The following is a 56,957-nucleotide window of genomic DNA, read 5'->3' on the forward strand; positions in this document are numbered from 1 at the left end:
GCCGCTCTACCGATCGCGGCCCGCGCGGGGGGGTACGGCCGCGCCCACGCGCGGGCCCGCGTGGGCGCGGCCGACGGTCAGAACCGCTGCCAGAGGGCGGGGGCGCCGGACGGGCGCCAGCGCGGCTGGGCCTGGTGCGGCTGGACGCACCGGTAGACGGTTCCGTCGTAGGTGACCCGGTCCCCGACCCGGTAGACCTTGCCCGCCGCCCACAGTCCGGCCGCCTTGCCCGGCTCGGCGTTGTCACCGACTCCGCCGTTCGCGGCGACCGTGTCGCTGGTCTTCAGCGTCAGGCCGTACTCCTGGAGCAGTGTGTTGATCGGCTGGTGGAAGGTGCTGCCGCCGGAGGTGCAGTCGCCGGAGCCGCCGGAGGTGACGCCCTGGGCCTGGCTGCCGGAGAGGTAGGAGCCACCCGAGTCGCCCGGTTCGGCGCACACGGTGGTGCGGGTCATCCCGTTGACGGTGCCCTCCGGGTAGGTGACGCTCGCGTTGTGCTGCTCGATGGTGCCGCAGTGCCATCCGGTGGTCGAACCCGAGCGGCAGATCGACGCGCCCACCAGGGCCTCGGTGGAGCCGGCGACCTGGACGTTCTCGTCGCCCTTGCCCTTGACGTAGGGGGTCGCCGTCCACTCGGCGTTGGTGCCCACCCAGGCCATGTCGTGGCCCGGGAAGGCGGAGGCCTGGAAGGTGCCCTGGTCCACCTGGTTGAAGCCCTTGGTGGGGGTCTCCGCCTTACCGCAGTGCCCCGCCGTGGCGAAGCCCTGCTGGGTGCCGGAGGTGACCGAGAAGCCCACGGAGCACCGTCCGTGGCCGACGTAGAACGCGTCGCCGCCCCGGATGTCGTACAGCGGGCGCGGACGCTCCCCCGACGTCGTGACGCGCACCAGGGCCCGGTCGACGCCGGCGGCGCTCAGCAGCGCGTCGGCGGCCGGGCGCTGGGCCGCCTCCAGCGTCACCGTGTTCGTGCGCACGTCGACGTACCAGACGGGCACCTCGGCGGTCGGCGTGCGGCCGGCCGCCCGGTCCAGGGCCGCCTTGGCCACCTCCAGTTCGGCCAGCCCGTACCGGACGACCTCCGCCTGGGCCCCGCCGGCCTTGATGACCGGTACGTCGGCCGGGTCGACGGTGGCCACGGTCAGGGTGGCGGCAAGGGTGCCGCTGACCCAGGCGCCGGCGAAGTTGCGGCCCAGGGTGTTCTGGAGCCGGCCGGCCAGGGCGCCCGCCTCGGCTTCGTTCACCAGCCGCTTCTCGGCCTGCGAGCGGGTGAGTCCCAGGTCGCGCTGCATCGCCAGCAGCAGCTCGGGGGATGGTCTGTCGGCGCCGAGCATCTCGGCGGCCGACGGGCCGGTGGACGGCGGAGGCGGTTCCGCGGCGCTCGCGCCGGCCGGACCGGCCGGGCCGGTCAGCACCAGCGCGCCGACCGCGGCGAGGACGGCACACGCGGCTGTGGCGTGTCGGTGGAGCATCAGGCGTCTCCTCGGATTCGGTGGAAAGAAGTCCCGAACCGTAGGTGTTGCCGAAGGCCCGTCCGAAGATGTCGGTTTGTCGTTTTGTTAGGTGTTTCGGAAGACGGGTGGGGCCACCAAGCGGCGTAACCCTACCGGGTCAGGGACGGCCCGGGGCAGGCGGGCGATCGGCCCGGATGACCACCAGCTCCTCCTCGCGCTGTCCGGGGCCGATCAGCCCGCGCTCCTCCAGCCAGCCGGCGCGCGTTGTGAGCACCGGGCCGAAGGGCTGGTCGCGCCGGGCGACGACGGACACCACCAGGCCCGCGTCGGCCAGCAGCCGCAGGGTCCGCGCCGGTTGGGCGAGCGAGGAGTGGACCAGCAGCATGGTGCCGCCCGGGGTGAGCAGGCCCGGCGCCATGGCGCACAGCGGGTCCAGGTACAGCCGCCCCTCCGGCCCGGCGTTCCAGGCCCGGGTCTTGCGGGGCTCGCCCGTGGTGTCCTCGGGGGCCGGTACGTAGGGCGGGTTGGCCGTCACCACGTCGAACCGCCGCCCCACCAGGAGGGTACGGAAGTCGCCGTGCTCCACGTGGACCGGGACCGGCAGGCGGCTCAGCCGCACGTTGCACCGGGCGGCGAGCACCGCCCGGTACGAGGCGTCGACGGCCCACACCTCGCAGGCGCCGAGCCGGGCCGCCGTCAGGGCGAGCAGCCCGGTGCCGGTGCCCACGTCGAGCATCCGCGCACCGGGTGGCACGGACGCCCTGAGCAGCGCCTCGCGCAGCAGGAAGGAGTCGCCCTGCGGTCCGTACACCCCCCAGGGCCTCAGCAGCATCCGCGTGCCTCGCCGGTCACGGCCGTGCCACGGGGGACGCCCCACCGGAGGGGAACGGGCGGCCGCCATCCACACCGGAGCCGCCCACGGACCGCGACCGGCGGTCGCCGCCGCACCCGCCAGGGGCGCCGGGCGGGTTGCCGAGGGAGGCGGACAGCGGTCCGCCGCCGGGCCGGGTGTCGTCCATGTGCTCCTCCAGGGCCCCGTGGTGATCACCTGCACACAGGATGCTGGCAGGGACCGCGTCCCGCATCCCGGCGCCCGCCAGGGGGCGGCGGTCCGGGCGCCCTGGGGCGGGGGTACGGGCACATGCCCGCGGGTGCCGGCGCGCGCCGGGCCCGCGATCACCAGCGGTGGCGCTCCACCGGGACCTGCCGGGGGCGGCCGGCACGGTCCACGCGGCGCGAAGCCACCGGTCCGTACGCGGAACCGGCGGCAGCACGGAGGGGTCCACTTGCGGCCCACCATGAGTCAGGGGCCGTGTCGGATCACTCCGACACGGCCCCTGATCTGCGACTCTCACGAGTCGGGACGACAGGATTTGAACCTGCGACCCCTTGACCCCCAGTCAAGTGCGCTACCAAGCTGCGCCACGTCCCGATGCCCGTCTGACCTGCGGTTTCCCTCGGTCCGGCGTGCATGAGAACAATACCGCACTCCCGCCCGTGATCACGAACCACTTGTGCGCGCGCTCACAAGCTTCGCAGCGCGCTCCGGCGGCCACCGTGGGTCGCCGCACCCGTGCGCACTCCCGGTCCTCAGTCCGGGCCGGCCGGGGCGTCGAGCTCGGGGTGGTCGGCGCGCAGCCGGCGGGGGGCGGCCTGGCGCCAGGCGTCGGTGAGGACGGCGCGCAGTTCCGCCTCGTCGTCCAGCGCCGCGAGCCGGACGCGCAGCCAGGCGTAGTTGTCGTCGTGGCCCTCGCGCAGGAAGAACTTGTCCGGCTCCGCGGCGATGAGCTCCTCGCGGTCCTCCTGGGGGCACTTCACCCCCATGACCCGGTCGTCGTCGTCCAGCGCGGCGAAGATCTTCCCGCCCGGGCCGCCCACCCGGAAGGTGGGCCTGCCCCAGGAGAGCTTCTCGACCGCGCCCGGCAGGGAGAGCGCGATGCGGCGTGCGTCGTCGGCGGTGGCCATGGGACGACCGTACGGGCCGCCGCTGTCAGCGGCATCAGAGGCGCTTGTCCAGCCAGGCCACCAGGTCCTCGTACACCTCCTCGCGGTTCGTCTCGTTGAGGATCTCGTGGCGCGCCCCCTCGTACGCCTTCCAGGTCAGGTCCTCGGTGCCGGCGTGGCGGAAGTCCTCCAGCAGTTCGTACACCAGCGTCATGCGCTGGTTGCAGGGATCGTCGGTGCCGACCGCGACATGGACGGGCAGATCGGCCGGGACACGGGTGAGGTTGCGGGGGTTGTTGACCTTGCGCACCGCGTGCAGCCAGTCCAGGGCCAGGCCCGCGCTGAAGGGGAAGCCGCAGCGCTCGTCGGCGACGTAGGCGTCCACCTCGGCCTCGTCCCGCGAGAGCCACTCGAAGCCGGTGCGGTGGGGGAAGGGGTCGTTGAAGGAGGCGAAGAGTTCGGGGAGGTACGAGGAGCGGGCCGCCCGGCCGCCGTCGGCGACCTCCCGCCGCAGGCGGGCGATGTCCCGTTCGAGCTCGGCACCGGGCAGGGTGCGGAAGGTGCCGGAGAGGATCAGGCCGGAGAGATCGTCGGCGTACTCCTGGGCGTAGTCGCGGGCGAGCATGGAGCCGAGACTGTGCCCGAACAGCACCAGGGGTACGCCCGGGTGCAGGGCGCGGGCCTGGTCACCGACGCCCTTGAGGTCCTCGACGATCGCCCGCCAGCTGTCGGCGTTCCCGTCGTCGGCGGGCCCGGCCCCGGTCACACCGTGGCCGCCGGTGGCCGGCGCGGTGGCGCCGTGGCCGCGGTGGTCGGAGGCGAGGACGCCGTACCCGCGGGCGACCAGGTGGCGGGCGAACCGGTCGTAGCGCAGGGCGTGTTCGGCGGCGCCGTGCGCGATCTGGACCAGGGCGTGCGGGCGGCCGTTGTCGGGCAGCCAGGTGTAGGTGGCGATCTGCGCGCCGTCGTGGGCGGTGAGCAGTCCGGGGCGGTGGGCGGTCATGACGGGATGCCTCCTGCGGCCGGTGTCGGGTCCTGGGCCCGGTGTCGGGTCCTGCGGCTGACCCTCCCCCGGACGCGCCGTCCCATGCCGGAGCCGTCCCATCGGGCGGCGCTCCGGTCCGTGGCTCCCGCGCGGTGCGCGGGCGGCGGACCGGGACCTCAGGACCCCGCCCACGGCGTACCGGACACGGCGCACGGGCCGGAGCGGGGCCGGCGGCGCTCGTCTTATGTCCACGCGCTGGGGCGTGCGCTCTGGGGCCGTAGTCCCGCGCCCCCGCGCCCGGCGGCACATCCGTACGCGGGGCGGCCGGTCCGTACCGGTCCGCACGGCCGGCCGGGGCGTCCGGACAGGCGAGGATCCACTCATCCACCCGCTCACGCACAGCACACTTTCGGTCGGCATCGGAGCAGAATCGATCCGCCCAGCCGCAACGAGCGGGGCTCATGAGGCATCCGGGTGCCAATGAGGTTCTCGCCTGTCACTCGGCACCCCAGACCCATGAAAGCTTTGCCCTTGGCATGTGGCAGAAAGAGGCAGGAGGGGAATGCCCTTCGGATAGGACCGGACAGGCCCCTACCACCTGGAAGCAAGGTTCAATCAAACGCCAACCAGCCATATTTTGGTCAATGTCGCTGACCACGTTGAACCGCCCCGAACCGATCAACACCATGAGTGGGTCGGCCTGTTCGGGGCGGGACCACTGCCGATGCACCAACTGCTCGGACAACCGGACGAGCAGGCGTTTCGCAGGGGAGGGCTCGAATGGACGGCTACTTCGCCAGCCGAATGCATCACCAACTACGGGGGCACGTCCGTCATTTCGCGGAGACCCAGGTCCGGCCGCTGATACCCGCCATGGAGGAGTCCCGCTCGGTCCACCGCGAACTGTCCCGGCTCATCGCCCGGCAGGGCTGGCTCGGGGCCACGATCGGCAGGGACCACGGCGGGATGGGCGTCGGCCATCTCGGCAAGACCATCATCATCGAGGAGCTCTCCCGCGTCAGCGGCGCCATGGGCGCCATGGTGCAGGCCTCTCAGCTCGGTGCCGCGAAGATCGTGCACTTCGGCAGCGACGAACAACGGAAGACCTGGCTGCCGGCCATCGCCGCGGGCGAGTGCCTGCCCACCATCGCGGTCACCGAGCCCGAGTCGGGCGGCCACGTGCTCGGGATGAGCGCGACCGCGGTACGGGACGGTGACGACTACCTGCTGAACGGCCGAAAGGTGTTCGTCGGCAACAGCCACGTCGGTGACCTGCACGGTGTCGTCGTACGGACGGGCCCTGGCTCCAAGGGGCTGACGGCCTTCCTGGTGGAGGCCGACCGGCCCGGTTTCCGGGTCGGCGACCAGAAACCGACCATGGGGCTGCACGGCTTCAGCTTCGGCGAGCTGTTCTTCGACAACTGCCGTGTCCCGGCGGCCAACCGGCTGGGCGACGAGGGGGACGGACTCGCCGTGGCGTACTCCTCCAGCGTCCTGTACGGGCGGGCCAACCTCACCGCCGTGTCGCTGGGCATCCACCGGGCGATCCTGGAGGAGACGATCCGGTTCTGCCAGGAGCGGCACCGCTACGGCCAACCCCTGCACGAGCTGCCGACGGTGAGACTCAAACTGGGGCAGATCCAGTCCCGGCTGATGACCGCGCGCCTCGCGGCCTACCACGCCGTGCACCTGCTCGACCGAGGACTGCCCTGCGACGCGGAGCTGATGAACGCCAAGCTGGTCAACGTGGAATCGGCGCTCGACTCGGCACGCACGGCGATGGAGGTGCACGCGGCGGCCGGACTGTTCACCGACCGGCCCATCGAGCGCTATCTGCGCGACGCCCACCACATCTTCGCTCCGGCGGGCACGTCGGACGTCCAGCTCATCCGGCTCGCCGAGGTCGCGCTGGGCACCGCGAAGGGAGAGTGGTCGCAGCGGCTCGCCGATGTGGTCCGGATGCAGCCGGCCCTCTGACGGCGGACGTGCCCCGGGGCGGCGGGGGCCCGGCCACCGGGCCGCCGCCCTCACCGCCCCCCGGACCGGCGCCTCAGACCTTCAGGCGGTCCCCGGCGGTCGTCCCTCGGCGGGGTCCCGGGACCGCCGCGGTGGCCCCGGTGCACCCAGTGGACCCGATTGGCCCGGTCGGTCCGGTCGGCCCGGTCGGTGCGGGAGCGGGCGCCGTCCCCGCCCTGGGCATCAGGACGTGCAGCGCCCACTCCAGCGGCCCGCGCCTGAGCGGGGTACGGCCGAAGGCGTACGCCCACACGACGCAACCCACCAGCGAGACCGCGCAGAAGGCGCCCAGCGCCGTCCACCCGTGCTGCGGGCGCAGCTCCGCCCTGGCCAGTACGTGCACGGCGTACACCGACAGGCCCATCGAGCCGACGACGGCCAGCGGGCGCACCAGCGGTACCAGGGCCCTGACGCGGCAGGCCGCCACGGCGAGCCCCAGGAGCAGGAACCCGGCTCCGGCGTTCGCGACGGTCTCCAGGGGCGTCTGGCTGTAGGGGGCGTCGACCAGCAGCCACGCCCAGGAGGTGCTCGGTATCGCACCCGCCTGCCCGGCCAGCACGGCCTGCACCGGGTCGGGCGCGCCCACCGCGTACGGGTGGCTGTGGGCGATGGCCCGCAGCAGCACCTCACGGCCGCCGCCCGGCCCCAGGGCGAGCGCGGACAGTCCATGGCCGGTCAGCGTGATCAGCGCTCCCCAGCCCAGCAGGCGGCGGGCGGCGCCGGGCCGGCGCAGGTCCGCGACCCGGCCCAGCGCCATGCCGACGACGACGTAGGGGAAGTACGTCAGCCACGGGTACGCACCGGACAGCAGCAGCGTGTCCAGCGCGCCGCCGAAGCCGGACCAGCTGGTGACGGCCTCGAAGCCGGGGTAGCGGCCCCGGCCCGTGACGTGGTAACCGAAGTACGGCCCCAGGGCGTACGACAGGACCGGTCCGAGCACCACGGACAGCGCGGCCACCGCGACCAGGGCGCGGGTGCGCAGCCGGGCCAGCGGCTCGGCCGCCAGCAGGTACAGGGCGAAGAAGGTGAGGATCACCGCTATGCCGGAGCGCAACTCCGTCAGCGCGAGGCCGAGCGCCGCGAGCACGGCGCACCGCACCAGCGTTCCCCGCCACGCCCTGGCCGGCTGCGGGCGGGGACGGGTGCCGCCTTTGGAGAGAGTGAGGGCCAGCCCCGCGATCAGGGTGAAGACGGCAGGGGCGCGCCCGTCGAACGCGACGAGCAGGTAACCGGCCCCCTCCGGCTTCACCGGTGGGCCGATGTGCGCGGCGAACATGGCGAACACCGCGACGGCGCGCGCCGCGTCCACGCTGAGCAGCCGCTGCCTGGCCGTGGTTGCGATGGTCGACTGCGTCACCGTGCTGAACCGCCCCCGGGTATTTCGTCATGTGGTCCGTACATTTGTATACGCACGCCACATCGACGCTCCCAGCCGGGGGCACGTTCCGGTCATGTGCCGACGTCCCCGCGGGGGCTCACGGAGCCACCCTCGGGGACGTCTCTCACCGCTCCGTCCGCCGCGCCGGCGGCGCGGTCACAGCCCGCGGTCCTCGCGGCGGTGGATCTGCTCGACCAGCTCCGCCGCCAGCGACTTGATGGTCTTCAGCCCGGCCCGCCCCCAGGGGCGCGGCTCCGTGTCCACCACACAGATGGTGCCCAGGGCCGTACCGGTACGGTCGATGAGCGGTGCGCCGAGGTAGGAGCGGATCCCGATCTCGTCCACGACCGGGTTGCCGGCGAACCGCGGGTAGTCGCAGACGTCCTCCAGGACCAGCGCCTTGCGGCGCACCACCACATGCGGGCAGTAACCGTGGTCGCGGGCCATGAAGCGGCTGACCCCGCCGGTCGCGGCGGCCGTGGCTCCGAGGTCGGTGCCCGAGTGGCTGCCCGTGGGGGTGTGCAGACCGGCGAAGAACTGCCGGTTCTCGTCGATGAAGTTGACCATCGAATAGGGGGCGCCGGTCACCTCGGCGAGCTTGCGGGCGAACTCGTCGAAGGCCGGGTCGGGCCGCTCCCCCAGGCCGAGTTGGCGCAGCCGCCGCACGCGCAGCGGAGCCTCCCGGTCGACGGGCGTCAGCAGGAGGTGGCCGGTCGGGTCGTATGTCATGTCGGTGCTCCATGGCTCGGCGCCGGGGCCGGGGCCGGGTTGGTGGCCAGCAGGTGCTGGACGAGGGTGGCCAGGGTCTGGATGCCGGAGCCGGCGATCCGGGCATCGCACACGACGACCGGCACCTCGGGTTTGAGGTCGATCGCGGCCCGGACCTCGTCGGGTTCGTAGCGAAAGGAACCGTCGAACTCATTGACGGCGACGACGAACCGGATGCCGCGCCGCTCGAAGAAGTCCACCGCCGAGAACGAGGCCTGGAGCCGCCGGGTGTCGGCGAGGACGACCGCGCCGAGCGCGCCCTCGGAGAGCTCGTCCCACATGAACCAGAAGCGTTCCTGGCCCGGAGTGCCGAACAGGTACAGCACGTGCCGGTCGTCCAGGGTGATCCGGCCGAAGTCCATGGCGACCGTGGTGGTGGTCTTGGACTCCACGCCCTCCAGGTCGTCGGTGGCCACGCTGATCTGGGTGAGCAGCTCCTCCGTGCTCAGTGGCTGGATCTCGCTGACCGCGCCGACGAAGGTCGTCTTGCCCACTCCGAAGCCGCCGGCGATCAGGATCTTCAGCGCGGTGGGAAAGGCGTCGTCGGTCCTGTGCCGGCCCTCAGAGCCGTCGTCGTAGACCATCGAGCACTGCCTCCAGCAGGGAACGGTCGGTCGGGTTTTCCTGGAAGCGGGGCGCTCGCGCGGTGAGTGCCCCGCAGTCCACGAGGTCGGAGAGCAGCACCTTGGTGACGACCGCGGGCAGCCGCAGGTGTGCCGCGATCTCCGCCACCGAGGTCGGCCCGTGGCACAGGCCGAGGGCCATGCTGTGCTCGGGCCCGAGCGGGGCCGGCGGCACCGAGCCGGTGGCCATCACCAGGGAGAGCAGGTCCAGCGCGGCCGTGGGCCGGGTGCGGCCGCCGCTCACCGTGTAGGGACGGATGAGGCGGCCGGCCGCGTCGTCCAGCCAGGGCCCGTCCTGTCGGCGTGACACCGTCAGCGCCCCGTGACGCCCGGTGCCCCCGCCGCCTGCCTGACGGGCGTGACCAGGTAGGGCCGCACGCTCTTGACCAGCATCGCCATCTCGTATCCGAGGACGGCGGCGTCGGCCTCCCGGCCCGCGAGCACCGCGAGACAGGTACCGGAGCCCGCGGTGGAGACGAACAGCAGGGTGTCCTCCAGCTCGACCACGACCTGACGGACCTCGCCGCCGTCACCGAAGCGGCTGCCCGCGCTGCGGCCGAGCGAGTACAGGCCGGAGGCGAGGGCCGCCATGTGGTCGGCGCTGTCGGCGTCCAGGCCGTGCACCGATTTCACCAGGCCGTCCGAGGAGAGCAGAACCGCGCTGCGGGTGTACGGGACCCGCTGGACCAGGCCGCTGAGCAGCCAGTCGAGATCCGAGGAATGGCCGGTCGGCACATCGCTCGCCATGGTGCATCTACTCCTTGTGGGCTTCGTCTTGCCGGTGCGGTTCGAAGTGGCCGGGTACGGGGGTGGTGGCCGGCATGGACTCGGCCAGTCCGATGCCGCGCTGGAAGGCCGCCATCAGTCCCGGATCGTGCAGGACGAGGTGGTCGTCGTCGCGCCGCGGGGCGGGCGCGTCCCGCAGTTGCGGCACGAGGTGCTCCTGCGCGCGGCGCTTGGGCAGCCGGGGCCGGCCGGCCGTGGCGGGACGGGCCTCCGGGTCACCGCCCATGGCGGGGTCCCTGTGGTCCGCGGGTTCCGCAGGGTCCCTGTGATCCCCTGGGCCCCTGTGGTCCATGTAGTCGGCGTGGGCCGTGCGGTCCGGGCGGTCCAGGTGGCCTGTGGGGTCCGGGTGACCGGCGTGGCGCAGGAGGTCCGGTCGGTCCGTGCGACCGCCGGGGTCCGTGCGGTCCGCGTGGTTCGAGTGGACCGTGGGGGCCGGCCGGTCCGGTCCGTCCGCCCGGCCCGCGTACCGGGGGACGTACGGGCCGGGGGCCGCGTCGGCCGGGTTGGGCCGGTGCTGCTGTCCGCGCACGGGCAGGGGCGCGGCTGCCGGTCCGCCGGGCGCCGGGGGCGTGCTCGGGCCCTGCGCGGGGGGAGGTGGTATGCCGGGCCCGGGTTGGTCGGTGGCCGGGCCGGGCGGCCGGTGGGTCGCGGGCCCTGGAACGGCCCCCTCCGCCCGTACGCGCGCCGGAGGGGGCACGGCGGCGGGGGCGGTGCCGGCCAGGGCCCGTTCGTCGTGGGGACCGGGGTGGCCCTGGTGGACGGCGGGTCGCGGCTGTTCGTCCGCCGTCTCCAGGTGCTGGCGGACTGCCTGTCCGTCCTCGTCGGACTGCGCGATCGCGGCGGGTTCGTCACCGAGGAGCTCCTGCGGCAGGACGAGCACGGCCTGCACCCCGCCGTAGATGTTGGACTGGAGGCGCACGGCGATGCCGTGCCTGCGCGCCAGCGCGGAGACGACGAACAGGCCGATGCGGCCGTCCTGGAGCATCCGGGCGACGTTGACCTGGTCGGGGTCGGCGAGCAGGGCGTTCATCCTGTTCTGCTCGCTGACGGGCATCCCCAGGCCGCGGTCCTCCACCTCGACGGCGAGGCCGGCGGTGCAGTGCTGGGCGCGCAGCAGCACCGCGGTGTTCGGGGCGGAGAACAGGGTGGCGTTCTCGACGAGTTCGGCGAGCAGGTGGATGACGTCGGCGACGGCGTGGCCACGCAGGGTGCCGTCGATCGGCGGCACCAGCTTGACCCGGGGGTAGTGCTCCACCTCCGCGATGGAGGAGCGCAGGACCTCGGTCATGGTGACCGGGTTGGACCACTGGCGGCGGGAGACGGCGCCACCGAGGACGGCCAGGTTCTCGGCGTGCCGGCGGATGCGGGTGGCTAGGTGGTCGACGTGGAAGAGGCCCTTGAGCAGCTCCGGGTCCTCGACCTGGTTCTCCAGCTCGTCGAGGAGCTGGATCTCGCGGTGCACCAGGGACTGGAGCCGGCGGGCCAGGTTGACGAAGACCTCCACCTTCTGCTCGTTGCCGACACTGCTGGAGAGCCGGGACGCCTGTACGGCGGTCGCCACGGCGACCTCGTGGGACCGGGCCAGCTCCTCGGTGAGCAGGTCGAACTCGTCGCCGCCGGAGGAGGGGACCGCGGGCACCCCTTCCCGCAGCGGCAGCCGCTCCCCCCGGCGCAGCTGCTCCACCACGGCGCGCAGTTCGTTCTGCCGGCGCACACTGACGCGGCGCAGCGCGTTGCTCCGGTCCAGCACCGACTGGGCCGCCCGGTCGGCGCCCAGTACGGCGGCGGCGACCGCTGCCACGGCCACCGCGGCGGCGCCGGTCAGCGTGGCCCACAGAGTGGGTGAGGGCTGGACGCCCGCGGAGCGGATGGTGAAGGCGACGGCGGCCGCCCCGCCGATGGCCACCACCGCGGCGGGCAGTACGGCGACCCGCAGCAGCTGCGGACGTATGCGGGCGGGCGGCGACGGTGCCGCGGACCGCCCGTGGTTCGGCAGGGAACGGGTGCCTGACCGGCCGTGCCGCCTGCCCTCACGGCGGTCGGGCCGCTCGGCGGGTGCGCGAAGTTGAGACATCAGCGTCCTCGGTACGTGGGTCCCCTGGAGTCGGCGCCATACGGGCGTTCGACTCCGGCGCATCGAGAGCTCACCGCGCGTCCGATGAGCCCATCGTTGATCACCGGCCACACACGGTAGTCGCCAACGATTCGGATGCGGTGGGCAGTTGACAAACCTGCCCGCGGAGTGCCTCGCTCTGGTATGGGACCCCGTACGGCAGTCCGACGACGCGGACCACCGCCGTTCCCGGCGGGCGGTCACCGCCCCCTCGCCCCGACCCGGGGGCGCGCGGCGCCGCCCCGCGCCCGAAGTTCACTCGTACGCGTGAGGTGGAACCTGTGTTCACGCCGGGACGGGGTCCGTCCCCCCGGGCGATCCGCTTCCCGGCTCCCCGTCGCGCGGCACCCCCGGGGAGCGCGGCCATGGCCGGCGGGAGGTCCGTCGCCCTCCTCGCCGTCCCTGGCGCGTCCGGGAACCGGCGGGCGCGGTGGTGGTGGGGGCCCGGTCGGGGCAGGGCCCGGGCCGGAGGCGCGCGGCGGCCGCACCGGTCGCGGCCGGCCGGGCGGGGCGGCCCCGGCGGCGGGCCCGGCGGCGGGCCCGGCGGCGGCGACGGCGCGGTGGGCGACCGCCCGTGAAGCGCCGCACGGAAGCGCGCCGTGGCGGTGACCGCCGGCCGGCTCAGCCGACGCGGTCGGCGGCCCGGGGACCGTCCGCCGGGCGACCGCCCCGGCCGCCCTCGGCGTCGGGACCGTCCTGGCCGCCCCGCACGGCCGGGGGCCAGCCGCCGGCCGGCGCATGGGCCGCGTCCCGCCACCACGGGGTGCCGGGAACGGAGGCGGCGGTGGGCTCGAACGGCTCTCCGGGGCGCGGCAGAGCGGTCCGGACCGCCGCCTCGGCGGCGGCCGCGACGGTACCCTCGCCGGGCTCCGCCCAGGGATGCGGGGCGAGGTTGAAGGTGCCCCAGTGGATCGGCAGCAGGACCCCGGCCGGCCGGCCGCCCTGGAGGTCGAGATGGGCGCGTACGCCTTCGGCCGGGGTCATGTGTATGTCCGGCCAGAACTCGCTGTAGGCGCCTATCTGGATCATGGTGGCGTCGAACGGGCCGTGCGCGGCGCCGATGTCCCGGAAGCCGGTGAAGTACCCCGTGTCGCCACTGTGGTAGATCCGGTGGCCGGGTCCCTCGGCGACCCACGACGCCCACAGGGTGTGCTGCTGGTTGCGCAGGCCCCGGCCGCAGAAGTGGCGGGCCGGCGTCGCGGTCAGCCGGACGTCGCCGATCCGGGTCGATTCGTTCCAGTCCAGCTCGCGCAGCCGGTCGGCGGGCACACCCCAGTGTTCCAGGTGCGCCCCGACGCCCAGCGGCACCGCGAAGAGGGTGTCCGTGGCGGCCAGGGCGCGGATGGTGGGCAGGTCGAGGTGGTCGTAGTGATCGTGGGAGATCACGACGACGTCGACCGGGCCGAGGGCCGCGAGCGGCAGCGGTACGGGGTGCAGCCGCTTGGGTCCGGCGAAGGAGAAGGGCGAGCAGCGCTCTCCCCAGACCGGGTCGAAGAGCACCCGCGACCCGTCGAGCTCGGCCAGCACGCTGGAGTGCCCCAGCCAGGTCAGCCGCAGACCCGAGGCGGGCGGCCGGGTCAGGTCGGCGGCGGTGGTGGGATGGAGCGGAACGGTGCCGGCGGGAACCCGGTGGCGGCGCGACTCCTTGCGGAAGTAGGTCTTCGCGAACTCCAGGGTCGAGCCGGTGGGGCCGCGCCGCGCCTCCTGCGGATTGCGGAACGCCCCGTCGGCGAAGTTCGGCGAGCGCCGGATGCGCTCCATCCGCTCTCCCGCCGGGTCCGCGCCGAAGGCGGCGGGGCGCGGGGAACGCAGCCGGGCACGCCGCGGGCGTGTGGAGTCAGCGCCGGTCACAGCACCTCCAGGGATGTCGGGGCCTTCCATTATGTGCGCGGGGCAGGACAGCCCGGCCGGGCGGCCCCCGGGGAGGCGGGGCACCGGACCGATGTCACATCCGGCGGCCCCCGGTCCGTCGTACGGGTGCAAGGTCATCCACGACACCCGAGGAGGCCGTCATGGCCCGGATCCCGCTGTCCCCTCCCCGCACGCTCTTCTTCCGTGTGATCGAGTGGTACTCGAAGCGCGCGTACGGAAAAGTGCTCGACCCCGCCCTGGCCCTGGGGCACAACGCCCGCGTCCTGCGCGCCGACCTCCGGTTCGAGAGGGCCGTCGCCAAGTGGAACCGGCTGGACCGGGACCTGAAGGCGCTGGCCGTGCTGGCGTCGGCCGCGTCGATCGGCTGCGGCTGGTGCCTCGACTTCGGGTACTGGGAGAGCACCCGGCACGGCATGGACCAGCGCAAGTTGCGGGATGTGCCGGTGTGGCGCGACAGCGGTGCGTACACACCGCTGGAGCGCGATGTGCTGGAGTACGCGGAGGCGATGACCGCGAGCCCGCCCACGGTCGGTGACGAACTGGCCGAGCGGCTGCGCCGGGAGCTGGGCGAGGCGGCGTTCGTCGAGCTGACCGCGATGGTCGCGGTGGAGAACCTGCGCTCCCGCATGAACGCCGCGCTGGGACTGACCAGCCAGGGGTTCAGGGACCACTGCGAGGTGCGGCCCCGCTGACGACCCAGGGGCGGCCGGGGGCCGGGCGGGGCACGACCGGGCCCGGCCCGGGCCTCGGCCGCGGGTTCGCCGGATGCACGGATGCGCGGATGCGCGACCGGTCCCACCCCGGGCCGGCCGGATGCGGCGCCGGCTCCGGGCGGGGCGCGGCCGGCCCCGGCCTCCCGCCCCTCACAGCGGCAGGAGGTCCGGGCGCTTGGCGGAGACGTGGTCGCCGGACGACTCGCCGCGCAGCCGGCGGCCGATCCACGGCACCAGGTACTCGCGCGCCCACTGGATGTCGTCGCGGCGCACTTCGAGCGTGCCGCGCGGCGGCAGCGGCGGCCACGGCTGGTCCGGGTCGGCGGGGACCTCCAGCCCGAGCACCTGACCGGCACGCAGGGCGACCCGGGTGTGGCCCTCCGGCGAGAGGTGGAGCCGGTCACCGTCCCAGGCCCGCCGGTCCTGGACGGACCTGAGCGACCACAGGTCGAGCACGGGGCAGCCGTAGCGGTCGGCGACGGCCCGCACGTGCCCGTTGTAGGTGGCGATCTTGCCGCGCAGGCGGCGCAGGACCGGCACGTCCCGGGTGTCGAACCCGGTGGTCACCAGGACCGTGCCGACCGCCGGGGCCAGGTCGGCGACGGCCCGCTCGAAGCGCTCGGCCACCTCGTCGGGGTCGCTGCCGGGCCGGATGATGTCGTTGCCGCCCGCGCAGAAGGTCACCAGGTCGGGAGCGAGCTGTTTGGCCCTGGGCACCTGTTCCTCGACGATCTGGTCGAGCAGCCGGCCGCGTACCGCCAGGTTGGCGTACCGGAAGTCCTCCGGCTCCGGGATCCGGTCGGCGAGCAGGACCGCGAGCCGGTCCGCCCAGCCGACGAACCGTCCGTCCGGTCCGGGGTCCCCCACGCCCTCGGTGAAGCTGTCACCGATCGCCGCGTACGACCCGAATACGTATCTGTGCGCGTTCCTGTCTCTGAATGTCGAATCGTCTGCCACGGCACCACATCCTTCACCCCGCGATGTGACCTACGCGACCGTAAGAGGGGTTGACGGATGGTGAGATACGCCACCGGTCAAGAGTTGGCCAAGCCGGAATACGCCGCTGCCCGGCTCCCTGGTCGTCGGGGTGCCGGGCGGCGGGGGGTCGGGCGGGGCCCGAGGGGGCGTCAGACGGAGACGCCGTGCTGGCGCAGGTAGGCCACCGGGTCGATGTCGGAGCCGTAGCCGGGTCCGGTGCGGATCTCGAAGTGCAGGTGCGGGCCGCTGGAGTTGCCGGTGGAGCCGGACAGTCCGATCTGCTGGCCGCCGGTCACGGTCTGGCCGGCCGAGACGGACAGCGAGGAGAGGTGGGCGTACTGCGAGTAGTTGCCGTCGCTGTGCTGGATGACGACCTCGTTGCCGTAGGCGCCGCTCCAGCCGGCGGAGACGACGGTGCCGGGGCCGACCGCCTTCACGGTGCTGCCGGAGGGGGCCGCGAAGTCGACACCGGTGTGGTAACCGGAGGACCACATGGAGCCGGAGGCGCGGTAGGGGGTGGTGACACCGGCGGAGACCGGGGCGGTGAAGCCGGAGCCGCTGGTCTGCGGCTGGGCGGGCGCCTGTGCCTTGGTGGCGGAGCGGGAGGCGCGGGACTCGGTCCGGGTCTCCGCCGCCTTCGGCTCGGCCGGGGCCGCCTCGGGCTTGGCGGGGGCGGCCTTCGCGGAGGGCTTGGCGCCCAGCGTGAGCTTCATGCCGGGCAGGATCAGGGCGGGGTCCTCGCCGATCACCTGGCGGTTGTCGCGGTACAGCTGCTGCCAGCCGCCCTTGACGTTCTTGTTGTGCGCGATCTTGGCGAGGTAGTCCCCGGCGGCCACGGTGTACGTCCGGGGGGCGGCCTTCCGCACGGCCTTCTGCGCGGACGCGGGGGCGGTCTCGGCGGCGGCGGTTGCGGCCTGCTGCGGTGCGGCGGCCGGGGCGCTCGTCGAGGCGGCGTGGGCGCCGGTGGCGCCGAGCAGCGGGAGCGCGATGGCGGCGCCGCCCGTACCGGCGGCGACGAAACCGCGCGTGAGGGGGCTGGACTTGGGACGGCGGTGCTTACCCTTCGCGGGCATGGTGCATTCCTCTCCGGCGCCTGCGAGGTGAGCTGTCGGGTTCGGGCTGGAGCTGCCCGGCCGCGTGGTCGACGCGACTTCACCCCGAGCCGGTCCCGGAATTCCGGGATCGGCGAACTACCTGGGTCCCCCGCTCCTGCCGCGCGTGGGTGGGTGCGAATTCCGACCGGTGGCAGGATTCGGCGGTCCGGCCGGATTGCCGTGACCGTAAGGCAGCCGGGTCGGCCGGAACAAGCCGCCCCTTTCCCCGGCGCATTCCCCGCCGGCGGGGCGCTGCGTAATTCCGGTCACCCTGCGTGGATTACGGATCATGCATTTCCGTTCTGCGCACGGAATTTGGGTCCGGGCTTTCGCCACGGACCGTCACCGTTATGACGCTGCTCACGCCCCTCGCCCCATCTACCCTATTTTTGGGGCACGTTACACCTAAGCCTCAATACGGACAGAAGCCACTATCTCCACCGAGTCCGCTCAACACCCCCGGCGCAGCCGGATGACGGTCGCATCCAGGTCACCGGTCAACCCGGTGGGCAAAACATGGTGAATCAGGACAGAACCCCGGTGCGGTTCGCCGGTGTCCCGGCACACGCAGCCCGCCCGCGGGTCGAGCCCGCGCGCCGCACCGGGGGTGGCGGCTCCCCGTGGCGCTGCGCCGGGAGCCAGGCCAGTACGACGACGTCGTCACCGAGGGCGCACTGCACGGTGCTCAGCCCGTCGCCCCCCGGTGCCCGCAGCCGGTGGAGCTCACCGAGCCGCACCACGGGCCTGATGCTCTTGTGGAGCTCCACCCACCGCCGCGCCTCGTCCAGCTCCCGCACGCTCCACCGCGTCAGGTCACCACCCAGGCCCAGCACCCCGGCCATGGCGCTGACGAACCGGAGGCGCGAAGAGCCGGTCCGCCCGTTGAGGTGGACGTCGGGGCTGTCGGTGACCCAGGCGGCCATGACCCGGGCCGGGTGGAGCTGGCCGAAGCCGTACTGGACGGCGAGCCGGTCCAGCGGGTCGGTGTTGTCGGAGGTCCACACCTGGTCGGTCCGGGAGAGGACCCCCAGGTCCACCCGGCCGCCGCCGCCCGAGCAGGACGCGAAGGCGACACCGGGACGTGCCGCGCGCAGCCGGTCCAGCAGGTCGTACAGCGCGCGGACATGCTCGACCCGGAGCCGTTCCGGGTAGGGCTCCCCCGGCCAGCCGGCGTCCGTGAAGCACCGGTTGGAGTCCGACTTCACGAAGTCGACGGGGGTGGACGACAGCAGCCCGTGCAGCCGTTCCCACAGGTGCTCCCGCCCGTCCGGCCGGGCGAGGTTGAGCACCAGCTGGTTGCGGAACTCGGTCCCGCGGCGACCCGGCCGGTGCTGCGCCCAGTCGGGGCGGGCGCGGTGGAGGTCGCTGTCGGGCTTGGCCATCTCCGGCTCGACCCGGATGCCGCACCCCGTGCCGAGCCCGTGCACTTCGTCCGCCAGGGGCCGCAGGCCGCCGGGGAAGCGGTCCGGGTCCGGCTCCCAGTCCCCCCGCCCGGACCGGTCGCCGGCGCGCCCCCGGAACCAGCCGTCGTCGTCCACGAACAGCTCGACGCCCAGGGCGGCGGCCCGGCGGGCGAGCGCCGACTGCCGCTCCCGGGAGGTGTCGACGGACGGCCGGGGCGGGCCGCGCGAAACGCGGCCCGCCCTCCACCGGGTACTCCTCGTGCCCGTCGAGCCGCGACTCGAAGGGCCGGTACTGAGGCAGCGGCCGCGCCGCGAGCGCCTCGGCGCCGGCGGCCGTGACACGCGGCCCCAGTGCGGGTGGAGCAGCTCGTCGGTGTCCGTCAGATGCAGCGCGTAGCCGCTCGTCGCCCCGGTGAGCAGCCGGATCCGCCGCCGCTCCCCCACCGTCTCGATCATGCGGCCCCCAGGGGTCGCACAGCACCGGCCAGACCCGCACACCTTCCGGCGCGGCCCCCGGCGCGGGCAAGGGAACCGCGCCCGTGCCGGGGACGATTGCCCGAGGTACCGATGTCGTATCGTCGGACCAGCGACATCGTCGGCGACCAGCGCCGACGGCAGACACGTCAGGAGCCCCCGTGACACAGCAGCTGCCACAGGTTCCCTCGACCGAACCCGCACTGACCGGGGTGCGCAACTTCCGTGACGTGGGCGGGCTTCCGACCGTGGACGGGCGCCGGGTGCGCCATGGCCGGCTGTTCCGCAGCGGCCACCTGGCGCACGCCACCGCCGAGGACGCGGCGTTCCTGGCGGGCCTCGGTCTGCACACCGTCTTCGACTTCCGCAACGCCGCCGACCAGAAGCTGGAAGGCCCCGACGTCGAGCTGCCCGGCGTACGGAACGTGAACATCCCGCTCACCGACCCGGCCGACGGCGCGGAGTTCTGGACGATGGTCCGCGACGGCGACATCGACCAGCTCAGGGACATCCTGGCGGACGGAAAGGCGGCGGCGCGGATGACCGCGTCGTACCGCGTCATCATCAAGGGGCGCACCGCCGAGCACAGCCGGGTCCTGCACGCCCTGGCCGAGGACAGCGTCCCGGCGCTGATGCACTGCGCGGCGGGCAAGGACCGGGCGGGGCTGTCGATCGCGGTGGCCCTGCTGGCGGTCGGCGTGGAGCGGGACGCGATCGAGGAGGACTACCTCAAGTCCAACGACCCGCACCGCCGTTACAAGGTGCGCCGCAGCGACTCCTCGCCCGCCGGGATGTCGGCCGAGGTGATGGAGCTGCTCGGCCCGCTGTTCGACGCGCGCCGGGAGTACCTGACGGCGGCGTTCGAGACGATCGAGGAGACCTGGGGCACGAGCGAGCGCTACCTCACCGAGGGGCTGGGCCTCTCCCCCGAGACCCGTGAGCGGCTGCGCGAACGGCTGCTGGACGAGGGCTGACCCGACAAGCCGCCGGCCGCTACTGGTTCTGGCCGCCCAGGGCGAACAGCAGGTAGAGGAAGGCCGCGAACAGGTGGCCCGCCACCAGGTAGGCGAAGAGCCGGATGACGAGGCCGCGGGGGAACTTCCGCTCCTCGGCCTCGCCCGCGGGCCGCTTCTCGCGCAGGGGGTGTGCGTCGTCGGTCATGGCCGGCTTCCCGTCAGTGGTGGTGGGTGTCGCCGCCGAGGCACAGCTCGGCGGCCGGGCTCTGCATGAGGGTGTGGACGAAGAGCAGCTCGGCGCCGTCCCGTCCGGCGGCGGCGATGCGGTGCGGGGTCAGTGAGTCGAAGTGGGCGCTGTCGCCGGGGTCGAGGACGTGCACGGCCTCCCCGAGGACGAGCCGCACCCTGCCGCCGAGGACGTACAGCCACTCCTCACCCGGGTGCACCCGGACGAGCTCGCCCTGGCTGGCGTAGGGGACGGTGACCCGCAGGGCCTGCATGGCCCGGCCCGGCGCTCCGGCGGGTACGTAGGTCCAGCCGCCGGCCTCGGCGGGCTCGGCGCGCTCCGCCCGCACCACGGGGTCGCGTTCCGGCGCCACCTCTCCCAGGAGTTCGGACACCGTCGTACCGTAGATGCGGGCGAGGCCGAGCAGCATCGGCAGCGACGGCTGTCGGCGGCCGGTCTCCAGACGGGACAGGTGGGCCGGCGACAGGCCCGCGCGCCGGGCGGCGGCCTCCAGGGTGAGGCCGCGGCGGCGGCGCAGGGAGCGCAGCTGGGGCGCGACGTCGAGATCGGGGGCGGGCAGTGGGCCGTCGTCCGGGAGCCCGCCGTCCGGCACCTCGGCCGTCTCCGGGGAAGGGACCTTCATGGGTCCATTGGGCCAGGACCGTGCCTGAGAGGCAACTTTTTTACCTGGGAGGTAAAACGCTCAGCGGCCTGCCACCGCCTGCCGCATCAGGGTCCTGCCGAAGTCCCACATCAGCCCGCCTCCCTCGTGCGCCTCGTCCATCACCGCCCGGAAGGCCTCCACGAACCGGTCGACCTCCCGCTCTCCGATGATCAGTGGCGGAAGCAGCTTGATCACTTCCAGGTGGTCCCCGGAGACCTGGGTGAGGATGCGGTGGCGCTGCAGCAGCGGCGCCACGACCATCTGGGCGAACAGGCCCCTGCGGGCCGCCTGGAGCACCGTCCACCGGCCGCGCAGGCCGAGCGACGACGGCCGGCCGAACTCGATGCCGATCATCAGCCCCCGGCCGCGCACGGCGTGCACCAGCTCGTACTGGTCCACCAGCGCGGTGAGCCGCGACTTCAGCAGCTCACCGGTGCGCCGCGCGTTCGCCACGAGTTCCTCGTCCTCCATGACCGACAGCACCGCCAGTCCGGCCGCCATGGCCTGGGCGTTCGCCCCGAAGCTGGCCGAGTGGACCAGCACCCGGTCCATCGCGGAGTACACCTTCTTGAAGATCCAGTCCCTGCCGAGGGTGGCGCCGACCGGCACGTAGCCCCCCGACAGCGCCTTGGCGACGCACAGCAGGTCCGGCTCCACACCCGGCTCGTGCTGGTGGGCGTAGAAGTCGCCGGTCCGCCCCAGGCCGGTCTGCACCTCGTCCAGGATCAGCAGCGCCTTGTGCGCGCGCAGCAGGTCCTGGGCGGCGCGCAGGAACCCGGGCGGGGCCTCGTTGACTCCCTTGCCCTGGATCGGCTCCACCACGAAGGCGGCGACGTCACCGCGCCGCAGCTCCCGCTCCAGGGCGTCCAGGTCGCCCAGCCGGACGGGCGTGTCGGGCAGCAGTGGAGCGAAGCCGTCCCGGAAGGAGCTCTCGCCGTTGACCGACAGCGAGCCGGTGGTCAGCCCGTGGAAGGCGTGCCCGCAGTACACCACGCGCGGTTTCCCGGTCGCGTACCGCGCGAACTTCAGCGCGGTCTCCACCGCTTCCGTGCCGCTGTTGGAGAAGAACACCCGGTCCAGGTGGGGCGAGTAGGACAGCAGCCGCTCGGCGAGCAGACCGGGCAGGGGCTGGCAGTCGAAGCGGGTCAGGTCGGCCAGTGACGCGTCCAGGACGTCGTGGAGCGCCTTGCGTACGACCGGGTGGTGGCGGCCGACCCCCATCACACCGAACCCGGCGAGCATGTCGAGGTAGTCCCTGCCGTCGGCGTCCCAGAAGTAGGCGCCCTCGGCCCGGTCGTAGACCTTGTCGAAGCCGATGGTGCGGAGCATGCGGGGCAACTGGTGGTTGAGGTGCCGCGCGTGCAGCGCGTAGCGCTCGGCGCCGCGCTCCGCGAGCAGGGCGGTCAGATCGAACGTCGTGCTCATGCCTCGTCCCCTCGCGTGGCGGCGTGCCACTGGTCCCTCGGGTGGTCCTCACCGGGCCGGTCCGGCCCGGGCCGGCGCCCCACCGCGGCGCCGGGCGGGCGTCCGGCCGTCGTCACCGGCCGCGCCGGCGTCCGCCTCATCCCCGGGCGGCGGAGGCGGTGTCGCGGGCGGCGCGCAGCGACTCCTTGAGCGATCCCATGGTGGCCAGCACGGCGGTCGGCTCGTAGCCGCAGTGCGCCATGCAGTTGGCGCAGCGGGGGTCCTTCCCCCGGCCGTACGCGCTCCAGTCGGTCTCCTCGATGAGTTGCCGGTAGGTGGCGACGTACCCGTCGGCCATGAGGTAGCAGGGCCGCTGCCAGCCGAAGAGGGTGTAGTTGGGGATCGCCCACGCGGTGCACGGGAAGTCGGCCCTGCCCTCCAGGAAGTCCAGGAACAGCGGCGAGTGGTTGAGCCGCCAGCGGCGCCGGTTGCCGCCCGCGAAGGCCTTGCGGAACAGCTCGCGGGTCTGCTCGACGCCCAGGAAGTGCTCCTGGTCGGGCGCCTTCTCGTAGGCGTACGCGGGCGAGAGCATCATCTCGTCCACCTGGAGGTCGTCGTTGAGGAAGTTGAGCACCTCGATGACGGTCTGCGGGGTGTCGGTGTTGAAGAAGGTGGAGTTGGTGGTCACACGGAAGCCGTGGCGTTTGGCCTCCTTGATGGCCGCGACCGCCTCGTCGAACACGCCCTCCTTGGCGACCGACTCGTCGTGCCGCTCCCGCAGGCCGTCGATGTGCACCGCGAAGGCGAAGTAGGGCGACGGGGTGAAATCCTTCATCTTCTTGCGCAGCAGCAGGGCGTTGGTGCAGAGGAACACATACTTCTTCCTGGCCACCAACTGCCGTACGATCTCGTCGATCTGCGGGTGCATCAGCGGCTCGCCGCCCGCGATGGACACCATCGGCGCCCCGGACTCCAGCACCGCTCCGACCGCCTGCGCGACCGGCATGCGCTGCTTCAGCACCCCGGCCGGGTGCTGGATCTTCCCGCAGCCCTCGCATTTCAGATTGCACGCGTACAGCGGCTCCAGTTCCACGATGAGCGGAAACTTGTCACGTCCGCGGAGCTTCTGTTCGAGCAGATATGTCCCGACCCTGATGGTCTGGCGAAGCGGCATGGCCATCTGGCTCACCTCCTGGGGAGCAGCGAAGAACGGTGCCATTCGAAGAAAGCGGGGAGTACGGCACGGAGAACCCGGAAGGCCGATATTCCACCGCGTACCGTGCCGATCCTGACGAGTTCGTGCTCCGGGGCGTCCACGACCACTCGAACGGCCGCAACCGGCCGGGGCCCGGCCGCCAGGGCCGCGCGGAGGGTGGCGGCGGACTCCATGTCGGCCGCGATCGCCCCGCCGGCGCGCAGATCGGCCCGCTCCTGGCCGCGTACCACGTGGTCACAGCCGAGCAGTGGACCGGTGTGGACGGTGCGCCCCGGCACCGCCCGGGCCAGGGCGTCGGCCAGCAGCCGCGTACCGGTGCAGGTGGTGGCGCCGTCGGGGCCCCTGGTGCGGTCCGCGACGACCAGGTCGCCGGGGTGCATGCCCGGGGCGAGGCCGGCGCAGAAGCCGGAGGCGAGGACCGCGGTGGTGCCCGGGCCCTCGCCGGCGAGGGCCCGGGCCACGGCCCGCCGGGCGTTGGCCGGCCCCATGCCCGTACGCAGCACGGTCACCGGGCCGGCCGCGCCGCTCCGGCCGCCGCTGCGCAGGGCGAGCTGCTCGATGCCGAGGGCGCAGGCGACCAGCAGCGGGCCGGGCGGTTCCGGCTCCGCCGCCATCAGCCGGCCTTGACCCGTCCGGGGCCGGGTTCGCCGTTGAGGTACCGGCCGAGCGCCGTGAGCGGGAAGACCTGCCGGTACAGGTGGTAGTTGATGGAGAAGTCCCAGGGGAAACCGGTGCCGGTGAAGTGCGGTTCGTCCCAGGAGCCGTCCTCGCGCTGCGCGCCCACCAGCCAGGCGATGCCGCGCTCCACGGCCGTGGCCTCCCGCTCGCCCGCCGCGAGCAGCGCCAGCAGCGCCCACGCGGTCTGGGAGGGCGTGGAGGCCCCGTGGCCGATCCACCGCGGCTCGCGGTACGAGCGCAGGTCCTCGCCCCAGCCCCCGTCGTCGTTCTGCACCGACTCCAGCCAGGCGACCGCGCGCCGGATCGCGGGGTGCGAGCCGGCCAGCCCGGCCGCCGTGAGCGCGGGCACCACCGAGCCGGTGCCGTAGACGTAGTTGACGCCCCAGCGGCCGAACCAGGCGCCGTTGTCCTCCTGCCGGGACAGCAGCCACTCGATGCCCCTGCGGGTGCGGGGGTGGTGGGCCTTGCCCTCGTACGCCAGCATCTCCACCACATGCGCGGTGACGTCGGCGGACGGCGGGTCGACGACCTCGCCGAAGTCGCAGAACGGCAGCCGGTTGGGGAAGGGGCTGGTGTTGTCGGCGTCGAAGGCGGCCCAGCCGCCGTCGGCACACTGCATGCCCAGGCTCCAGCGGACACCGCGCGCGATCGCCGCGCGGACCCGGTCGGGGTCGGGGTGCCGGACGCGTCGCAGGGCCAGGACCACTTCGGCGGTGTCGTCGATGTCCGGGTAGTTGTCGTTGTGGAACTCGAATGCCCAGCCGCCGGGGGTGAGCCCCGGCCTGCGCACCGACCAGTCCCCGGGCCGGACGACCTGTTCGCCGAGCATCCAGTCGGCGGCCCTGACCAGCGCCGGGTGGTCGGGGCGCAGCCCGGCGTCGGCGAGCGCGATGGTGGCCAGGCAGGTGTCCCAGACGGGTGACTGGCAGGCCTCCACCATCCGGGCGCCGTCCTCGCGCCACACCGCGAACCGGTCGAGCGACTCCAGGCCCGCGCGCATCACCGGATGGCCCAGGTCGTAGCCGATCAGGTGCAGGGCGATGAGCGAGTACACGGCGGGCGGCTGGATGCCTCCCCAGCAGCCGTCGTTCTCCTGCCGCTCGATGATCCAGCGGGCGGCGGCCCTCATCGCGGCGCTGCGCAGCGGGCGCGGCGCGACCCCGCGGTAGGCGCGCAGGGCCCTGTCGAGCCGCTGGAAGACCCCGTCCCAGCCGGCCGCCGGAGCCGTCGGCCGGGGCGGGGCGGGCAGGCGCGGGTCGGTGTGCAGCTCGTCCAGGGCGAACGGGGCGGGACGGACCGGGCGCTTGGCGGAGACGATGGTGAGGGGCACGATGGTCTGGCGGGCCCACTGGCCGAAGTCGTAGATGTTCAGCGGGAACCACGCCGGCAGGAACATCAGCTCGGGCGGCAGCTCGGGCAGGTCGTCCCACTTCCACCAGCCGAACAGGGCCAGCCAGATCCGGGTGAAGACGCGGGCGGCGGCGATGCCGCCGCGCTCCCTGACCCAGGCGGCGGCCCGGGCCATGTGCGGCTCGTCGGGCAGGTCTCCGGCCAGGCGCAGCGCGACGTACGCCTCGACGGTGGCGGACAGGTCACCCGGCCCGCCGTGGAAGGTGGCCCAGGTGCCGTCCTCGCGCTGCTCGCCGCGGATGAACAGCGCGGCGGCGCGGGTGGTCGTCTCGTCCTGGATCCCGAGGAACTGCCTCAGCAGCAGGTCCTCGGCGTCCATGGTGACGTTGGTCTCCAGGTCGCCCTTCCACCAGCCCTCGGCGTCCTGCCGGCCGAGGAGGTGGTCGATGGAGCGCTGCGCGGCCCGGGCGGCGGCCCGGGTCGCGCCGCTCACCTCGGGGGTCGTAGGGATGGTGGTCGTCGTGGTGGCCGAGGGGGCCCGGGGGTCGAGGGCCCCGGTGCTTCCGTCGGTCGTCGCTGTCATGGCTTCCCCTTCGTGCAGTTGGCGTGCTGCGGCTGCGGGTGGGCCGTCGGCCGGTGCGCGGGGGCACCGGCCGGCGACGGCGAGTCATATGGTGCTGGTCGCGATGGCCATCATCTCTTCCGTACGACGACGAAGTCCGCGAGCGCGGCGAGCTGGGCGCGGACGCGTTCGGGCAGGTCGACGCCGTTCAGGGCGTCGATCGCGACGGCGTGCTGGCGGCGGGCCTCCTGGGAGGTCCACTCGCGGCCGCCCGCCTCCTCGATGAGCGCCGCCCGGGTGGCGAACTCCTCCTCGGAGAAACTGTCGAAGTCGGTGCTCTTGGCGTCGGCCGCGAGCAGTTCCCCGAGGCGCTCGGAGGCGGGTCCGCCCGCGGCCAGCGCGGCGACGACCGGCAGGGACTTCTTCCGCTGGCGCAGGTCGCTCCAGGTCTGCTTGCCCGTCGACTCGGGGTCGCCCCAGATGCCGAGCAGGTCGTCGACGGCCTGGAAGGCGAGGCCGAGGTGGTAGCCGTACGCCTCCAGGGTGTCGGCGGTGCGGTCGTCGGCGCCGCCGAGCACCGCGCCGATGGACACCGCGCAGGCGAGCAGGGCACCGGTCTTGTTGCCCTCCATCTCCAGGCACTCCTCGACGGTGACCCGCTCGCGGTGCTCGTAGGAGATGTCCTGGGCCTGCCCGTCGATGAGCTTCCGGGTGGCGGTGGTCAGCCGGCGGGTGGCGCGGCCGGCCTCCACGGTGCCGAGCTCCAGCAGGATCTCGTTGGCCAGCGCGAACAGCGCGTCGCCGACCAGGATGGCCTGCGCCGGTCCGTGCACCTTCCAGACCGTGTCGCGGTGGCGGCGCTGCTCGTCGCCGTCCATCAGGTCGTCGTGCAGCAGCGAGAAGTTGTGCACCAGCTCGACGGCGACGGCGCCGGGGACGCCCACCTCGGGGGCCGCGCCGGCCGCCTCGGCGGACAGCAGGGCGAGCGCCGGGCGGACGGCCTTGCCGCTGTCCCCGTGCGCGGGCCGGCCGTGGGCGTCGATCCAGCCGAAGTGGTAGGCGGCGACGGTGTCCATGGGCGGCGCGAGCCGGTCCACGGCCGCGCGCAGGACCGGGGTGGACAGGGTCCGCCCGCGCTCCAGCAGGGCGGTGACGTCCGCGGTGTCGACGGCCGGGTTCACCGGGGGCACAGTCGGCACGGTCTCTCCTCTTGTTCCAGAACTCAGGCTCATGCCGCCTCCTCGAGCGGATGTACATGGGGGCGGCCGAGTGCCCGGAGAGCGGCACCCGCGGCGGTGGAACCGCTGCGCACCGCGCCCTCCATGGTCGCGGGCCAGCCGGTGGCGGTCCAGGCGCCGGCCAGGTGGAGGCCGGGCGCGTTGGTGCGGGCGCCGGGGCGCAGCCGTCCGACGCCGGGGGTGGGGGCGAACGTCGCTGTCCGCTCCCGGGTGACGAAGAAGTCCCGTACCCCGGCGCCGCGCGCGGCGGGCAGCAGGCGTTCCAGTTCGGGCAGGTAGCGCTCGCGCAGCACGGCGACGGGCTCGTCGATCTCGTGCCCGGCGGCCGACTGGGACAGCGCCAGGTACTGGCCGCCGGTGTACCCGGAGGCGTCGGTGCGGTCGAACACCCACTGAACCGGGGAGCCCAGCGCGGTGAAGAACGGCCGCCGCAGGACCTTGCGGTCGTACAGGACGTGGACGTTGAGGATCGGCGCGGTGCCGATGTCCAGGAGCCGGTCGGGGTCGTCCAGCGCGCCGTGCGGCAGCAGGCCGTGCGCCTCGCGCTGCGGTACGGCCAGGACGACGGTGTCCGCCGTCAGGCTCTCGCCGGGCAGCTCCACGCGCCAGCGGCCGTCGCCGTGGCGGGAGACGGCGGTGACCCTGGCGCGCAGTTCGGTGCGGACGCCGAGGGAGTCCAGGGCCTTGCGGGCGAGGGTGTCGTGCAGGTCGCCGAGCGGGACGTGCGCCCAGCCGATGTCGGCGGCGCCGGGGTCCGACAGCAGGCCGGTCCTGAACACCATCGCGGCCAGCTGTAGGGAGGCGTGGGGCGCGGTGGCGTTGAGGGTGGCGACGCCGACGAGGTCCCAGAGGGCCTCGATGGTCCGGGGGGACTGGCCGTGGCGGGCGAGCCAGGTGGCGAAGTCGACACCGTCGAGCGCGGGGTCGGCCGGGTCCAGCCTCTTCAGGGCGAGCGCGGCGCGCCCGACGCTCGCCCGTTCGGCGAGCGAGAGGTGCGGATAGGTGGCGAGGCTGGCGGCGAGGTGGAGCGGCACCGGCAGGGAGCCGCGGCGCAGCCTGCCCAGGCGCGGTCCGCGCGGGTGCGCCACGTCCAGGACGGGTACGTCCAGCCGGTCCTGGAGCGGCGCCAGGTGGGCGCCGCCGATCCGGTGGAGGAACCACCGGTAGGCGGTGCAGCAACGCAGGTACACGTGCTGGCCGTTGTCGACGGTGAGGTCGCCGCGCCGGAAGGAGAAGGCCAGACCGCCCAGGCGGGGCCGCCCTTCGAGCAGGGTGACGCGCAGTCCCGCGTCGGCGAGGCGCAGGGCCGCGGTGATCCCGGCGAGGCCGCCGCCGACGACCACGGCGTGCTGGGGGGACCGCCGGCCTTCGTCCGTCATGCGGCCTCCCGTCGGCCCGTCCCCGTGGGGGACACGGGGCGGTGGTGCGCGGTTGCGCGGGGGCGCGGGACGACGGGCATCAGGCGCGCCTCCTGACGTACTGCCGGGTCACGGTCCGGGTGTCCAGACCGGACAGGCCGCGCGCGGCCACGTACGCCTTCTCGTGCCCGGGCAGGGAGACCCTGCCGCGCAGCACGGCTCCGGGGTCGCGCTCGATGCGGTCCAGGAGGCGCCGGTAGATGCCGGCCATGGCGGCGACGCAGGCGCCGCTGCGCCGGTCCAGCATGGGCAGCAGCCGGTAGCCCTCGGCGAAGAGGGCGCGGGCGCGGCGGACTTCGAAGTGGACCAGTCCGGTGAAGTCGGCGCCGTCGGGCGGGGTGGCGGCGCGGAACCCGTCGGCGCAGCCGAACTTGGCCAGGTCGTCGGCCGGCAGGTAGGTGCGGCCGTTGCCGGCGTCCTCGCGAACGTCCCGGAGGATGTTGGTGAGTTGGAGGGCGAGGCCGAGCGTGTCGGCGTACTCGCCGGCCCGTTCGGCGCCGGGCGCGCCGGGTGCCGTGCCGAAGATGCCGAGGGAGAGCCGTCCGATGGCGCCGGCGACACACCGGCAGTACACCTTGAGGTCGTCCCAGGTCTCGTAGGTCTCGCCGCGCACGTCCATCAGGACGCCGTCGATGAGTTCGTCCAGGCCGTCCAGCGGCAGCGGGAAGCGGCGGGCCGTGTCGGCGAGGGCGACGGCCACCGGGTCGGTGTCGTCCTCGTCGACGGAGTCCTTGCGGACGCGCTCCAGCAGGGCGCGGGTGGCCTCCAGCCGCTCCTGCTTGGCCTCGGGCGCCAGCGGGCCGTCCCCGATGTCGTCCACCCGGCGCGAGAACGCGTACAGCGCCGACATGGCCTGCCGTTTCCCGGTCGGCAGGAGCCGGATGCCGTAGGCGAAGTTGCGGGCCTGCTGTCCGGTGACGGCCTCGCAGTAGGTGTACGCGGCCTGTACCGGCGCGGACATCTCCGTCTGTCCTTCCACGACCCCGCTCACCCCTCTCTGCGCGCTCTGCGCAACACGGATGCCACCTGGCGCAGCAGCCTCGGCCGGCCGGGGCGGGGCGGGCCGGGCAGGACGTCGTGGCCGGCGTCCGCGATGGCGTCGAGGGCGGCCAGGCCGCCGGCCACGAATCCGGCCAGCAGCAGCCGGAGCCGTCCGTGGACGCTGCCCACCAGGGGGGCGCCCTCGTCCAGCAGGTCGCGGGCGCGCTGCGCCTCGTGGGCGATCAGGGCGCGCACCGAGGCGCCGGCGGTGGGGCGGGCCAGGTCGGCCTCGGTGACCCGGAACCGGCGCATGTCCTGGGCGGGCAGATAGATCCGGTCACGGCCGAGGTCCTCGGCGACGTCCTGGAGGTGCTCGACGATCTGCAGGGCGGTGCAGACGGCGTCGGAGCGCCGCACGCGTTCCGGACTCGCGCTGTTGGTGACGGCCAGGACCAGGCGTCCGACCGGGTTGGCGGACAGTTCGCAGTACGCCACGAGGTCGTCGTAGGTCTCGTAGCGCCGTACCCGCTGGTCCTGGCGGTTGGCCTCGATCAGGCCGAGGAACGGCTCGGGGGTGAGCGAGCGGCGCCGGACCGTGGGCTGGAGGGCGCGCAGCAGCGGGTGGGCGGGGACGCTGTCGAAGACCCGCAGCAGGTCGGCCTCGAAGGCGTCGAGCAGGACGAGCCGCTCCTCCGCGCTCCCGGCCACGGCCGGGCGGGGTGTGACGCCCAGGTGGCGGGCGTCGGCACCACCGGGGGCCAGGTCGCCGTCGCCGATGTCGTCGACGAGCCGGGCGTAGCCGTAGACGGCCATCAGGTCGGCGCGCCAGGCCCGGGGCAGAAAGAAAGGCGCCACGGGGAAGTTCTCGTCCGCGGCCTTGTCGAGTGTGGTGCGTGTGGTGGCGTCGGCGCACACCTGCTGGCCACCTGTCACTGTGCGCTGCCCGGCGCGGGGACGGCGAGACCCTCGCGGAGCTGGAGATCCACCGTCATTGCCGTCATATCTCCCGTTCTACACTGCCGACGCGATACATCCTATTTCGGACACGCCGCCGGTCCGCTCAGCGGCCCGGCCGCCCGGCGGCGAAGCCGGAGGACTCAGCGGGTATCGCCACACTTGCCGCGAATCGGCACCGGTACAGCTTACGTTGCACAACGCCACCGGCCGCGCCCGGGTCCCGGGCACGGCGGGCCGGGCGCGGGGCCGGCCACCCGGTACGGCGCCAACACCGCGCGGGCGCGCGGCAGTCGACCGTCCTGAGGCGGGCGGCGCCCCCACCGGCACAGGGCCCCCGCCGGTGCTCCGGCGGGGGCCCTGGCGCCGCTCGTCACGGCACGGCGTACTACCGGCCGGTCTCCTTCTCGTACGCCCTGAGCACCTCGGCGGTGGGGCCGTCCATCAGCAGCTCGCCCTTCTCCAGCCACAGGACGCGGTCACAGGTGTCCCTGATGGACTTGTTGCTGTGGCTGACCAGGAAGACCGTGCCGGCCTCCTTGCGCAGCTCCCGGATCCGCTCCTCGGAACGGATCTGGAACCTGCGGTCGCCGGTGGCCAGCGCCTCGTCGATCATCAGGACGTCGTGGTTCTTGGCGGCGGCGATGGCGAAGCGGAGCCGGGCGCCCATGCCGGAGGAGTAGGTCCGCATGGGCAGGGTGATGAAGTCGCCCTTCTCGTTGATGCCGGAGAAGTCGACGATCCCCTGGTACCGCTCGCGGATCTCCTCACGGGACATGCCCATGGCCAGGCCGCCGAGGATGACGTTGCGCTCACCGGTCAGGTCGCCCATCAGGGCGGCGTTGACGCCCAGCAGCGAGGGCTGCCCGTCGGTGTAGACCTTGCCCCGCTCGGTGGGCAGCAGCCCGGCGATGGCGCGCAGCAGGGTCGACTTGCCCGAGCCGTTGGTGCCGATGAGGCCGATGGCCTCGCCCCGGTACGCGGTGAAGGAGACACCGCGTACCGCGTGGACCTTGCGCACACCGCGCGACTCGTCCTTCTCGCGCCGGATGATCCGGCTGAGCGCGGCGGTGGCGCCGCCCTTGCCCGCGCTGCCCCCGCCGTTGACCCGGTACACGATGTGCACGTCGTCGGCGATGACGGTGGGGACCCGCGCGCCGTCGGCGGCGTTCACGTCGTTGCTCTCATCAGCCACGGCCGTACCGCTCCTCTGCCTTCCAGAAGTACACGAATCCGGCGACACCGACGAGGACCGCCCAGAGCAGGGCGGCGAGCCAGACGTGGGAGGGCAGGTTCTGGGAACCGTAGCCGTCGATGAGGGCGAACCGGATGAGGTCCATGTAGATCGCCGCCGGGTTGTACATCAGGACGTCGGCGATCCAGGCCGGCTTGTCCTTCAGCATGACGGGGATGGAGAACATGACCCCGGAGCCGTACATCCAGGTGCGCATGACGAACGGCATGAGCTGGGCGAGGTCGGGGGTCTTGCTGCCCAGCCTGGCCATGATCAGGGCCAGGCCGGTGTTGAAGACGAACTGCAGCGCCAGCGCGGGCAGGATGAGCAGCCAGCTCGCCGAGGGGTAGCTGCCGAACACCGCCGCGATGACGAACAGCACGATCATCGAGAACATCAGCTGCTGGAGCTGCTGGAGCGAGAAGGAGACGGGCAGCGAGGCGCGGGGGAAGTGCAGCGCGCGCACCAGGCCGAGATTGCCCGAGATCGCGCGCACTCCCGCCATGACCGAGGTCTGGGTGAAGGTGAAGACGAAGACGCCGGTCACCAGGAAGGGGATGTAGACCTCCTTGTCCATGCCGCGGCCGGCGTTCAGGATCAGGCCGAAGATGAGGAAGTAGACCGCCGCGTTCAGCAGCGGGGTCGCCACCTGCCACAGCTGACCGAGCTTGGCCTGGCTGTACTGGGCCGTGAGCTTGGCCTGGGAGAAGGCCAGGATGAAGTGGCGCCGCCCCCACAGCTGCCGGATGTAGTCGGGCAGGTTCGGCCGGGCACCGCTCACCGACAGGCCGTACTTGGCGGCCAGCTCCGCCGGGGTCAGGCCGTCGTCGGGCGAGGATGGCGGGGCGGTCACGACGACGCGTCCGTCCTGGGTTGTCTCACTCACAGTTGAAACTCTCATGTCCAAGATGCGCGGCAGTGGGGGCGCGGGTTCAGGTGGCGGCCAGGTCCCGGGTACGCCCGATGCTCTCAGATTCCGGGGGTGTCAGACGACGGGCGGGCGGCCCAGTCTGGTCAGGCGCCACACGGTGCGCCACTTCATGGGCCTCCTCGGCCCGCAGGGGGTCGTCCAGCCCTCCGTGAAACCGCTGAACCAGGCCTTCAGACCGGCCGCCGAGGGGCGCCGGGCCAGGGTGAGCGACAGCCACACCCCCAGGTAGAGCGGGATCAGCGGGGCGGGCAGGTTGCGCCGGGCCAGCCAGACCCGGTTGCGGGCGACCATGCGGTGGTAGACGGCGTGCCGGGAGGGCGGCGTCGTCGGATGCAGCAGCACCATGTCGGAGCGGTAGTCGATCATCCAGCCGGCGTCGAGCGCCCGCCAGGCGAGGTCCGTCTCCTCGTGCGCGTAGAAGAACTCCCCCGGCAGCGGGCCGACCTCGGCGAAGACCTTGGTACGGACGGCGTTGGCGCCGCCGAGGAAGGTCGTCACCCGCGAGGAGCGCATCGGGTCGGAGGCGCGCAGCCGCGGCACGTGCCGGCGCTGGGTGGCACCGGTGTCCGGGTCGGCGATGCGGAAGCTGATGATGCCGAGCTCCGGATCGGCGGCGAACGCCCGGCGGACCAGCTCGGCGGTGTCGGTGTTGGCCAGCAGGCCGTCGTCGTCCAGGAACAGCAGGACGTCGACGTCCGTGCCGGCCGGGCCGAACGCCTCGATACCGACGTTGCGGCCACCGGGGATGCCCAGGTTCTCGGGCAGCTCCACGGTGCGGACACCGTCGGGGACGCCGGTCACCGGGGCGCCGTTGCCGACGACCACGACCTCGATGGGGTCGCCCTCCTGCCGGACGACCGAGTCGATCAGGGCACGCAGGTCGTCGGGGCGGTTGCCCATGGTGATGATCACGGCGCCGAGCCTCATCGGCGTACTCATGGGCGCGCTCACCTCAGCCTGCTGGAGACGAGGATGGACACCAGGTGCAGCAGCGTCTGCAGGAGCGCGATACCGGCCAGCACCGCGACCCCGAGCCGGGAGAAGAACAGGTCCCCCCGGACCGTGTCGAGGACCGCCAGGACCACGATGAGCAGCGACGCCTCGATCCCCAGGACGAGCCGGTGGAACTTCAGCGCCGCGGCGGCCCGGCGGGCCAGCGCCATGCCGGACGAGCGCGGCTCGGCGGCCGACTCCTTGACCGGCGGCAGCCCTCCCTGGTGGCGGGCGACACCGACCAGGTCGGTCTCCGCCTTGATCAGGATGGCGCCGAGGGCGGCGAGGGTGCCCAGGAAGGCCCACAGCCAGTCGATCCGACCGGTGCCCCACAGGTCGGCGGCGCGCAGGCCGAACCCGACCAGCACCGCCGCGTCGCACAGATAGGCGCCCACCCGGTCGAGGTACACCCCGCCGAGCGAGAACTGCTTCTTCCAGCGGGCGACCTCACCGTCGACGCAGTCGAGCAGCAGGTAGAGCTGGACCATGAGGGCGCCCAGCAGCGCGCCCGGGACGCCCGGGATCAGCAGGGCCGGCGCGGCGAGGACACCCGCGACCGTCATCACGTACGTGAGCTGGTTGGGGGTGACCCGGGTGGTGACCAGGTACCGGGTGACCCGCAGCGAGATCTCCCGCATGTAGAGGCGTCCGCCCCAGTGTTCACCGCTGCGCCGGTCCTTCACTCCCTCCGGGTGGACGACCGGGCGGAGTTCAGCTACGGATGGTCTTGGCATAGTCGGCGTACGCGTCCCTGATCTGGTCGGTGGACAGGTCGAGGTGCTCGAGGATGGTGAAGCGCCCGGGGCGGGTCTGGGGTGCGTACTCCACGGCCCGGACGAACTCGTCCGCGGAGAACCCGATCTCCTCGGGCAGCACCGGCAGGCCGTGCCGGCGCAGCACCTCGGCGAAGAGCCCCGACTCCTCGTGGGCGCCGCGCAGGTGCATGGCGAAGGCGGCGCCCAGGCCGACCTGCTCGCCGTGGAGCGCCGAACGCGCGGGGAAGAGCAGGTCGAAGGCGTGGCTGATCTCGTGGCAGGCGCCGGACGAGGGGCGGGAGTCGCCACTGATCGACATGGCGATGCCGGACAGGACGAGTGCCTCGGCGAGCACGATGAGGAACTCGTCGTCGGCAACACCGCCGGGGTGGCGCAGTACGGCCTCACCGGCCGTGCGGGCCATCGCGGCGGCCAGGCCGTCGATCTGCTCGCCCGTGGTGCGGTGGGACAGCTCCCAGTCGGCGATGGCCGAGAGGTTGGAGACGGCGTCGCCGATGCCGGAGCGGACGAACCGCGCCGGGGCCTCACGGATCACGTCGAGGTCGATGACCATGGCGATCGGTGAGGGGACGCCGTAGGAGCCGCGGCCGTTGTCGTTGTCGAGGATGGAGACCGGCGAGCAGATGCCGTCGTGCGACAGGTTCGTCGCGACGGCGACCATGGGCACGCCGACCCGCGCCGCGGCGTACTTCGCCACGTCGATGATCTTGCCGCCGCCCAGGCCGACCACGGCGTCGTACCGCCTGCCCTTGATGTCGTCGGCCAGCCGCACGGCGGAGTCGATGGTGCCGTCGGCCACCTCGTACCAGTCGGCGTCCGGCAGCACCGGCGCGAGCTTCTCGCGCAGTGCCTGACCGGAGCCGTTGCTGATCGCCATGGCCAGCTTGCCGGACGAGGAGATCCGCTGGTCGGCCAGGAGGCCGGCCAGGTCGTCCATCGCGCCGCAGCTGATGTCGACGACGACCGGGGAGGGGATGAGCCGGGTCAGTACAGGCACGCGATCCCACGGCCCTTCGCGAGGTCGTCGTGGTTGTCGATCTCGACCCACTTGACGTCCCCGATGGGCGCCACGTCGATCCGATGGCCCCGGTTCACGAGCTCCTGGTAGCCGTCCTCGTAGTAGAGGTCGGGGTCCCGCTCGAAGGTGGCCTTCAGCGCGTCGGCTAGGTCGGCCGCGGCCTCCGGCTCGATGAGGGTGACGCCGATGTACTCGCCGGTGGCGGTGGCGGGGTCCATCAGCTTGGTGATCCGCCGGACGCCCCCGCCGTCGGCGGTGATCACCTTCATCTCCTCGTCGGCGAGGGACTTCACCGTGTCCAGGGCCAGGATGATCCGGCGGCCCTCGCCCCGGGCGGCCAGGAGGGTCCTCTCCACGGAGACCGGGTGGACGGTGTCGCCGTTGGCGAGGATGACGCCCTGCTCCAGGACGTCACGGGCGCACCACAGCGAGTAGGCGTTGTTCCACTCCTCGGCCTTGTCGTTCTCGACGAGGGTGAGCTTCACGCCGTACTTCGCCTCCAGGGCGGCCTGGCGCTCGTACACGGCCTCCTTGCGGTAGCCGACGACCACGGCGGCCTCGGTGAGGCCGACCTCGGCGAAGTTGGCGAGGGTCAGGTCGAGGACCGTGCGGTCCCCGTCGACGGGCACGAGGGCCTTCGGGAGCGTGTCGGTGTAGGGGCGCAGACGCCGTCCGGCACCGGCTGCGAGTACGAGGCCGATCATGCGGGTTCTCCTTCGTCGTGTACTGCGGGTGCTCCGGAGGACACCCAGAAGCGGACCGACTCCACGAGCACCACCAGCGCCACGGCCACCGCGAGGGCGGTGAGCGCCAGGGTGAGGGCGTCGCCCCGCGTGAGCAGGACGGCGGTGAGCACCGCCACCACGAGCGTGCGGCCCTCCTGGCCCCCCACCGTCCGCACCAGCCACGCGGGCGGCGCGCCGGTGCCGCCGCGGATGCGGTACACCGTGTCGTAGTGATGGTAGGCGACGGCCGCCACCAGGCCGAATGCCGCGGGAAGCGCGTGGGGCACGTCGGAGCGGGCGGCCAGGACGAGGACGGTGAGGTACTCGGCGGCGCGCAGGACGGGCGGGACCAGCCAGTCCAGGGCGCCCTTGAGGGGGCGGGCGACCGCGAGACCGGAGGTCAGCACCGAGCCGAGGGCGGCCACCGTTGGCCAGGGGCCGTCGAGCCGTGCCAGGGCGGCGGTGGTGACCACGGCCGCGGCGCCGGCCAGCGCGATCAGCAGCGGCGCGGCGGCGGGCAGCGCCCGGGCGGCCCGCCGGGACACGGCTGCCACCGCCTGGGCCAGCGGCCCGGTGTCGGCGAGGTCGGCGAGGGCCAGGGCGGCCCGGTCGGTGCGGTGGGCCCGGCGGGTGAGCGAGCGCAGGAGCCGGCCGGCGGTGGTGTAGCAGGCGGCGAAGGCGCAGCCGGCCAGCAGGGCGTAGAAGACGGTACGCGGGGTGGTGAGGGCCGTCAGGACGGCGATCATCGCCCAGCGCTCGCCGATGGGCAGGACTATCATCCGGCGCGCCCAGACCGTCCAGCCACGGCTGTCGAGCTTGTCGGAGAGCGCGGCGGTGGGGCTGGTGTTGCCGGTGGCGTCGTGGTTGGCCTCGTTGAAGGAGAAGTCCACGACATGGCGGCAGGTCTGGAGCACCATCGCGCCCAGCGCCAGGGCCCACACGTCGTCGCCGCCCCGGGCCGCGCCGAGCGCGAGCCCCGCGTAGTAGGCGTACTCCTTGGCCCGGTCGAAGGTGGCGTCCAGCCAGGCACCCATGGTCGAGTACTGCAACGAGTAGCGGGCGAGCTGCCCGTCGGCGCAGTCCAGGACGAAGGAGAAGAGGAGCAGCAGGCCCGCGGCGACGAACCCGCCGCGGGTGCCGGTCGCCGCGCATCCCGCCGCGACCAGCGCGGTGAGCAGCGAGGCGGTGGTGACCTGGTTCGGGGTCAGCCCGCGCCGGGCGCACCAGCGGGCGAGGTAGCGGGAGTAGGGGCTGACGAAGAAGGTGGTGAAGAACCCGTCGCGGGACTTCACGGCGGAACGCAGCCGGACGGCCTCCTCGTCCACGGCCTCGACGGCGTCCCGGGTCTCCTTGCGGGTCTGCGGGTCGGTGGGCACGGCGGCGACGAGCGAGCCCAGCTCGGGCCGGTGCACCGTCACCCCGCCGGCGCCGAGCGCCTCGGCGAGCCGGTCGGGGAGGGTACGGGGCGGGGCCGCGGCGGGACGGCCGGCGGCGGCACCCGCCGGGGCGGCGCCGGTGGCCGGGCCGGTGGTGGTCGCGACCTCGGTGGCCGGGCGGGCGCCGGGGGCGGTCCCGCCCGGGGCGGTGACCCGCCCGGCGGGGTCCTGGGGGCTTCCGGTGGCCGTCACGCCGGCGTCCGGCGAAAGGCCGGCCGCGGGGCCGTCCGGCCCCCCGGCGGTCAGGGTGGCCAGTGCCCGCTGGAGGTCCGGGCGGGCCTCCGGCCGGGCCGTCAGGGCGCCGGGGGCCGCGGCCGCCGGGAAGCGCGGGTCCGTCAGGGTCAGCCGCAGCGCGTGCAGGTGCCCGACGAAGCGCGAGTCGACCACGGCGACCCGCTCGGCGGCCGGGACGGCCGCGAGCAGCGCAGCGGCCTGCGGCGCGTCCGCGGCGCTGCGGACGTCGAAGCCCAGCGACCGCAGATCGCCCTCGAGCGGCGATCCGGGTACCGGAGGACCGGTGAGGATGGCGGTCGACAGACGAACTCACTCCTTGGAGCTGGCGGGGCCGGGGTGCGGCGGCTAGGCCCGGTCGCGGGCGGCGGCACGTCGGCAGAGGCTATCGGATGAACGGAAGCGCGAGTTCACCGAGGTTTCCCGGTGATCACTCCCCGGCGCCCCCTGCCGGCACGGCGGCACGGCCGGGGCCCCGGGGGGGCGCCCTCGGGTGAGCACGGCGCCCCCGCGCACCCCGCCCGGCGCGGGCCGGAGCGGGACGGGGCCGCCGCGATCATCATCGTGGATCGGCGCCCCGGCCCACAAACCGCGGTCCCCGGGGGCCGGACCCGTCCGCACTGGAGGGCCGGCACGACGTGGATGAGCACAGGCGGAACGGGATACGTCGGCCCTCGTGCGGCGCACGCCATGGCGGAGGCGGGCGGACGGGTCGTGGTGCTCGGCGACGTCTCGTCCGGCGTCCCGGAGCGGCCGCCGGCCGGGGGCACTCCTGGTCCGGGCGTCGCTGGCCGGCCGAGGTACTGCCGGGAGAACGCGCACGGTCCGGCGGTCCTCCGGGCGGCCGTGGTCGCCGCCGGTGTCGGGCGGTTCGGTGTTCTCCTCGCCCGCCGCCGTGTACGGGGGTGCCGGACGGGGAGCTGATCACCGAGCAGACTCCGGCCGTACCGCTCAGCCCGTACGGCGACACCGAGCTCGCGGGCGGGTGGCCGGTCCGGGCCACGGAGCCCACGGGATGGCGACGGCCCGCCCGCGGTACCGCGACGTGGCGGGCGCCCCCGGGCCGGGGCTCGCGGCCACCGGAGTGTTCGACATCATCCCGATGCCCTTCGACCGCATCACGCACGGTGGCGCCCCGAGCGTCCCCGGTGAGGACCGCCCTCACCGTCGACGTCGGCCACGGCGCGGCTGTGGCCGCGCGGCAGCTCCCGGCTCTCGCCGCCGAGATGACCGGCCACCCCCGGGAGCCGGTCGTGGAGCCCCGCCGACCCGGTGACGCCGCGCGGGCCGTCGCGTCGGCCGGCCGCGTCGCCGAGGAGCCGGGCCGGGCGGCGGCGCGGGAGGTGCGGTGGTCGAGCCGGCGTGGCGGGGCTGGTGCCCGCACCGACCCGAAGCGGCCGCCAGGGCGGCCCGGCGCTGATCGCACAGCGCCTGACCTGCGGACATAACCGCAGGTCAGATGATATGACAACGGTGTTCAGTGCCGGCTTGCCGATACCCCCCACCCGTAGTTGACTGGCCGCTCGGAGGAGTGGCTGTCGATCACTCCGTCGATCACCGGGAGGCGTCTTCATGGGGGCTGGGCACGACCACGGGCACACGCACGGCGGCCCGCCGCCGACCGGTACCGCGGCCGCCGCGTACCGGGGGCGGCTGCGGATCGCGCTGACGATCACGCTCATCGTCATGGTCGCCGAGATCGTGGGCGGCCTCGTCGCCGACTCCCTGGCGCTGATCGCCGACGCGGCCCATATGGCGACCGACGCCGTGGGGCTGGCGATGGCGCTGCTGGCGATCCATTTCGCCGGCCGCCCCGCCACCGGCAACCGCACCTTCGGGTACGCGCGCGCCGAGATACTGGCCGCGCTGGCCAACTGCCTGCTGCTCCTCGGCGTCGGCGGCTATCTCCTGGTCGAGGCGGTGCAGCGGTTCATCACCCCGGCCGAGACCCGGGGCGGCGTGGCCATCGCCTTCGCGCTGTTCGGCCTGGTCGCCAACATGGTGTCGCTCTCCCTGCTGGTACGGGGGCAGAAGGAGAGCCTCAACGTGCGGGGCGCCTACCTGGAGGTGTTGGCCGACGCCCTGGGTTCGGTGACGGTGCTGATCTCCGCCGGGATCATCCTGGCGACCGGCTGGCAGGCGGCCGACCCCATCGCCTCCCTGGTCATCGGCCTGATGATCGTGCCGCGCACGGTCAAGCTGCTGCGCGAGACGCTCGACGTCCTCCTGGAGGCGGCGCCCAAGGGCGTCGACATGACCGAGGTCCGCGCGCACATACTGGCCCTGCCCGGGGTGGAGGACGTCCACGACCTGCACGCCTGGACGATCACGTCCGGGATGCCGGTGCTGTCGGCGCATGTGGTCGTCGACCCCGACGCGCTCGACGCGGTGGGCCACGAGAAGATGCTGCACGAGCTCCAGGGGTGCCTGGGCGACCACTTCGACGTGGAGCACTGCACGTTCCAGCTGGAGCCGACCGGTCATGCCGAACACGAGCCGAAACTGTGTCACTGACCCCTGTTAGGGTGTCCGTTCGAACGCCGTACCCGTGAGAGGAGCTGAGGTCGATGACCGCCGCGGTGAGCGCTGCCCCGGGCAGCATCCGGTTCGCCTCCAGCTCCCGGGTCCTCGGCTGACCCGTTCTCCGCACGTCAGCCGGGACCCGCTCACACCAAAGGGTTCCCCCGTTGAACGACGCCTTCTTCGCCCTGCACCACGGCCTTCCCCGGCAGGGCCCCGGCTCCGACCACACCACCCGCCGGCTGCTGTCCCTGGCCGGACCGCTGCCGCCCCGGCCCCGGGTGCTCGACCTGGGCTGCGGCCCCGGGCGGGCCGCGCTGCTGCTGGCGGCCGAGGCGGGCGCCGAGGTGACCGCCCTCGACCTGCACGAGCCGTTCCTCGCCGAGCTGCGGGAGGCCGCCGCGGCGCGCGGGGTGGCCGACTCCGTCCGTACCGTCCGCGCCGACATGGGCGACCTGCCGTTCCCCGACCGGTCCTTCGACCTGCTGTGGGCCGAGAGCTCGGTGTACTCGATCGGTTTCGACCGGGCGCTGGCCTCCTGGCGGCGGCTGCTGGTCCCCGGCGGCACGCTGGTCGTCACCGAGTGCGAATGGACGACCGACGAACCCGGTGCGCGGGCGCGTGCCTTCTGGGACCGCCACTACGCGCTGCGCACCACCGCCGAGAACGTGGCGGCGGCGATCGCCGCCGGCTACCAGGTGCTGGGTACGTACGCCCAGCCCGAGAGCGACTGGGCGGAGTACTACGGGCCGCTTGAGGCGCGGGCCGACGCCGCCGATCCGGCCCTGCCCGGAATGGCGGAGGCGCTGGCCGCCACCCGAGAGGAGATCGCCGTGCGCCGTGCGCACGGTGGCGAGTACGGCTACACCGGCCATGTGCTGCGGCCGGCCGGCGCCCCCTGACGCGGGGGCGGGTGGACGCGGCGACCGGTGGGCGCGCCCGCCGGCGTCGCCCCCCGCGTCCGGGCGCCGGGTGAGGTGTCACCGGCGGCAGGACGCCGGTCCCGTCAGGGGTTCCGGGACGCCGGCGCGGGGAACGATCATCTTTCCGGCGGCGTTCGGCGTCTGATGCGTGGAGAGCGTCGATCAGGCGGGCCACCCCCGGGCGGTGGCGGCCGTCCTGTGCCGACAAGCGGCTTTTGTACGGCAGACTTGAGAATGCCCCACCGGGCCGAGAACCGAAGCGAAGGATGGTTATGCCGACCACACCAGCCCCCGCGGCGACCAGCTCGTCGACCGGAAACCAGCCGTCGATCATGCTCGAACTGGTCGACGAGGACGGCAGGACCATCGGTACGGCGGAGAAGCTGGCCGCGCACCAGGCGCCCGGCCAGCTTCACCGGGCGTTCTCGGTGTTCCTCTTCGACGAGCAGGGCCGACTGCTGCTCCAGCGCCGGGCGCTGGGCAAGTACCACTCCCCCGGGGTCTGGTCGAACACCTGCTGCGGGCACCCCTACCCCGGGGAGGCGCCGTTCGCGGCGGCCGCCCGGCGCACCCACGAGGAACTCGGCGTCTCGCCCTCGCTGCTCGCCGCGGCGGGCACGGTCCGTTACAACCACCCCGACCCGGACTCGGGCCTGGTGGAACAGGAGTACAACCACCTGTTCGTCGGGCTGGTGCAGGCCCCGCCCCGGCCGGACCCGGAGGAGGTGGAGGAGACCGCGTTGGTGACGGCGCGGGAACTCGCCGAGCGGCACGCGTCGTCGCCGTTCTCCGCCTGGTTCATGACCGTGCTGGACGCGGCGCGCCCGGCGATCAAGGAACTGACCGGGGAGACCGGGGGCTGGTGACGTCCGCCACCACCGGCCCGGCGGACCCGCCGGGCCCGGCCTGGCCGTGGGCGGGCGTCTCCGGTCCCCCCGGCGCCGGCGGCCGGGCCGGGGCGGTGAGCTCGGCGAGGCCGTAGGCCCGTCCGGGGCCCTCCGGGCGCGGCAGCCGAACAGGCTCCAGCGGACCGCCGCGGGCCGGTGGGGCGGGTCCGGGCCGGGGCGGCCGCAGGACGGGAACGCGGCGCCGGCGGGCGGCCCGGCGGGCGGCACCGGACCGGCAGGCCGGGCCGGATGTGCGGGGTCCGGGGCCACCGCGCACCTCAGGGGCAGGGCCGCCCAGATGACCTTGCCGCCGCCCGCGGTCTGCTCGACGTCGCACTCGCCGCCCGCCTCGCGCGTGATCTCCCGCACCAGCAGCAGGCCCCGCCCACCGGTCCGGGCGCAGTCGGTCTCCATGGCCCTGGGGCGGTAGGGATGGTTGTCCTCCACGGACACCCGGACCCACTCCGCGCCGACGGCGACCTCGACCGCGATCTCGGGCGAGAGCACGGCCGCGTGCCGTACGGCGTTGGTCACCAGTTCCGAGACGATCAGCAGCAGGCCGTGGAGGAGGTCCTCGCCGGCCGGTACGCGCCGGTCGGTCAGCAGGTCCCGCACCGCGCGCCGGGCGTGCGGTACGGAGACGTCCACCGCCGGAGCGGTGAAGCGCCAGACCCCTTCGTACGACTCCGGACGGACCGGGTCCCGCCCGCGGCTCTCCCCGGTCCGTCTGTCACCCTCGTGCTCGATAGTCGCCACGGAACCGAGTGTTGGCACTGAACGGTGCCTATCCGGCCAAGTGACTAGAAGTCGGCAGTTATCGACCTCTTCTGATCGCCTGCGCATGGCGACGTCGGCCGTGCGACCAATCGGGTTTGTCTTTTGGCGGATTTGTCGACATGGCGGACGCGGTGCGCGCCGGCCGACCGCCCGCCTCCCGGCCCTGGCACCCCGGATAGCATCCCGCGCATGGAGCCGCAGCTGGAGCACACCGTCGCCGACGGGGTCGCCACCGTCGTCATCAGCAACCCCGCCAAGCGCAACGCCATGACGGCGGCCATGTGGCGGGCGTTCCCCGCGCTGCTCACCGCGCTGGCGGCCGACCGAGGCGTACGGGCGCTGGTGCTGACCGGGGCCGGGGACACCTTCTGCGCCGGGGCCGACATCGCCACGCTGCGCGAGCCGGGCGACGAGCAGCAGGCGCTCGCGGTCCGGGCCGAGGAGGCGCTGGCCGCGTTCCCGTGGCCCACGCTGGCGGCCGTGCGGGGTTACTGCGTGGGCGGCGGCGGCCAGCTGGCGACGGCGTGCGACCTGCGGTTCGCCGAGGAGGGCGCGCTCTTCGGGATCACCCCGGCGAAGCTCGGCATCGTCTATCCCGCCTCCTCCACCAGGCGGCTGGTGTCCCTGGTGGGCCCCTCGACCGCCAAGTACCTGCTGTTCTCCGGCGAGCTGATCGACGCCGGGCGGGCGCTGCGCACCGGTCTGGTGGACGAGGTCCTGGCGGCCGGAGAACTGGCCCGGCGGGTGGCGGAGTTCACCCGGATTCTCACCGCCCGATCGCGGCTGACGCAGGCGGCGGCCAAGGAGTTCGCGTCGGGCCGCACCGACCGGGACGCGTACTGGGCGGAGCGGGCGCGGGACAGCGGCGAGGCGGAGGAGGGTGTCGCCGCCTTCCTGGAGCGCCGCGCGCCGCGTTTCACGTACGGGTCCTGAGGCCCGTCAGGACACCTCCCGGCCCGGTCCGCGCCAGCGCGCGACGATCGCGGCCGGGGCCTTGTCCGGGGAGCCCGCGTCGTACGGCGGCTGCGGGTCGTACTCGGTCATCAGCTGCACGGTCTGCGCGGTCTCGTCGCCCGCGACCCGGCCCACCAGGTGCAGGGCCATGTCGATGCCGGAGGAGACGCCGGCGGCGGTGACGTACTTGCCGTCGAGGACGACCCGCTCGCCGGTGGGTTCGGCGCCGAGGGCCTTCAGCTGGTCCATCGACAGCCAGTGCGTGGTGGCGCGGCGGCCGTCGAGGAGTCCGGCGGCGGCCAGGAGGAGGGCGCCGGTGCAGACCGACAGCAGCCGCTCGGCGCGCGGGGCGTGGGCGCGCAGCCACTCGATCAGGCGCGGGTCGGGGGCGCGGGTGCCCTCGCCACCGGGGACCAGGAGGGTGTGCGGCGGCAGCCGCCAGGCGTCGGCGAGCGAGCCGTCGGCGGCCAGCCGCAGGCCGCTGGTGGTGCGGACGGGCGATCCGTCGAGCGAGGCGGTGCGGATCGGGTACACCGGTTCGCCGCTGAGGCGGGACGCTCCGGCGAACACCTCCACCGGACCGGTGACGTCCAGGCTCTGCACGCCGTCGAAGAGCACGACGAGTACGGGTCGCTTCGTCATGTCCCTCATCCTTGGGCGGCGGGCTGGATGGCCGCAATGACGAAGGGCCCTCCTTTCCTGCCGCCCGCCCCCTTTCGGCGTACCAACCAGTCGGTAATGTTGGCGCATGACGACTCTGCCCCCGCGCGCCGGCCGCCGCTGCCACAACGCCCTCAACCCGCTCCACTCGACGGTGTACTTCTCGCCGGACTTCGCCGAGGAGCTGGCCGGTCTCGGTGTCGAGGACCCCAGCGCCGCGTACTTCGCCGGACGCGCCGCCGCGATGGGCGCGGTCGGACCGGGCGCGGTCACCGCCGCCTTCTACAACTTCAACCACGAGCTGGTCGCCCGCCACCTGCCCGCCGTCTGGCGGACCGCCTCCCCCGAGGCCGTACTGGCCGCTCGGCTGCGCGCCGCCGACCGGACGCTGCGGCGGCTGCTGGGCGACGCGGCGGTGGAGTCGGCCGAGATGGCCGAGGCCGCCCGGCTCGCCCTGCGCGCCACCGAGGCGTGCACCCGGCACGCCCGGCCGCTGTACGCCGCGCACGCCGACCTGCCCGTGCCCGAGCAGCCGCACCTCGCCTACTGGCACGCCGCGACGCTGCTGCGCGAGCACCGTGGCGACGCGCACCTGGCCGCACTGCTCTCCGTGGGCCTCGACCCGCTGGAGGCGCTGGTCAGCCACACCGCGACCGGCAAGGGCATGGCACCCGGCTGGATCCTGTCGACGCGCGGCTGGCGGCGGGCCGACTGGGACGCGGCGGCCGAGCGGCTGCGCGGGCGCGGGCTGCTGGACGGCGAGGGCAGGCTGACCGAGGCCGGCGCCGCGCTGCGCGACGAGCTGGAGGACCACACCGACCGCCTGGACTCCGCCCCCTACGAGCACCTGGGCGCCGAGGACGTCGAGCGGCTCACCGGGCTGGGGCGCGGCTTCCTGGCCGCCGCGGTGGCGGCGGGCGCCTTCCCGGCGGACCTCGGCGGCAAGGGCTGACCGGCCGCCGGACCGGCGAGTGCCGCTCGCCGGCACACACCCGGGGCACTTCCCCGGGGGTGCCGGCGGAGCGGGGCGCGACACCGCCCCCGCCGGACCGGCAGAATGCAGGCGCAAGCTTGAGGCGCGAGAAGGCGAGTCGGGACACCGTGACGACGTCCATCGAAGGCAGGATCGCCGAGGAACTCGGCGTACGCGAGCGGCAGGTGAGGGCGGCCGTCGAGCTGCTCGACGGCGGGTCGACCGTGCCGTTCATCGCGCGCTACCGCAAGGAAGCGACCGGGATGCTCGACGACGCGCAGCTGCGCACGCTCGAGGAGCGGCTGCGCTACCTGCGGGAGCTGGAGGAGCGGCGGGCCGCGATCCTCGGCTCCGTGCGCGAGCAGGGCAAGCTCACCGACGAGCTGGCGGAGCGCATCCGCCTCGCCGACACCAAGGCGCGGCTGGAGGACATCTACCTGCCGTTCAAGCCGAAGCGGCGCACCAAGGCGCAGATCGCCCGCGAGGCGGGGCTGGAACCGCTCGCGGAGGGACTGCTGGCCGACCCGTCGGTGGAGCCGCTCGCGGCGGCCGCCGCGTTCGTCGACGCCGGCAAGGGCGTGGCCGACCCGGCCGCCGCGCTGGAGGGCGCCCGCGCGATCCTCACCGAGCGGTTCTCGGAGGACGCCGACCTGATCGGCGAGCTGCGGGAACGGATGTGGACCCGGGGACGGCTGGTGGCCAGGGTGCGGGAGGGCAAGGAGGAGGCGGGCGCCAAGTTCGCCGACTACTTCGACTTCGCGGAGGGCTTCACCGCGCTGCCCTCGCACCGGGTGCTCGCCCTGCTGCGGGGCGAGAAGGAGGACGTCCTCGACCTGGTGCTGGAGCCCGAGGAGCCGGCCGAGGGCCCCTCCACCTACGAGGGGACGGTCGCGCGGCGCTTCGGCATCGCCGACCGGGGCAGGCCGGGCGACAAGTGGCTGGCGGACACCGTGCGCTGGGCGTGGCGCACCCGTCTCCTGGTGCACCTGGGGATCGACCTGCGGCTGCGGCTGCGCACGGCCGCGGAGGACGAGGCGGTGCGGGTCTTCGCGGCGAACCTGCGCGACCTGCTGCTCGCGGCGCCGGCCGGGACGCGCGCGACCCTGGGGCTCGACCCCGGTTTCCGTACGGGTGTGAAGGTCGCCGTGGTCGACGCGACGGGCAAGGTCGTGGCGACCGACACCGTCCATCCGCACGTTCCGGCCAACAGGTGGGACGAGGCGCTGGCGAAGCTGGCGCGCCTGGCGAAGGAGCACGCGGTCGAGCTGATCGCCATCGGCAACGGCACCGCGTCCCGGGAGACCGACAAGCTCGCCGGTGAGCTCCTGGCCAGGCACCCGGAGCTGAAGCTGACCAAGGTCGTCGTGTCGGAGGCGGGTGCCTCGGTGTACTCGGCGTCCGCGTTCGCCTCCCAGGAGCTGCCCGGGCTGGATGTGTCGCTGCGCGGCGCCGTCTCGATCGCGCGGCGGCTCCAGGACCCGCTGGCCGAGCTGGTGAAGATCGACCCCAAGTCGATCGGGGTCGGCCAGTACCAGCACGACCTGTCCGAGGTGAAGCTGTCGCGGTCGCTGGACGCGGTCGTCGAGGACTGTGTGAACGGCGTCGGGGTGGACGTCAACACCGCGTCCGCGCCACTGCTGTCGCGGGTGTCGGGCATCAGCGCCGGCCTGGCCGAGAACATCGTGGCCCACCGGGACGCCAACGGCCCCTTCCGGTCGCGCAGGGCGCTCAAGGCCGTGCCGCGGCTCGGCCCGAAGGCGTACGAGCAGTGCGCGGGCTTCCTGCGCATCCGGGGCGGCGACGATCCGCTGGACGCCTCCAGCGTGCACCCGGAGGCCTATCCGGTGGTGCGGCGGATGGTGAAGACCACGGGCGGCGAGGTCGCCTCGCTGATCGGCAACGCCTCGGTGCTGCGGTCGCTGCGGCCCGACGACTTCGTGGACGAGACCTTCGGTCTGCCGACGGTCACCGACATCCTCCGGGAGCTGGAGAAGCCGGGGCGCGACCCCCGGCCGGCGTTCCGGACGGCCACCTTCAAGGAGGGTGTCGAGAAGATCGGCGACCTGGCGCCGGGGATGGTGCTGGAGGGCGTCGTCACCAATGTGGCGGCGTTCGGGGCCTTCGTGGACGTCGGCGTGCACCAGGACGGCCTGGTCCACGTGTCGGCGATGTCCCGGAACTTCGTCAAGGACCCGCGCGAGGTGGTCAAGCCGGGCGATGTGGTGAGGGTCAAGGTGCTGGACGTCGACATCCCGCGCAAGCGGATCTCGCTGACACTGCGGCTGGAGGACGAGGCGGCGGCCACGGGCGGGCAGGCCCCGGCGGCCGAGCGGGACCGGGGCGGCCGCCCGCCGCAGCAGCGCCAGGGCGGTGGCGGCCGCGACCGGCGGGGCGGCGGTGAGCGGCGCGGCGGCGCCGGTGGTGGTGGCGGGCGGCAGTCCGCGGCCCCCGCGCCGGCGAACGGCGCGATGGCCGACGCCCTGCGCAAGGCGGGGCTGCTGGACGGCGGCAAGGGCCGCCGCTGACCGGCGGTGACGGGCACCTCCGGCCGCCCCGGCCCGCTCAGTGCTCGACGACCTCGCCGGCGGCGACCTCGACCCGGCGGGTCGTGCGCACCGCGTCGAGCATCCGGCGGTCGTGGGTGACCAGCAGGAGCGTGCCGGTGTAGGACTCCAGGGCCGACTCCAGCTGCTCGATGGCCGGCAGGTCGAGGTGGTTGGTGGGTTCGTCCAGGACCAGCAGGTTCACCCCGCGCCCCTGGAGCAGGGCCAGCGCCGCCCGGGTGCGCTCGCCCGGGGAGAGCGTGGTGGCCGGGCGGGTCACGTGCGCGGCCTTCAGGCCGAACTTGGCCAGCAGGGTCCGCACCTCGGCCGGTTCGGTGTCGGGTACGGCGGCGCAGAAGGCGTCCAGCAGGGACTCCGTGCCGTGGAACAGCTTGCGCGCCTGGTCCACCTCGCCGACGACCACACCCGAGCCGAGCGAGGCGTGGCCCGCGTCCAGCGGCAGGCGGCCGAGGAGGGCGGCCAGCAGCGTGGACTTGCCCGCGCCGTTGGCGCCGGTGATGGCGACCCGGTCGGCCCAGTCGACCTGGAGCGAGGCGGGACCGAACCGGAAGTCGCCACGGCGGACCTCGGCGTCGCGCAGGGTGGCCACGACCGCCCCCGAGCGGGGCGCCGCGGCGATCTCCATGCGCAGCTCCCACTCCTTGCGGGGCTCCTCCACCACGTCGAGGCGCTCGATCATGCGCTGGGTCTGGCGGGCCTTGGCGGCCTGCTTCTCGCTCGCCTCGCTGCGGAACTTGCGCCCGATCTTGTCGTTGTCGGCGGCCTTGCGGCGGGCGTTCTTGACGCCCTTGTCCATCCAGGACCGCTGCATCTGGGCGCGGCCCTCCAGCGCCGCCTTCTTGTCGGCGAACTCCTCGAAGTCCTCCCGGGCGTGCCGACGGGCGGTCTCCCGCTCCTCCAGGTAGGCCTCGTAGCCGCCGCCGTACAGCCGGGTCCGCTGCTGGGCGAGGTCCAGTTCGAGGACCTTGGTGACGGTGCGGGCGAGGAACTCGCGGTCGTGGCTGATGACGACCGTCCCGGCGCGCAGCCCCTGGACGAAGCCCTCCAGCCGCTCCAGGCCGTCGAGGTCCAGGTCGTTGGTCGGTTCGTCCAGGAGGAAGAGGTCGTAGCGGGAGAGCAGCAGTGAGGCGAGGCCGGCGCGGGCGGCCTGGCCGCCGGACAGGGAGGTCATGGGCTGGTCGAGACCGACGGTGAGGCCGAGCGCGCCGGCGACCTCGTCGGCCCGCTCGTCCAGGTCGGCGCCGCCCAGGCCCAGCCACCGTTCCAGGCCGACGGCGTACGCGTCGTCCGCGCCCGGCCGGCCCTCGACCAGGCCCTGGGCGGCCTCGTCCATCGCGGCCTGGGCGGCGGCGACGCCGGTGCGGCGGGCGAGGAAGTCCCGTACCGTCTCGCCCGCCCGGCGCTCCGGCTCCTGCGGGAGGTGGCCGACGGTGGCGGTGGGCGGCGAGAGGCGCAGTTCCCCGTGCTCGGGTGTCTCCAGGCCGGCGAGGAGCCGGAGCAGGGTCGACTTGCCGGCGCCGTTGACGCCGACGAGGCCGATCACGTCGCCGGGTGCGACGACGAGGTCGAGGCCGGAGAAGAGGGCGCGTTCGCCGTGGCCGGCGGCGAGGTCCTTGGCGACGAGAGTGGCAGTCATCAGGGGTCGATCCTAGAGCCTGTCCCCCGGACGCCGCCGGGCGCCGGGATGTGGCGCCGGCGGGGCGGCGGCGAGGGTCCGTGCGCCGCACCGCCGCCGGGGAGCCGGTCGGCACCACGGTCCGCCGTCCCGTGGCCGCCCCGCACCGGACCCGTGCCGTTCTTCCCGGGCCGGGGCACGGGACCGCCGCCGTCCCCGGTGCGGGGCAGCAGGCCGGCCACGGCCAGGCGGCGGAGCGGGGCGGAGCGGTCCTCGCGCGCTGTGGGCGGCGCGTCGTCGACCTCGCGCTCGGTGGGGCGGCGGCCCGGCCCGGACAGCTCGTGCGCGAGGCGGGTGGGGAGCTGTTCGCGCCGGGCCGGCCCGAGCGGGACCGCCGTCAGCGGGCTGCCGGGAGAGCGGGGCGGCGGCCTGCTGTGGGGTTCCGGTCGTGCGGTGGGGCGGCCGGGGGCCTCCCGTGCCGGCCGCCGGGCGGCTCGTTCACGCGGAGCCGGTCCGCCCCGGGTCGGTGCCCGGCCCGGGGCCGGAACCGGCGTCGCCGCCCGCGTCCGGGGCCCGGGTTCCCTCCGGTGCGGGGCCGATACGGATCTGGAAGTCGCCCTCGTACTTCTCGTGGCCCGCGATCACCGCTTCCTCCACCGCCTCCTCGGCGAGTTCGCCCCGGACGATCAGCGGGTCACGGCGGAGGTCGCGCATGAGGGCGACGCACATGCCGATCATGACCAGCACGAACGGGGCCGCGACGAGGATCGTCAGGTGCTGGAGGCCGGCCAGCGCGTCGCCCTTGCCCTCGCCGACGAGCAGCATCACGGCCGCCACGCCCCCGGTGACCACGCCCCAGAAGACGACGACGAGCCGGGCCGGTTCGAAGGTGCCCTTCTGGGAGAGGGTGCCCATCACGATCGAGGCGGCGTCGGCGCCGGAGATGAAGAAGATGCCGACCAGGATCATCACCAGGAGGCTCATCGCGCCGGCGATGGGGAACTCCTGGAGCACCCCGAAGAGCTGTGCCTCCGGTGTGGCGTCGGCGGCGAGCCGGCCCTGCTGCTGGAGGTGCATGGAGGTCCCGCCGAAGATGGCGAACCAGATCAGGCTCACCGTGCTGGGCACCAGGATCACCCCGCCGATGAACTGGCGGATCGTGCGGCCCCGGCTGATGCGGGCGATGAACATCCCGACGAAGGGCGTCCAGGAGATCCACCAGGCCCAGTAGAAGACCGTCCAGCTGCTCAGCCAGTCGGCGACGTCGCCGCCGCCGGTCGCGGCCTCGGTGCGCCCGGCGAGCTGCGGCAGTTCGTCCAGGTAGGAGGCGAGCGAGGTGGGGATCAGGTCGAGGACCAGGATGGTGGGGCCGGCCACGAAGACGAAGAGGGCGAGCACCACGGCCAGCACCATGTTGGTGTTGGACAGCCACTGGATGCCGCGTTCCACCCCGGAGACCGCCGACAGGACGAAGCAGACCGTCAGCACGGCGATGATGACGACCAGCAGGCCCGTGCCGGCCCTGTCCAGCCAGCCCACCTCATGCATGCCGCTGCCGATCTGGAGCGCGCCCAGGCCGAGCGAGGTGGCGGAGCCGAAGAGCGTGGCGAAGATCGCCAGGATGTCGATCACCCGGCCGGGCGCGCCCTCGGCGCGCTTCTTGCCGATGAGCGGTACGAAGACGGCGCTGATGTTCTGCCGCCGGCGGCGCCGGAAGGTGCTGTAGGCGATGGCCAGGCCGACCACCGCGTAGATCGCCCAGGGATGCAGCGTCCAGTGGAAGAGCGTGGTGGCGAGAGCGGTCTGCATGGCGTCGGCCGCGTCGGCGGGGTCGGTGCCGGGCGGCGGGGTGGTGAAGTGCGCGAGCGGTTCGCTGACGCCGTAGAACATCAGGCCGATGCCCATGCCGGCGCTGAACATCATCGCGACCCAGGAGACGGTGCCGAACTCCGGCTCCTCGTGCTCCTGGCCGAGCTGGATGCGTCCGTACCGGCTGACGGCCAGCCAGAGGGCGAAGACGACGAAGCCCGAGGCGGCCAGGACGAAGGCCCAGCCGCCGTTGTGCATCAGACCGTTCAGCATCGTGTCGGAGACGCTTTCCAGCGTCTTGGTGGCGGTGGCGCCCCACGCCACGAAGGCCAGGGTGAGCACGGCCGTCACTCCGAACACCACCCGGTCCGTCACGGGCGACTTGTCCTCGTGCGGATGGCGGCCCGGAAGGGCCGCCTTGACCGGCAGCCGCATCCGTTGCCCCGGTTTGCGTTCGTCGTGCGACACAGGCGGCACCTTTCCTCGTTCACCTGGCTTGATTTCGCTCTCCGGTACCCCCTACCACACTGGCCCTACACCTATCGGGATCAACAGGCGTCGACTGGTTGCCCAACTGTGATGCGATACGTCGCGCGGCTGTCGAGCAGCAGGACGGCCAGCGCGCGCCGGGACTGCCGCAGCGGGACGAAGGCCCCGGCGGGGTCGGCCTTCGCGGCCACGCCGTGCAAGGCCAGCTCGTCCCCGACGTCGGCGTACTGGCCGGGGGTGAGGCGGTAGCCGCACGGCGGGTCCTGGATCGTCCGGCCGGGCCGGGCGGGCTCGTTGTCGGCGCCGCCGGTGTACACCGGGCCCCGGTCGCGCAGGCCGGCCAGCCGGGCCGCCGTGGTGGCGGCCTCGATCCGGCCGCGCCGGTCGCGGTCGTAGGCGAACAGGCCGTCCAGGGCCGCGAGCTGGGTCTGGACCCGGCGCCGGTTGTTGCGCGCCGGGTCCTTCTTCTCCTCGTCCGTGAGGGGGTCGACCCGGGTCTCGGCGAGCAGGCCGACCGCGTGCTTCAGGCCCGCGGTGTTGCGCAGGATGCGCTCCTGGCCGTCGCCCGCCACCTGTTTGACCGGCTCACCGGTGACGGGGTCGGTCCAGATGCCGTAGACGCCGCTGGAGAAGCCGGCCCGCTCGGCGGTGGGCCGGACGTACGACTCGGACAGTGTGTGGGCCTCCTCGTGCACGTGCCGGTGGGTGTTGAGGTTGCGCGGCCACAGCGAGAGCAGGGCCTTGTCGTAGTGGGGCGGGGTGGCGGTGTACTCGTGCAGGTCGTGCACGACGTCGGGGCGCCGGTCGCGGATGACGGCGGCCAGGGCGCGGCCCTCGGCGGTCCGCAGGGCGATGTGGTCGCGGTTGATGTCGACGCCGTCGGCGTTCTCCCGGGTGCCGGCGGCCAGGCCGTCGGGGTTGGCGGTGGGTACCACCAGGACGGTCGTACGCGACAGGAACCCCTTGAGGTCCCCCGTCCGGCCGGAAGGGCTCCCCCGGTCCCGGGCGTGGGCGAGGTCCCGGACCGTGGTCAGGCAGGCCTCGCGGCCCGACGGCTCGTCACCGTGCTGGCTGCAGATGAGCAGCAGGGTGTGGTCCGCGCGCGCGGCGCCCACCCTGACGAGCCGGATGGGCCGGCCCTGCTTCGTGGTGCCGATGGTGGTCATGGACACGTGGTCGCTGGACCGGTCGACGGCGGCGAGGAAGCGCCGCTCCTCGGACTGGGTGGTCCAGCGGGCGCCGTGGCTGGCCTCGAAGCCGGTCCGGGGCGGGCGCGGGGTGGCGGTGGCCTCGGCGGGGGCCGTGATCAGCGGCAGGGCGAGGGCGGCCGGGGCGAGGGACAGCAGGAGGGTGCGGACGCGCGGCGTCAGGGAGCGTGTGCGGTGCCTCATCGGGTGTCGCCTCCGGGAATCGGGGAGCCGGGCCGGGGGGCGGCGACGCCGGCGAGCGGGCCCTGACGGGGGGCGAGGCGCGGCGCGGCGCCGGTGGTGGCGCGCAGGTACGCCGCGGCGCCACCGACGAGCGGGAGTCCGGCCCTGGTACGGGCCAGGTCGAGGGTGAGGGCGGGGGGCGGACCGGCGGAGCCGGGGGGCGGTTCGATCAGGCCCGCGTCGGTGCCGCCGATGATGAGCGCGAGGCGGTGTCCGGCCGGGACGACATGGTCGGCGGCGGCGACGTCGAGGGTGATGGTGTACGGCCTGCCGGGGGTCAGCGGGCGGCCCCGGCGCTCGTCGGCCCAGTTGCCGAGATCGGCCCAGCCCCGGCCGAAGACGGTGAAGTCCACGGCGGCCGTCCTGGCCCGGGTCTCCTTGTAGCAGGCGCTGTCGCCCGCCGTGCTCGCGCCCCAGCAGGTGCGCTCGGCGAGGGTGGTGATGCCCTCGCCGGCCGCCGCGTAGTCACGGATGGTGTCGGGGCCGACGTCGACCAGGACGGCGGACAGGTGGGCGCTGGTGGTGGAGGGCGTGGCGGTGACGGTGACCGTGGAGGAGCCGGACAGGCGCAGGTCGCGGCCGAGCGGGCGGCTGAGGAAGGCGGCCTTGGCCGGGGTGGGGGTGTCGACGGCCGACGCCCACTCGATCTCGCTGAGCCGGGGGTCGTCGGTGAAGGCCTCCGTGGTGCCGGGGCGGGCCGGGGTGAGTCCGAGGGTGCCGACCCCGGCCGCCGCGCCCGCGCCGGGGCGCAGGGTGGTGGGCCGGGTGGTGCGCGGTGGCCAGACGCGGTCGGTGGTCCACCGGTCGGGGGCGCGTTCGATGTGCCCCATGGGCTCGCGGTCCGTCCCGTTGTCGTAGCCGAGCAGGTAGTGGTCGAACCAGCGGTGCAGGGCGCGGACCCACTCGGCGCGGCGGAAGTCGAAGGGGTCGACGTGCCCGGTCTGCGACAGCCAGATCCGGCGTTCGACGCCCGCGTCGGCGAGGGCGTCCCACCACTGGCCGAAGTGCTTGGCGCGGACGTTGAGGTCCTGCTGCCCGTGGACGGCGAAGACGCTGGCGCGCACCTTCCGCGCGTCCGGTACGTAGTCGCGCGCGTCCCACAGCCGGGTCCGGTCGCCGGTGCGGGGCGCGCCGTCGACCAGGCGCTGCTGGACGTGGCCGCAGCGGGCGCGGGCGTCGGGGCTGTTGACGTAGTGCGAGAGCCAGTCGGGGCCGGAGTCGTACAGCGGGGCGCCCTTGGCGAAGTAGTAGTCGTACCAGGAGGAGATCGCGCCGATGGGGACGATGGTCCTGAGGCCCTCGACGCCGGTCGCGGCGACCCCGTTGGCTATGGTGCCGTCCCAGCTCTTGCCGATCATGCCGGTGTCACCGGTGGTCCAGCCGGTCGCGCGGGCGCGCTGGGTGCCGGTGCGGGTGGTGTAGCCGCGGGCGCGGCCGTTCAGCCAGTCGACGACGGCCTTGGCCGACTGGACGTCGGAGCGCCCGCCCACGTCGTCGCAGCCGTCGGAACGATTGGTTCCGGCCAGATCGACGGCGACGAAGGCGTAGCCGCGCGGTACGAAGTAGTTGTCGTAGAAGAGCGGGAACCGGACCGGGTCGCCGTTGGCGTCGTAGGTCTTCTTCTGGCTCTCGTTGCCCCGCCCGCAGCAGGAGTAGTACGGGCTGGCGTCCATGATGACGGGAACCCGGCGGCCCTGCCGGGCGGGTTCGCGCGGCCGGATGATGTCGGCGGCGACCCGGTCGGTCCTGCCGTCCCGGTCGCCGTCGAGACCGGTGTCCACCCAGACGGACTCGCGGATGGCGTTCTGGTAGGAGTGGACGGGCCGGGACTCCCGGGCCGGGGCGCTCTGCGCGCCGGCCGCCGGGAGCAGGACGGACATCAGGGCGGCCGCGGCCGCCACGACCAGGGTTCTCCTCGGCAGGGGGGTCGCTCCCGCCCGGGAGAGGTGGAGGGCTCGGGGGAGGGTGCTCCGCGCACGTATCGGCATGGGGCGGAAGGTACACGGCCGGATTCGCGCGGGACAGAGGGCCGTACACGGATCAAAACGGCGCATGGGACAGGGCGGACGATCGTTCTCGATGTCGGCCATATGGCGATCGTGTGACAGGAGGGACCATGGACATGACGGGGTGCGAGGAGGCTGAATAGCCTTCAAGAGATCTTCCGTCCATACGACTTGGAGAGCTTGACGTGCACCGCAGACTGATCGTCCCGAGCGCTCTCGCGGCCTCCCTGCTGCTGGCGATCCCGGCATCGGCCGCCGACTACGTTCCGGGTGCCCCGGGTATCGGCGACCCCTACTACCCGGCCAGCGGCAACGGCGGATACGACGTTTCCCACTACGACCTGCGCCTGAAGTACCAGCCGAAGACGGACCTGCTGGAGGGCACGGCGACGATCATCGCCACCACCACCCAGAACCTGTCCCGCTTCAACCTCGACCTCGGCCTGAAGGTCAGTGAGGTGCGGGTGAACGGCAAGACGGCGCGGTTCGCCGCCTCCGGTGACCACGAGCTCGAGGTGACCCCGGCCGCGCCCCTGGAGAAGAACCGGGCGATATCGGTCGTCGTCCGGTACGCCGGCAAGCCGTCCGAGCTGAAGATCGGCGGCTGGACGGCCTGGCACCGCACGCGCGACGGCGGTGTCGCCGCGCAGGAACCGGACTCGGCCGTGTGGTGGTTCCCGTCCAACGACCACCCGCTGGACAAGGCGACGTTCGACGTCTCGGTCTCGGTGCCGGACGGCACCCAGGCCATCAGCAACGGCGTGCTCCAGTCGCAGTCCTCCCGGCTGGGCTGGACGCGGTACAACTGGCGTTCCAACAAGCCGCAGGCGACCTACCTGGCCACGCTGGCGGTCGGCAAGTTCGACGTCACCACCGACAAGACGGCGAACGGGCTGCCGGTCCTCAACGCCTACAGCAAGGACCTCGGCGACCACGCGGGAGCGGCGCGCGCCAGCGTCGAGCGCACCACCGAGGTCGCGGAGTGGCTGGAGGAGGTCTTCGGGCCGTACCCCTTCAACGCGCTGGGGGGTTACGTCCCCAATGTGCCCAGTGGTTACGCGCTGGAGACGCAGACCCGGCCGTTCTACAGCCCGCGCCAGTTCGCCAACGGCGCCAATGTCTCGGTGGTCGTGCACGAGCTGGCCCACCAGTGGTACGGCGACAGCGTGTCGGTCGAGCACTGGAAGGACATCTGGGTCAACGAGGGCTTCGCCCGCTACAGCCAGTGGCTCTGGTCGGAGAAGGAGGGGGAGGGCACGGCCCAGGAGCTGGCGGACTACGTGTACGCCACGCGCGCGGCCGACGACCCGTTCTGGACGGTGAAGCCGGGCGACCCGGGCCCGGACAAGCAGTTCGACATCGCCGTCTACGACCGTGGCGCGCTCGCCCTGCAGGCGCTGCGCAACGAGATCGGCGACGAGGACTTCTTCGCCATCCTCAAGGGCTGGCCCGCCGAGAACGCCTACGGCAACGCCTCCGTGGCCGACTTCGTGAAGTACGCCGAGCGGGTCTCGGGCAAGCCGCTGGCCGGCCTCTTCGACACCTGGCTGTACCAGCCGTCGAAGCCGGGCGTCCCGGCCGCCGCGAAGGCGCGGATCGCGCGGTCGACGGCCAAGGCGCCGGCCCAGCCGAAGTCGTGGAAGAAGATCGCTGAGACGAACGGCGTCCACGACCACGACCACGGACACGACCACGAGTGACGCGGGTGGGGAGCAGCCGCCCCGGACGGGACGGCTGCTCCCCGGCGCGGCCCGCCGCGGTCCA

Annotated in this window: 44 protein-coding genes, 1 tRNA gene, 4 pseudogenes and 1 riboswitch; of the genes and pseudogenes, 11 read left to right on the forward strand and 38 right to left on the reverse strand. The window is 73.7% G+C overall.

What is annotated here, in order from left to right; genetic code table 11:
• Window positions 1–77: 77 nt before the first annotated feature.
• The 5 genes from AB0H53_RS25065 to AB0H53_RS25085 form a co-directional block, all read right to left on the reverse strand.
• Window positions 78–1,466: an alpha-lytic protease prodomain-containing protein gene (locus AB0H53_RS25065; RefSeq protein ID WP_362117511.1), complete on the reverse strand. Its 1,389-nt coding sequence runs from the start codon at window positions 1,464–1,466 to the stop codon at window positions 78–80.
• Between the two features lie 139 nt (window positions 1,467–1,605).
• The gene (locus AB0H53_RS25070) at window positions 1,606–2,280 is read right to left on the reverse strand and encodes a HemK2/MTQ2 family protein methyltransferase (RefSeq protein WP_362117514.1); all 675 of its coding nucleotides are present in this window, start codon (window positions 2,278–2,280) and stop codon (window positions 1,606–1,608) included.
• Between the two features lie 526 nt (window positions 2,281–2,806).
• Window positions 2,807–2,880 (reverse strand) — tRNA-Pro (locus tag AB0H53_RS25075).
• A gap of 158 nt (window positions 2,881–3,038) precedes the next feature.
• Window positions 3,039–3,413, reverse strand: coding sequence for an MmcQ/YjbR family DNA-binding protein (locus tag AB0H53_RS25080; RefSeq protein WP_362117517.1), 375 nt, complete (start codon window positions 3,411–3,413; stop codon window positions 3,039–3,041).
• Window positions 3,414–3,447: 34 nt separating this feature from the next.
• Window positions 3,448–4,395, reverse strand: coding sequence for an alpha/beta hydrolase (locus AB0H53_RS25085; RefSeq protein ID WP_362117520.1), 948 nt, complete (start codon window positions 4,393–4,395; stop codon window positions 3,448–3,450).
• Between the two features lie 762 nt (window positions 4,396–5,157).
• Here AB0H53_RS25085 and AB0H53_RS25090 point away from each other — a divergent pair.
• Window positions 5,158–6,354: an acyl-CoA dehydrogenase family protein gene (locus AB0H53_RS25090; protein WP_362117523.1), complete on the forward strand. Its 1,197-nt coding sequence runs from the start codon at window positions 5,158–5,160 to the stop codon at window positions 6,352–6,354.
• Between the two features lie 73 nt (window positions 6,355–6,427).
• Here AB0H53_RS25090 and AB0H53_RS25095 read toward each other — a convergent pair whose 3' ends face one another.
• The 7 genes from AB0H53_RS25095 to AB0H53_RS25125 form a co-directional block, all read right to left on the reverse strand.
• Window positions 6,428–7,750, reverse strand: a complete 1,323-nt coding sequence (locus AB0H53_RS25095) for a hypothetical protein (RefSeq protein WP_362117526.1) — start codon at window positions 7,748–7,750, stop codon at window positions 6,428–6,430.
• Between the two features lie 177 nt (window positions 7,751–7,927).
• A complete protein-coding gene (locus AB0H53_RS25100; RefSeq protein ID WP_362117529.1) occupies window positions 7,928–8,500 on the reverse strand; it encodes a GAF domain-containing protein in 573 nt (190 codons plus the stop codon).
• Window positions 8,497–9,123, reverse strand: coding sequence for an ATP/GTP-binding protein (locus AB0H53_RS25105; protein ID WP_362117532.1), 627 nt, complete (start codon window positions 9,121–9,123; stop codon window positions 8,497–8,499). Before AB0H53_RS25105 ends, AB0H53_RS25100 begins: the two co-directional genes overlap by 4 nt.
• Entirely contained in the window at window positions 9,101–9,472 is a 372-nt protein-coding gene (locus AB0H53_RS25110) for a DUF742 domain-containing protein (protein WP_362117535.1), read from the reverse strand. Before AB0H53_RS25110 ends, AB0H53_RS25105 begins: the two co-directional genes overlap by 23 nt.
• A gap of 2 nt (window positions 9,473–9,474) precedes the next feature.
• Window positions 9,475–9,909: a roadblock/LC7 domain-containing protein gene (locus AB0H53_RS25115; RefSeq protein WP_362117538.1), complete on the reverse strand. Its 435-nt coding sequence runs from the start codon at window positions 9,907–9,909 to the stop codon at window positions 9,475–9,477.
• A 7-nt stretch (window positions 9,910–9,916) separates the two neighbouring features.
• A complete protein-coding gene (locus AB0H53_RS25120; RefSeq protein WP_362117541.1) occupies window positions 9,917–12,022 on the reverse strand; it encodes an ATP-binding protein in 2,106 nt (701 codons plus the stop codon).
• Window positions 12,023–12,682: 660 nt separating this feature from the next.
• Complete coding sequence (locus AB0H53_RS25125) at window positions 12,683–13,912, reverse strand: MBL fold metallo-hydrolase (protein WP_362117544.1); 1,230 nt, start codon at window positions 13,910–13,912, stop codon at window positions 12,683–12,685.
• A 161-nt stretch (window positions 13,913–14,073) separates the two neighbouring features.
• Between AB0H53_RS25125 and AB0H53_RS25130 the strand changes: the two genes are divergently transcribed.
• Window positions 14,074–14,625, forward strand: coding sequence for a carboxymuconolactone decarboxylase family protein (locus AB0H53_RS25130; protein ID WP_362117547.1), 552 nt, complete (start codon window positions 14,074–14,076; stop codon window positions 14,623–14,625).
• Between the two features lie 171 nt (window positions 14,626–14,796).
• On the opposite strand, the gene AB0H53_RS25135 is transcribed toward AB0H53_RS25130, so the two are convergent.
• The 3 genes and pseudogenes from AB0H53_RS25135 to AB0H53_RS25145 form a co-directional block, all read right to left on the reverse strand.
• Window positions 14,797–15,603, reverse strand: coding sequence for an SGNH/GDSL hydrolase family protein (locus AB0H53_RS25135; protein ID WP_362117550.1), 807 nt, complete (start codon window positions 15,601–15,603; stop codon window positions 14,797–14,799).
• A 170-nt stretch (window positions 15,604–15,773) separates the two neighbouring features.
• Window positions 15,774–16,697 carry a LysM peptidoglycan-binding domain-containing M23 family metallopeptidase gene (locus AB0H53_RS25140; protein WP_362117553.1) on the reverse strand — a complete coding sequence of 308 codons (924 nt, stop codon included), beginning with the start codon at window positions 16,695–16,697 and terminating at the stop codon, window positions 15,774–15,776.
• Window positions 16,698–16,701: 4 nt separating this feature from the next.
• Window positions 16,702–16,859: riboswitch (cyclic di-AMP (ydaO/yuaA leader) on the reverse strand.
• 309 nt (window positions 16,860–17,168) lie between these two features.
• Window positions 17,169–18,577 (reverse strand): annotated as a pseudogene (locus AB0H53_RS25145) (alpha-galactosidase).
• A 179-nt stretch (window positions 18,578–18,756) separates the two neighbouring features.
• Here AB0H53_RS25145 and AB0H53_RS25150 point away from each other — a divergent pair.
• Window positions 18,757–19,569: a tyrosine-protein phosphatase gene (locus tag AB0H53_RS25150; protein WP_362117556.1), complete on the forward strand. Its 813-nt coding sequence runs from the start codon at window positions 18,757–18,759 to the stop codon at window positions 19,567–19,569.
• Between the two features lie 19 nt (window positions 19,570–19,588).
• Here AB0H53_RS25150 and AB0H53_RS25155 read toward each other — a convergent pair whose 3' ends face one another.
• The 17 genes from AB0H53_RS25155 to AB0H53_RS25235 form a co-directional block, all read right to left on the reverse strand.
• Window positions 19,589–19,756, reverse strand: a complete 168-nt coding sequence (locus tag AB0H53_RS25155) for a DUF6126 family protein (protein WP_362117559.1) — start codon at window positions 19,754–19,756, stop codon at window positions 19,589–19,591.
• A 13-nt stretch (window positions 19,757–19,769) separates the two neighbouring features.
• Window positions 19,770–20,420 (reverse strand): XRE family transcriptional regulator, encoded by a 651-nt coding sequence (locus tag AB0H53_RS25160; protein ID WP_362117562.1) that lies wholly within the window; start codon window positions 20,418–20,420, stop codon window positions 19,770–19,772.
• Between the two features lie 60 nt (window positions 20,421–20,480).
• Window positions 20,481–21,866, reverse strand: a complete 1,386-nt coding sequence (locus AB0H53_RS25165) for an aspartate aminotransferase family protein (protein ID WP_362117565.1) — start codon at window positions 21,864–21,866, stop codon at window positions 20,481–20,483.
• Window positions 21,867–22,002: 136 nt separating this feature from the next.
• Window positions 22,003–23,025, reverse strand: coding sequence for an adenosyl-hopene transferase HpnH (gene hpnH / locus AB0H53_RS25170; RefSeq protein WP_362117568.1), 1,023 nt, complete (start codon window positions 23,023–23,025; stop codon window positions 22,003–22,005).
• Window positions 23,026–23,030: 5 nt separating this feature from the next.
• The gene (locus AB0H53_RS25175; RefSeq protein WP_362117571.1) at window positions 23,031–23,675 is read right to left on the reverse strand and encodes a 1-hydroxy-2-methyl-2-butenyl 4-diphosphate reductase; all 645 of its coding nucleotides are present in this window, start codon (window positions 23,673–23,675) and stop codon (window positions 23,031–23,033) included.
• The gene (shc, locus tag AB0H53_RS25180; protein WP_362117574.1) at window positions 23,675–25,672 is read right to left on the reverse strand and encodes a squalene--hopene cyclase; all 1,998 of its coding nucleotides are present in this window, start codon (window positions 25,670–25,672) and stop codon (window positions 23,675–23,677) included. Before shc ends, AB0H53_RS25175 begins: the two co-directional genes overlap by 1 nt.
• 110 nt (window positions 25,673–25,782) lie before the next feature.
• Window positions 25,783–26,883 (reverse strand): polyprenyl synthetase family protein, encoded by a 1,101-nt coding sequence (locus AB0H53_RS25185; protein ID WP_362117577.1) that lies wholly within the window; start codon window positions 26,881–26,883, stop codon window positions 25,783–25,785.
• Window positions 26,880–28,268 (reverse strand): hydroxysqualene dehydroxylase HpnE, encoded by a 1,389-nt coding sequence (gene hpnE, locus AB0H53_RS25190; protein ID WP_362117580.1) that lies wholly within the window; start codon window positions 28,266–28,268, stop codon window positions 26,880–26,882. Before hpnE ends, AB0H53_RS25185 begins: the two co-directional genes overlap by 4 nt.
• Before the next feature lie 79 nt (window positions 28,269–28,347).
• Window positions 28,348–29,298, reverse strand: a complete 951-nt coding sequence (hpnD, locus tag AB0H53_RS25195) for a presqualene diphosphate synthase HpnD (RefSeq protein ID WP_362117583.1) — start codon at window positions 29,296–29,298, stop codon at window positions 28,348–28,350.
• Complete coding sequence (gene hpnC / locus AB0H53_RS25200; RefSeq protein WP_362117585.1) at window positions 29,295–30,203, reverse strand: squalene synthase HpnC; 909 nt, start codon at window positions 30,201–30,203, stop codon at window positions 29,295–29,297. The genes hpnD and hpnC overlap by 4 nt, the downstream gene beginning before the upstream one ends.
• Before the next feature lie 427 nt (window positions 30,204–30,630).
• Window positions 30,631–31,437, reverse strand: coding sequence for an ABC transporter ATP-binding protein (locus AB0H53_RS25205; protein WP_362117588.1), 807 nt, complete (start codon window positions 31,435–31,437; stop codon window positions 30,631–30,633).
• A complete protein-coding gene (locus tag AB0H53_RS25210) occupies window positions 31,430–32,362 on the reverse strand; it encodes an ABC transporter permease (protein WP_362117591.1) in 933 nt (310 codons plus the stop codon). Before AB0H53_RS25210 ends, AB0H53_RS25205 begins: the two co-directional genes overlap by 8 nt.
• Before the next feature lie 99 nt (window positions 32,363–32,461).
• The gene (locus tag AB0H53_RS25215) at window positions 32,462–33,334 is read right to left on the reverse strand and encodes a glycosyltransferase (RefSeq protein WP_362117636.1); all 873 of its coding nucleotides are present in this window, start codon (window positions 33,332–33,334) and stop codon (window positions 32,462–32,464) included.
• A gap of 20 nt (window positions 33,335–33,354) precedes the next feature.
• Window positions 33,355–34,134, reverse strand: coding sequence for a CDP-alcohol phosphatidyltransferase family protein (locus AB0H53_RS25220; RefSeq protein ID WP_362117594.1), 780 nt, complete (start codon window positions 34,132–34,134; stop codon window positions 33,355–33,357).
• On the reverse strand, window positions 34,112–35,173 hold the full coding sequence (locus AB0H53_RS25225; protein WP_362117597.1) for an iron-containing alcohol dehydrogenase family protein: 1,062 nt from the start codon (window positions 35,171–35,173) through the stop codon (window positions 34,112–34,114). Before AB0H53_RS25225 ends, AB0H53_RS25220 begins: the two co-directional genes overlap by 23 nt.
• Window positions 35,161–35,898, reverse strand: coding sequence for a phosphocholine cytidylyltransferase family protein (locus AB0H53_RS25230; protein WP_362117600.1), 738 nt, complete (start codon window positions 35,896–35,898; stop codon window positions 35,161–35,163). Before AB0H53_RS25230 ends, AB0H53_RS25225 begins: the two co-directional genes overlap by 13 nt.
• Entirely contained in the window at window positions 35,895–37,892 is a 1,998-nt protein-coding gene (locus AB0H53_RS25235) for a DUF5941 domain-containing protein (protein WP_362117639.1), read from the reverse strand. Before AB0H53_RS25235 ends, AB0H53_RS25230 begins: the two co-directional genes overlap by 4 nt.
• A gap of 384 nt (window positions 37,893–38,276) precedes the next feature.
• On the opposite strand from AB0H53_RS25235, the pseudogene AB0H53_RS25240 reads away from it, so the two are divergent.
• The 4 genes and pseudogenes from AB0H53_RS25240 (at window position 38,277) to idi (ending at window position 41,895) form a co-directional block, all read left to right on the forward strand.
• Window positions 38,277–39,006, forward strand: a pseudogene (locus AB0H53_RS25240) (NAD-dependent epimerase/dehydratase family protein).
• A 152-nt stretch (window positions 39,007–39,158) separates the two neighbouring features.
• Window positions 39,159–40,100, forward strand: coding sequence for a cation diffusion facilitator family transporter (locus AB0H53_RS25245; protein ID WP_362117603.1), 942 nt, complete (start codon window positions 39,159–39,161; stop codon window positions 40,098–40,100).
• 173 nt (window positions 40,101–40,273) lie between these two features.
• Window positions 40,274–40,996: pseudogene (locus AB0H53_RS25250) on the forward strand (class I SAM-dependent methyltransferase); the annotation flags it as partial.
• A gap of 305 nt (window positions 40,997–41,301) precedes the next feature.
• Window positions 41,302–41,895, forward strand: coding sequence for an isopentenyl-diphosphate Delta-isomerase (idi, locus tag AB0H53_RS25255; protein ID WP_362117605.1), 594 nt, complete (start codon window positions 41,302–41,304; stop codon window positions 41,893–41,895).
• A gap of 300 nt (window positions 41,896–42,195) precedes the next feature.
• Here the strand turns inward: idi and AB0H53_RS25260 are convergent.
• Window positions 42,196–42,672, reverse strand: a pseudogene (locus AB0H53_RS25260) (ATP-binding protein); the annotation flags it as partial.
• Between the two features lie 210 nt (window positions 42,673–42,882).
• On the opposite strand from AB0H53_RS25260, the gene AB0H53_RS25265 reads away from it, so the two are divergent.
• A complete protein-coding gene (locus AB0H53_RS25265) occupies window positions 42,883–43,626 on the forward strand; it encodes an enoyl-CoA hydratase/isomerase family protein (RefSeq protein WP_362117608.1) in 744 nt (247 codons plus the stop codon).
• A 6-nt stretch (window positions 43,627–43,632) separates the two neighbouring features.
• Here AB0H53_RS25265 and AB0H53_RS25270 read toward each other — a convergent pair whose 3' ends face one another.
• Window positions 43,633–44,289, reverse strand: a complete 657-nt coding sequence (locus tag AB0H53_RS25270; RefSeq protein ID WP_362117611.1) for a DJ-1/PfpI family protein — start codon at window positions 44,287–44,289, stop codon at window positions 43,633–43,635.
• Window positions 44,290–44,395: 106 nt separating this feature from the next.
• Between AB0H53_RS25270 and AB0H53_RS25275 the strand changes: the two genes are divergently transcribed.
• Both AB0H53_RS25275 and AB0H53_RS25280 read left to right on the forward strand, forming a co-directional pair.
• The gene (locus tag AB0H53_RS25275) at window positions 44,396–45,259 is read left to right on the forward strand and encodes a hypothetical protein (RefSeq protein ID WP_362117613.1); all 864 of its coding nucleotides are present in this window, start codon (window positions 44,396–44,398) and stop codon (window positions 45,257–45,259) included.
• 149 nt (window positions 45,260–45,408) lie between these two features.
• Window positions 45,409–47,805: a Tex family protein gene (locus AB0H53_RS25280; RefSeq protein WP_362117616.1), complete on the forward strand. Its 2,397-nt coding sequence runs from the start codon at window positions 45,409–45,411 to the stop codon at window positions 47,803–47,805.
• Window positions 47,806–47,842: 37 nt separating this feature from the next.
• On the opposite strand, the gene AB0H53_RS25285 is transcribed toward AB0H53_RS25280, so the two are convergent.
• The 4 genes from AB0H53_RS25285 to AB0H53_RS25300 all read right to left on the reverse strand — a co-directional run bounded on the left by AB0H53_RS25285 (window position 47,843) and on the right by AB0H53_RS25300 (window position 55,067).
• Window positions 47,843–49,480, reverse strand: a complete 1,638-nt coding sequence (locus AB0H53_RS25285; RefSeq protein WP_362117619.1) for an ABC-F family ATP-binding cassette domain-containing protein — start codon at window positions 49,478–49,480, stop codon at window positions 47,843–47,845.
• A gap of 477 nt (window positions 49,481–49,957) precedes the next feature.
• Window positions 49,958–51,703 carry a BCCT family transporter gene (locus tag AB0H53_RS25290; RefSeq protein ID WP_362117642.1) on the reverse strand — a complete coding sequence of 582 codons (1,746 nt, stop codon included), beginning with the start codon at window positions 51,701–51,703 and terminating at the stop codon, window positions 49,958–49,960.
• Between the two features lie 113 nt (window positions 51,704–51,816).
• A complete protein-coding gene (locus AB0H53_RS25295) occupies window positions 51,817–53,148 on the reverse strand; it encodes a M14 family metallocarboxypeptidase (protein ID WP_362117621.1) in 1,332 nt (443 codons plus the stop codon).
• The gene (locus AB0H53_RS25300) at window positions 53,145–55,067 is read right to left on the reverse strand and encodes a Xaa-Pro dipeptidyl-peptidase (protein ID WP_362117645.1); all 1,923 of its coding nucleotides are present in this window, start codon (window positions 55,065–55,067) and stop codon (window positions 53,145–53,147) included. Before AB0H53_RS25300 ends, AB0H53_RS25295 begins: the two co-directional genes overlap by 4 nt.
• 311 nt (window positions 55,068–55,378) lie before the next feature.
• Here AB0H53_RS25300 and AB0H53_RS25305 point away from each other — a divergent pair, with 311 nt between their 5' ends.
• Window positions 55,379–56,893: a M1 family metallopeptidase gene (locus AB0H53_RS25305; RefSeq protein WP_362117624.1), complete on the forward strand. Its 1,515-nt coding sequence runs from the start codon at window positions 55,379–55,381 to the stop codon at window positions 56,891–56,893.
• The last annotated feature ends 64 nt before the right edge of the window (window positions 56,894–56,957 follow it).

Source organism: Streptomyces sp. NPDC050856 (assembly GCF_040653855.1).
Taxonomy (GTDB): Bacteria; Actinomycetota; Actinomycetes; order Streptomycetales; family Streptomycetaceae; genus Streptomyces.

Excerpts from the sequence above, each read along its gene's own strand:
- AB0H53_RS25065 (WP_362117511.1), bottom strand. The coding sequence starts at position 1,466 with ATGCTCCACCGACACGCCACAGCCGCGTGTGCCGTCCTCGCCGCGGTC.
- AB0H53_RS25070 (WP_362117514.1), bottom strand. The coding sequence starts at position 2,280 with ATGCTGCTGAGGCCCTGGGGGGTGTACGGACCGCAGGGCGACTCCTTC.
- AB0H53_RS25080 (WP_362117517.1), bottom strand. The coding sequence starts at position 3,413 with ATGGCCACCGCCGACGACGCACGCCGCATCGCGCTCTCCCTGCCGGGC.
- AB0H53_RS25085 (WP_362117520.1), bottom strand. The coding sequence starts at position 4,395 with ATGACCGCCCACCGCCCCGGACTGCTCACCGCCCACGACGGCGCGCAG.
- AB0H53_RS25090 (WP_362117523.1), top strand. The coding sequence starts at position 5,158 with ATGGACGGCTACTTCGCCAGCCGAATGCATCACCAACTACGGGGGCAC.
- AB0H53_RS25100 (WP_362117529.1), bottom strand. The coding sequence starts at position 8,500 with ATGACATACGACCCGACCGGCCACCTCCTGCTGACGCCCGTCGACCGG.
- AB0H53_RS25105 (WP_362117532.1), bottom strand. The coding sequence starts at position 9,123 with ATGGTCTACGACGACGGCTCTGAGGGCCGGCACAGGACCGACGACGCC.
- AB0H53_RS25115 (WP_362117538.1), bottom strand. The coding sequence starts at position 9,909 with ATGGCGAGCGATGTGCCGACCGGCCATTCCTCGGATCTCGACTGGCTG.
- AB0H53_RS25120 (WP_362117541.1), bottom strand. The coding sequence starts at position 12,022 with ATGTCTCAACTTCGCGCACCCGCCGAGCGGCCCGACCGCCGTGAGGGC.
- AB0H53_RS25130 (WP_362117547.1), top strand. The coding sequence starts at position 14,074 with ATGGCCCGGATCCCGCTGTCCCCTCCCCGCACGCTCTTCTTCCGTGTG.
- AB0H53_RS25140 (WP_362117553.1), bottom strand. The coding sequence starts at position 16,697 with ATGCCCGCGAAGGGTAAGCACCGCCGTCCCAAGTCCAGCCCCCTCACG.
- AB0H53_RS25155 (WP_362117559.1), bottom strand. The coding sequence starts at position 19,756 with ATGACCGACGACGCACACCCCCTGCGCGAGAAGCGGCCCGCGGGCGAG.
- AB0H53_RS25160 (WP_362117562.1), bottom strand. The coding sequence starts at position 20,420 with ATGAAGGTCCCTTCCCCGGAGACGGCCGAGGTGCCGGACGGCGGGCTC.
- AB0H53_RS25165 (WP_362117565.1), bottom strand. The coding sequence starts at position 21,866 with ATGAGCACGACGTTCGATCTGACCGCCCTGCTCGCGGAGCGCGGCGCC.
- hpnH (WP_362117568.1), bottom strand. The coding sequence starts at position 23,025 with ATGGCCATGCCGCTTCGCCAGACCATCAGGGTCGGGACATATCTGCTC.
- AB0H53_RS25175 (WP_362117571.1), bottom strand. The coding sequence starts at position 23,675 with ATGGCGGCGGAGCCGGAACCGCCCGGCCCGCTGCTGGTCGCCTGCGCC.
- shc (WP_362117574.1), bottom strand. The coding sequence starts at position 25,672 with ATGACAGCGACGACCGACGGAAGCACCGGGGCCCTCGACCCCCGGGCC.
- AB0H53_RS25185 (WP_362117577.1), bottom strand. The coding sequence starts at position 26,883 with ATGAGCCTGAGTTCTGGAACAAGAGGAGAGACCGTGCCGACTGTGCCC.
- hpnE (WP_362117580.1), bottom strand. The coding sequence starts at position 28,268 with ATGACGGACGAAGGCCGGCGGTCCCCCCAGCACGCCGTGGTCGTCGGC.
- AB0H53_RS25215 (WP_362117636.1), bottom strand. The coding sequence starts at position 33,334 with ATGAGGCTCGGCGCCGTGATCATCACCATGGGCAACCGCCCCGACGAC.
- AB0H53_RS25220 (WP_362117594.1), bottom strand. The coding sequence starts at position 34,134 with ATGCCAAGACCATCCGTAGCTGAACTCCGCCCGGTCGTCCACCCGGAG.
- AB0H53_RS25230 (WP_362117600.1), bottom strand. The coding sequence starts at position 35,898 with ATGATCGGCCTCGTACTCGCAGCCGGTGCCGGACGGCGTCTGCGCCCC.
- AB0H53_RS25245 (WP_362117603.1), top strand. The coding sequence starts at position 39,159 with ATGGGGGCTGGGCACGACCACGGGCACACGCACGGCGGCCCGCCGCCG.
- idi (WP_362117605.1), top strand. The coding sequence starts at position 41,302 with ATGCCGACCACACCAGCCCCCGCGGCGACCAGCTCGTCGACCGGAAAC.
- AB0H53_RS25265 (WP_362117608.1), top strand. The coding sequence starts at position 42,883 with ATGGAGCCGCAGCTGGAGCACACCGTCGCCGACGGGGTCGCCACCGTC.
- AB0H53_RS25270 (WP_362117611.1), bottom strand. The coding sequence starts at position 44,289 with ATGACGAAGCGACCCGTACTCGTCGTGCTCTTCGACGGCGTGCAGAGC.
- AB0H53_RS25275 (WP_362117613.1), top strand. The coding sequence starts at position 44,396 with ATGACGACTCTGCCCCCGCGCGCCGGCCGCCGCTGCCACAACGCCCTC.
- AB0H53_RS25285 (WP_362117619.1), bottom strand. The coding sequence starts at position 49,480 with ATGACTGCCACTCTCGTCGCCAAGGACCTCGCCGCCGGCCACGGCGAA.
- AB0H53_RS25290 (WP_362117642.1), bottom strand. The coding sequence starts at position 51,703 with ATGCGGCTGCCGGTCAAGGCGGCCCTTCCGGGCCGCCATCCGCACGAG.
- AB0H53_RS25295 (WP_362117621.1), bottom strand. The coding sequence starts at position 53,148 with ATGAGGCACCGCACACGCTCCCTGACGCCGCGCGTCCGCACCCTCCTG.
- AB0H53_RS25300 (WP_362117645.1), bottom strand. The coding sequence starts at position 55,067 with ATGTCCGTCCTGCTCCCGGCGGCCGGCGCGCAGAGCGCCCCGGCCCGG.